The 57,025-nt window shown below is 71.0% G+C and carries 44 protein-coding genes and 1 pseudogene; 17 read left to right on the forward strand and 28 right to left on the reverse strand.

Annotated elements, in window-relative coordinates; genetic code table 11:
• Window positions 1–197 precede the first annotated feature (197 nt).
• The 6 genes from ACFWIS_RS15500 to ACFWIS_RS15525 all read right to left on the reverse strand — a co-directional run bounded on the left by ACFWIS_RS15500 (window position 198) and on the right by ACFWIS_RS15525 (window position 12,789).
• Window positions 198–2,447, reverse strand: coding sequence for a UvrD-helicase domain-containing protein (locus ACFWIS_RS15500; protein ID WP_380454642.1), 2,250 nt, complete (start codon window positions 2,445–2,447; stop codon window positions 198–200).
• On the reverse strand, window positions 2,444–9,328 hold the full coding sequence (locus ACFWIS_RS15505) for a DEAD/DEAH box helicase (RefSeq protein WP_380454645.1): 6,885 nt from the start codon (window positions 9,326–9,328) through the stop codon (window positions 2,444–2,446). Before ACFWIS_RS15505 ends, ACFWIS_RS15500 begins: the two co-directional genes overlap by 4 nt.
• Before the next feature lie 91 nt (window positions 9,329–9,419).
• Window positions 9,420–9,965: a hypothetical protein gene (locus tag ACFWIS_RS15510; RefSeq protein ID WP_380454647.1), complete on the reverse strand. Its 546-nt coding sequence runs from the start codon at window positions 9,963–9,965 to the stop codon at window positions 9,420–9,422.
• 107 nt (window positions 9,966–10,072) lie between these two features.
• On the reverse strand, window positions 10,073–11,263 hold the full coding sequence (locus ACFWIS_RS15515; protein WP_380454650.1) for an AAA family ATPase: 1,191 nt from the start codon (window positions 11,261–11,263) through the stop codon (window positions 10,073–10,075).
• 86 nt (window positions 11,264–11,349) lie between these two features.
• The gene (locus ACFWIS_RS15520; protein ID WP_380523872.1) at window positions 11,350–11,850 is read right to left on the reverse strand and encodes an ATP-binding protein; all 501 of its coding nucleotides are present in this window, start codon (window positions 11,848–11,850) and stop codon (window positions 11,350–11,352) included.
• A gap of 105 nt (window positions 11,851–11,955) precedes the next feature.
• Complete coding sequence (locus ACFWIS_RS15525) at window positions 11,956–12,789, reverse strand: hypothetical protein (RefSeq protein ID WP_380454655.1); 834 nt, start codon at window positions 12,787–12,789, stop codon at window positions 11,956–11,958.
• Between the two features lie 217 nt (window positions 12,790–13,006).
• On the opposite strand from ACFWIS_RS15525, the gene ACFWIS_RS15530 reads away from it, so the two are divergent.
• The 3 genes from ACFWIS_RS15530 to ACFWIS_RS15540 all read left to right on the forward strand — a co-directional run bounded on the left by ACFWIS_RS15530 (window position 13,007) and on the right by ACFWIS_RS15540 (window position 15,055).
• A complete protein-coding gene (locus ACFWIS_RS15530; protein WP_380454658.1) occupies window positions 13,007–13,909 on the forward strand; it encodes a hypothetical protein in 903 nt (300 codons plus the stop codon).
• A gap of 139 nt (window positions 13,910–14,048) precedes the next feature.
• Window positions 14,049–14,861, forward strand: coding sequence for a Scr1 family TA system antitoxin-like transcriptional regulator (locus tag ACFWIS_RS15535; RefSeq protein ID WP_380454661.1), 813 nt, complete (start codon window positions 14,049–14,051; stop codon window positions 14,859–14,861).
• Window positions 14,858–15,055 (forward strand): DUF397 domain-containing protein, encoded by a 198-nt coding sequence (locus tag ACFWIS_RS15540; protein ID WP_380454664.1) that lies wholly within the window; start codon window positions 14,858–14,860, stop codon window positions 15,053–15,055. Before ACFWIS_RS15535 ends, ACFWIS_RS15540 begins: the two co-directional genes overlap by 4 nt.
• A 51-nt stretch (window positions 15,056–15,106) precedes the next feature.
• Here ACFWIS_RS15540 and ACFWIS_RS15545 read toward each other — a convergent pair whose 3' ends face one another.
• From ACFWIS_RS15545 to ACFWIS_RS15580, 8 genes are all read right to left on the reverse strand, one after another.
• Entirely contained in the window at window positions 15,107–16,030 is a 924-nt protein-coding gene (locus ACFWIS_RS15545) for a hypothetical protein (protein ID WP_380454666.1), read from the reverse strand.
• A gap of 54 nt (window positions 16,031–16,084) precedes the next feature.
• Window positions 16,085–17,224, reverse strand: coding sequence for a DUF3696 domain-containing protein (locus tag ACFWIS_RS15550; RefSeq protein WP_380454668.1), 1,140 nt, complete (start codon window positions 17,222–17,224; stop codon window positions 16,085–16,087).
• Window positions 17,217–18,437 carry a DUF262 domain-containing protein gene (locus tag ACFWIS_RS15555; protein ID WP_380454671.1) on the reverse strand — a complete coding sequence of 407 codons (1,221 nt, stop codon included), beginning with the start codon at window positions 18,435–18,437 and terminating at the stop codon, window positions 17,217–17,219. The genes ACFWIS_RS15550 and ACFWIS_RS15555 overlap by 8 nt, the downstream gene beginning before the upstream one ends.
• A complete protein-coding gene (locus tag ACFWIS_RS15560; RefSeq protein WP_380454674.1) occupies window positions 18,434–23,524 on the reverse strand; it encodes a class I SAM-dependent DNA methyltransferase in 5,091 nt (1,696 codons plus the stop codon). The genes ACFWIS_RS15555 and ACFWIS_RS15560 overlap by 4 nt, the downstream gene beginning before the upstream one ends.
• An 18-nt stretch (window positions 23,525–23,542) precedes the next feature.
• Window positions 23,543–26,392: a helicase-related protein gene (locus ACFWIS_RS15565; RefSeq protein ID WP_380454677.1), complete on the reverse strand. Its 2,850-nt coding sequence runs from the start codon at window positions 26,390–26,392 to the stop codon at window positions 23,543–23,545.
• A 108-nt stretch (window positions 26,393–26,500) separates the two neighbouring features.
• Complete coding sequence (locus tag ACFWIS_RS15570) at window positions 26,501–27,733, reverse strand: serine/threonine-protein kinase (protein WP_380523874.1); 1,233 nt, start codon at window positions 27,731–27,733, stop codon at window positions 26,501–26,503.
• A gap of 30 nt (window positions 27,734–27,763) precedes the next feature.
• Entirely contained in the window at window positions 27,764–29,047 is a 1,284-nt protein-coding gene (locus ACFWIS_RS15575) for an McrC family protein (RefSeq protein ID WP_380454682.1), read from the reverse strand.
• Complete coding sequence (locus tag ACFWIS_RS15580) at window positions 29,044–30,873, reverse strand: DUF4357 domain-containing protein (protein ID WP_380454685.1); 1,830 nt, start codon at window positions 30,871–30,873, stop codon at window positions 29,044–29,046. The genes ACFWIS_RS15575 and ACFWIS_RS15580 overlap by 4 nt, the downstream gene beginning before the upstream one ends.
• Window positions 30,874–30,994: 121 nt before the next feature.
• Here ACFWIS_RS15580 and ACFWIS_RS15585 point away from each other — a divergent pair, with 121 nt between their 5' ends.
• The 3 genes from ACFWIS_RS15585 (at window position 30,995) to ACFWIS_RS15595 (ending at window position 32,884) form a co-directional block, all read left to right on the forward strand.
• Window positions 30,995–31,720 carry a hypothetical protein gene (locus tag ACFWIS_RS15585; RefSeq protein ID WP_380454687.1) on the forward strand — a complete coding sequence of 242 codons (726 nt, stop codon included), beginning with the start codon at window positions 30,995–30,997 and terminating at the stop codon, window positions 31,718–31,720.
• Window positions 31,721–32,159: 439 nt separating this feature from the next.
• The gene (locus ACFWIS_RS15590; RefSeq protein WP_380454689.1) at window positions 32,160–32,342 is read left to right on the forward strand and encodes a hypothetical protein; all 183 of its coding nucleotides are present in this window, start codon (window positions 32,160–32,162) and stop codon (window positions 32,340–32,342) included.
• A 215-nt stretch (window positions 32,343–32,557) separates the two neighbouring features.
• Window positions 32,558–32,884: a hypothetical protein gene (locus ACFWIS_RS15595; RefSeq protein ID WP_380454691.1), complete on the forward strand. Its 327-nt coding sequence runs from the start codon at window positions 32,558–32,560 to the stop codon at window positions 32,882–32,884.
• On the opposite strand, the gene ACFWIS_RS15600 is transcribed toward ACFWIS_RS15595, so the two are convergent.
• The 5 genes from ACFWIS_RS15600 to ACFWIS_RS15620 form a co-directional block, all read right to left on the reverse strand.
• Window positions 32,881–34,269 (reverse strand): MFS transporter, encoded by a 1,389-nt coding sequence (locus ACFWIS_RS15600; RefSeq protein WP_380454694.1) that lies wholly within the window; start codon window positions 34,267–34,269, stop codon window positions 32,881–32,883. The genes ACFWIS_RS15595 and ACFWIS_RS15600 overlap by 4 nt on opposite strands.
• Window positions 34,270–34,387: 118 nt before the next feature.
• Window positions 34,388–34,723, reverse strand: coding sequence for a metalloregulator ArsR/SmtB family transcription factor (locus tag ACFWIS_RS15605; protein ID WP_223243165.1), 336 nt, complete (start codon window positions 34,721–34,723; stop codon window positions 34,388–34,390).
• A gap of 88 nt (window positions 34,724–34,811) precedes the next feature.
• On the reverse strand, window positions 34,812–36,080 hold the full coding sequence (locus tag ACFWIS_RS15610) for an MFS transporter (RefSeq protein WP_380454696.1): 1,269 nt from the start codon (window positions 36,078–36,080) through the stop codon (window positions 34,812–34,814).
• A 67-nt stretch (window positions 36,081–36,147) separates the two neighbouring features.
• A complete protein-coding gene (locus ACFWIS_RS15615) occupies window positions 36,148–36,876 on the reverse strand; it encodes a TSUP family transporter (protein WP_380454698.1) in 729 nt (242 codons plus the stop codon).
• Entirely contained in the window at window positions 36,876–37,793 is a 918-nt protein-coding gene (locus ACFWIS_RS15620; protein WP_380454701.1) for a polysaccharide lyase, read from the reverse strand. The genes ACFWIS_RS15615 and ACFWIS_RS15620 overlap by 1 nt, the downstream gene beginning before the upstream one ends.
• A 240-nt stretch (window positions 37,794–38,033) precedes the next feature.
• Here ACFWIS_RS15620 and ACFWIS_RS15625 point away from each other — a divergent pair, with 240 nt between their 5' ends.
• Window positions 38,034–38,507, forward strand: a complete 474-nt coding sequence (locus ACFWIS_RS15625) for a MarR family winged helix-turn-helix transcriptional regulator (protein ID WP_380454703.1) — start codon at window positions 38,034–38,036, stop codon at window positions 38,505–38,507.
• Between the two features lie 67 nt (window positions 38,508–38,574).
• Here ACFWIS_RS15625 and ACFWIS_RS15630 read toward each other — a convergent pair whose 3' ends face one another.
• Entirely contained in the window at window positions 38,575–39,945 is a 1,371-nt protein-coding gene (locus tag ACFWIS_RS15630; RefSeq protein WP_380454706.1) for a right-handed parallel beta-helix repeat-containing protein, read from the reverse strand.
• Between the two features lie 31 nt (window positions 39,946–39,976).
• Between ACFWIS_RS15630 and ACFWIS_RS15635 the strand changes: the two genes are divergently transcribed.
• Window positions 39,977–41,176: a Dyp-type peroxidase gene (locus ACFWIS_RS15635; protein ID WP_380454708.1), complete on the forward strand. Its 1,200-nt coding sequence runs from the start codon at window positions 39,977–39,979 to the stop codon at window positions 41,174–41,176.
• Entirely contained in the window at window positions 41,176–41,970 is a 795-nt protein-coding gene (locus ACFWIS_RS15640; RefSeq protein ID WP_380454710.1) for a phosphotransferase enzyme family protein, read from the forward strand. Before ACFWIS_RS15635 ends, ACFWIS_RS15640 begins: the two co-directional genes overlap by 1 nt.
• 44 nt (window positions 41,971–42,014) lie before the next feature.
• Here ACFWIS_RS15640 and ACFWIS_RS15645 read toward each other — a convergent pair whose 3' ends face one another.
• The 3 genes from ACFWIS_RS15645 to ACFWIS_RS15655 form a co-directional block, all read right to left on the reverse strand.
• Complete coding sequence (locus ACFWIS_RS15645; RefSeq protein WP_380454712.1) at window positions 42,015–43,229, reverse strand: cytochrome P450; 1,215 nt, start codon at window positions 43,227–43,229, stop codon at window positions 42,015–42,017.
• 132 nt (window positions 43,230–43,361) lie between these two features.
• Window positions 43,362–43,700, reverse strand: coding sequence for a hypothetical protein (locus tag ACFWIS_RS15650; protein WP_380454714.1), 339 nt, complete (start codon window positions 43,698–43,700; stop codon window positions 43,362–43,364).
• Between the two features lie 57 nt (window positions 43,701–43,757).
• Complete coding sequence (locus ACFWIS_RS15655; RefSeq protein ID WP_380454716.1) at window positions 43,758–45,371, reverse strand: FAD-dependent oxidoreductase; 1,614 nt, start codon at window positions 45,369–45,371, stop codon at window positions 43,758–43,760.
• A 114-nt stretch (window positions 45,372–45,485) separates the two neighbouring features.
• On the opposite strand from ACFWIS_RS15655, the gene ACFWIS_RS15660 reads away from it, so the two are divergent.
• Entirely contained in the window at window positions 45,486–46,118 is a 633-nt protein-coding gene (locus ACFWIS_RS15660; RefSeq protein ID WP_380454719.1) for a TetR/AcrR family transcriptional regulator, read from the forward strand.
• 87 nt (window positions 46,119–46,205) lie between these two features.
• Here the strand turns inward: ACFWIS_RS15660 and ACFWIS_RS15665 are convergent, their stop codons facing one another.
• Window positions 46,206–46,487: a metal-sensitive transcriptional regulator gene (locus tag ACFWIS_RS15665; RefSeq protein WP_380454721.1), complete on the reverse strand. Its 282-nt coding sequence runs from the start codon at window positions 46,485–46,487 to the stop codon at window positions 46,206–46,208.
• Between the two features lie 155 nt (window positions 46,488–46,642).
• The gene (locus ACFWIS_RS15670; RefSeq protein WP_380454723.1) at window positions 46,643–46,960 is read right to left on the reverse strand and encodes a heavy-metal-associated domain-containing protein; all 318 of its coding nucleotides are present in this window, start codon (window positions 46,958–46,960) and stop codon (window positions 46,643–46,645) included.
• A 295-nt stretch (window positions 46,961–47,255) separates the two neighbouring features.
• On the opposite strand from ACFWIS_RS15670, the gene ACFWIS_RS15675 reads away from it, so the two are divergent.
• The gene (locus ACFWIS_RS15675; protein ID WP_380454725.1) at window positions 47,256–48,422 is read left to right on the forward strand and encodes a permease; all 1,167 of its coding nucleotides are present in this window, start codon (window positions 47,256–47,258) and stop codon (window positions 48,420–48,422) included.
• A gap of 46 nt (window positions 48,423–48,468) precedes the next feature.
• On the opposite strand, the gene ACFWIS_RS15680 is transcribed toward ACFWIS_RS15675, so the two are convergent.
• Window positions 48,469–48,687, reverse strand: coding sequence for a DUF397 domain-containing protein (locus tag ACFWIS_RS15680; protein ID WP_380454727.1), 219 nt, complete (start codon window positions 48,685–48,687; stop codon window positions 48,469–48,471).
• Between the two features lie 5 nt (window positions 48,688–48,692).
• Between ACFWIS_RS15680 and ACFWIS_RS15685 the strand changes: the two genes are divergently transcribed.
• On the forward strand, window positions 48,693–48,863 hold the full coding sequence (locus ACFWIS_RS15685) for a hypothetical protein (RefSeq protein ID WP_380454729.1): 171 nt from the start codon (window positions 48,693–48,695) through the stop codon (window positions 48,861–48,863).
• On the forward strand, window positions 48,860–49,099 hold the full coding sequence (locus ACFWIS_RS15690) for a hypothetical protein (protein ID WP_380454731.1): 240 nt from the start codon (window positions 48,860–48,862) through the stop codon (window positions 49,097–49,099). Before ACFWIS_RS15685 ends, ACFWIS_RS15690 begins: the two co-directional genes overlap by 4 nt.
• A gap of 51 nt (window positions 49,100–49,150) precedes the next feature.
• Here ACFWIS_RS15690 and ACFWIS_RS15695 read toward each other — a convergent pair whose 3' ends face one another.
• On the reverse strand, window positions 49,151–50,083 hold the full coding sequence (locus tag ACFWIS_RS15695) for a hypothetical protein (RefSeq protein WP_380454733.1): 933 nt from the start codon (window positions 50,081–50,083) through the stop codon (window positions 49,151–49,153).
• 33 nt (window positions 50,084–50,116) lie between these two features.
• Window positions 50,117–50,392: pseudogene (locus ACFWIS_RS15700) on the reverse strand (metal-sensitive transcriptional regulator); the annotation flags it as partial.
• Between the two features lie 234 nt (window positions 50,393–50,626).
• Between ACFWIS_RS15700 and ACFWIS_RS15705 the strand changes: the two are divergent.
• The 4 genes from ACFWIS_RS15705 (at window position 50,627) to ACFWIS_RS15720 (ending at window position 56,891) form a co-directional block, all read left to right on the forward strand.
• On the forward strand, window positions 50,627–52,873 hold the full coding sequence (locus ACFWIS_RS15705) for a heavy metal translocating P-type ATPase (RefSeq protein WP_380454735.1): 2,247 nt from the start codon (window positions 50,627–50,629) through the stop codon (window positions 52,871–52,873).
• 375 nt (window positions 52,874–53,248) lie between these two features.
• On the forward strand, window positions 53,249–54,307 hold the full coding sequence (locus tag ACFWIS_RS15710; protein ID WP_380462849.1) for an iron ABC transporter substrate-binding protein: 1,059 nt from the start codon (window positions 53,249–53,251) through the stop codon (window positions 54,305–54,307).
• Window positions 54,304–55,860: an ABC transporter permease gene (locus ACFWIS_RS15715; protein ID WP_380462847.1), complete on the forward strand. Its 1,557-nt coding sequence runs from the start codon at window positions 54,304–54,306 to the stop codon at window positions 55,858–55,860. The genes ACFWIS_RS15710 and ACFWIS_RS15715 overlap by 4 nt, the downstream gene beginning before the upstream one ends.
• Complete coding sequence (locus ACFWIS_RS15720; protein WP_380462845.1) at window positions 55,857–56,891, forward strand: ABC transporter ATP-binding protein; 1,035 nt, start codon at window positions 55,857–55,859, stop codon at window positions 56,889–56,891. The genes ACFWIS_RS15715 and ACFWIS_RS15720 overlap by 4 nt, the downstream gene beginning before the upstream one ends.
• Window positions 56,892–57,025 lie beyond the last annotated feature (134 nt).

A 57,025-nucleotide genomic window follows, 5' to 3' on the forward strand; every position in this document is an offset into this window, starting at 1 on the left:
GCTAATGGCGGGTCGTGGGGGGGGGGGCCCCCGGGGGCGGGCGCCCGGGGGGGGGCGCGCCCCCGGGGGCCCCCGCCCCCCGGGGGGGGGGGGTGGCTGTGTTTGTTTCCCGACCCGTGCCCCCCCCCCCCCCAGGGGTGTTTGTGGGGGGGGCGCCCCGGGTGGCCGCGCCCCCCCGACCGGTGCCGTGAGGCGGTTCAGAACACGAGCACGGGCTTCAGAAAGGGGCTCGGCTCGCCGTGCCAGAAGATGTCGACGCTGTCCCTGGCACGGGTCACGGCAACGAAGAGCAGTGAGCGGGCTCGCTGCATCTCGCGACGATACCGGGCGGGGTCGGTGCCCTTCAGGCGGTTGACGTTGTCGCGCGGCACCAGTCCGTCGCGGACCCCGGCAATGATCATCCGCTGGTACTCCAGTCCCTTGAACCTGAACATCGTGCCGATGTGCACCCCGCTGTCGTTCCTGGGGCCGTCGGGGCCGATCTCCACCGCGGGGATTCCGTGCTGCGCCAGGGTGTAGGCGACCTCTCCCGCCATCTGGTTGGTGGGGACGCAGACTGCGATCTGTTCGAGCGGGATCCGTTCGTCAGGGCGGGCGCCCCAAGCCGCGATGTGTTCGGCGATGGCGATGCGCTCGGCGCCCCAGCCCTCGCAGGGGTGCAGCCGGGGAACGGCGCCGCTGAGGACGGAACGGAATCCGGCCAGAGTCTCCTCGCCACCGTCGAGGTCGTCGTAGGACTCACCCGTGAGGACGTCCAAGGCCGAGCGCAGAATCTGGCGGGTGGTGCGGTAGCTGAGTGTGAGCTTCGACGAGCGACCTCGGATGTGGACACCCAGGCTTCCGAGAGTCACTTGATTCCGGTAGATGCGCTGGTGGGTGTCACCGACCAGGAAGATGTCGTCCTGGCCGCTCGGGACCATAGCCCGAAGCATCTTCCAGTGAGCCGGCCGCAGGTCTTGCGCCTCGTCGACCACGATGTGCCGGTACCGATACCGCAGCCAGCCCGCGGAACCGTCCTGGAGGTGGATGTTGTCCAGACCGCCTGCCTCGTCGCGATGGGCCTCGATCGCTGCGATCCGCTGTTCGCGCTCCATCTCCAGGCGCGCCGCTCGTTCGGTCACCTGGTCCCAGGTCTGCCGTCGAGAGCGGTCCAGCCGCTGGGTGAAGCGCTCGGCGAGCTGCCAGATCTCGGCGCGCTCGGCACGACCGATGTTCCCGCCGCGGCCGGCCCGCCGGGCCCTGAAGTAGTCCGCGCGCGATCCGATCGCCTGCCCGAGGATCACCTGCGTCCACTCGTCGTGGAGGAACTCGGCGTCCCAGGAGGTCTCGCCGAGTTCGTCCAGCAGCGCCTGCCACTCCTGTATGGCCTGGTTGTCATCGATCGTCTGCTTGGAATTGCCGGGCTCGGCCTCCCGGACGATCCGGAGCGCGAGCTGGTCGACGTGGCTGATGTCCACCCGGGCCAGCAGACCTTCCCCGCCGAGTTCAAGCAGGCGCGAACGCAGGTCCGCGGCGAGGTTCTTGTTGTAGGTGGTGAGGAGGACGGGCTTGGTGTGTCCCGGAGGGAGCCGGTCGACCAGGTGCTTGACGCGGTGGAGAGCGACGATCGTCTTTCCCGTTCCCGGGCCGCCGCTCACCCGGGCGGGCCCGGAGTAGGTGCGTTCCACCAGCTTGGATTGGCTGGGATGGAGGAAGACCTTCCACCGTCCGAAGTCGCCGCCCTTGAGGACCTCCTCCAGAGCCGCGTCGGAGGTGGTGACCATGGTGGCCGGCCGTTCGGCGGCGGCCTGGAAGTCCTCCGGGTCGACCGGTTCGGGGGCCGCGACCGGCGTCGTGACCTGGTCGAGGATGCTTTCGAAGTCCTTGCCGTCCACGATGGCCAGGAGCACTTCACCGGTGAGCTGCGGGGCGTACTCGACGAGACCGAGGAGCTGGTCCTCGGTGGTGAGCGTCCGGATGACGGGCAGGAGTGGTGCGGCGACACCGAGGTCGCTCAGCTGTTCGTCGGACCACTGCGCGAAGAGCGCCCGGGGCGTGGCCGGTTCGACCGCGGGGGGAGCCGCCGTGGGCCGGTCCGGGGCGAGGCCGCGAAGGATGCTCTCCTCCACCACCTGGAGGTCGACGTACTCGATGCCACCGGTGATGTGGTTGATCCCGTAGGCCAGCCGGTCGAGGTTCTCGTAGACGTCCTTGCGGTGCTTGACCGCGACGATCAGCCAGTCGTCGTCGGCCAGGCGCAGCAGCAGCGCACGGTGGTCGTCGTTGACCCGGGCGGACCAGAGCCTGCTGTCGCCTTTGAGCTGCTGGAGCTTGAGGCCGGTCGCGTGCGGGTTCGCCTTGAACTTGTGCTGGAAGTCGTACAGGGCGCCCTTGACCGAGCGGGGGAGTTTGAGGATCTCCTTGTCCGCCTTGTCCAGCAGGCGCAGGGTGATTCGCGGGGTCTTCATCGTTCTGACTCTCCGTCGGTGGTCGTTCCGTCTCGTCGGTGTTGTGGCCCGGTGGGAGTGCCGCTCTGGGGGACGAGCCGCTCGGCGAGTTCCCGGGCATCCCAGCTCGTGGCGGAGCGGACGTCCCATCCGGCAGCACGGAAGGCCTTGTCGCGGTCCTGGGCTTCGTAGTCCGGCTCTCCGTCGGTCGAGCGCGGAGCGAGCACGACGGCGATCCGCCGCTCGGGCCAGGCGAGTTCGGCCTGCCAGCCGTTGCTGTCGAGCTCGTAGCCGTCCTTCGGGGCGGGGGCGCCGGCCACGGCGAGGCGATGTGCGAGTTCGGCGATTCCGGCCTCGTCCGGGTCGAGGAACGCGATCACCCGCGACCATGCGGCGTCGGGCTCGGGGACCTGGACGGGAGCCGCGGGCGCAGGAACCGGCCCCTCAGGGACGACCTCCGGATCCGGCGGTTGCTTCGCGGCGGTCTGCCGGGCCGTCGTCAGCCATCCCTGGCCGCCGTTCGCGGCAAGGGCTTCGACGGAGAAGCCGCCGAGCAGGCTGGTCGTGAGCTGCACGCTGTCGCCGCCGCCGTGCTCCAGGAACTGGAGCAGGTTGGTCCAGAACAGCCAGGAACGCCAGCGCAGCTTGTGTGACACCTCGTCATCGTGCGCACGTGCGCTGTCGTCGAGGACCGCGAGGGCGCTCCAGACCGGCGGTTTGCGGCGACCGTCGGCCGCCAGGAGCAGGCGAAGGCCCGAGCCGTCCGCAACCGTGACGACCTGCACCGGTCCTCGGGGACCGGCAGGTGCTCCGCCGTCGAGGGCCGCGCGGATCTGCGGTCCGACCGCGTCGGCCGCCAGAGCCGCGACGCGTGCCCCCGTGACTCCGGTCAGCCCTGCTGCGGCGGCCTCCGCGCGCCACTGCCACCGGGCGGCGTCCGGCGTTCGCAGGTAGGCGAGCAGCAGGTGCGCCGGGTTGACCCAGACGGTCTCGGAGAGCTCGCCCGGCAGGCTGCCGCGGATGTTGGCGTAGTACTTCCGTGCTCTCTCCTCCCCGTCACCGCCCGACCCGTAGGGCCGCCGGACGGGAGCGTTCGGGCCGGCGCCGGTGTGGCCGTTGTCGGTGACGCGGCGACGCCAGTCCTTGACGTCGAAGTAGGTGAGCTGGAACACGCGCAGGCCGTCCGCCCGGAGCCGGGCGCGCTTCACGGCGTCGTCCGCCAGCCGGTTGTGCCGCGGGCCGGCGTGGTACTCGTAGCCGTCGAGGTAGACCGCCAGGCGCGGACCGGGGGCGTCGAGCCGTTCGAAGAGGACGTCCGGGCGGGTGCCGTCCAGAGCCCTCTGCTGGGAGACCCGCCAGCTCACGGTGGAGCCGTCGTCGCCGGTCAGGCGGAGTTCGAGGGAGTACGTCCCGGCAGAGGTCGTGTAGGCGTCCGCGCTCGCCCGTGACTCGGGCAACCGCGCCCAGTCCCTGAGGGTGTCGACGAACATGATTTCGAGATCGCTCTCGGCCTGCTGCTCCAGTGAGATGTGGCGCGTGGTCGCCACCGGCGACGTCCGCCAGCGTTCCCCGTCCGCACCGAGCAGGTCGTCGAGCATCTGACGGACCTCGCTCCGGCTGACCTTGTCGTAGTCCGTCGCCGGCACGCGGCGCAGCAGGCAGCGGTGACAGCCGTCCTGGCCCTTCTCCCGGCAGGGACAGCTCTCGATGACGTCGCGTGCCCTGAGCAGGACCTCCTTGAAGCCCTCCGCCGAGGCCAGCCGGTGCAGGTAGCCGGTACCGCCCGGAAGGCGGTCGTAGACGACCAGGAAGCGCTGGGGCCAGTCGGAGTCACTGCCGTCGGGCATGGAGGCGGGCGTGATGTCGATGTGGTCCGGATCGCCGCCGTAGCGTGCGGCTATGCCGACGAACAGCGCCGCGGTGAAGGACGCCAGGCGCTCCTTCGCGCGGGCCACGGAGGCGGGCAGCAGGATCCGCACGGCCTCGGTGGTCAACTCGTGGGCGAGCAGCAGCGGTACGTCCTGCGGTTCGGTCCTGCCGGAGGCGGCCTGTGGCTCCCGGCGGCGGGGGCACCAGAGGAGGTGGTGGGCACCGGCTCTGGACGGAGCGTTGAGCGACTGGGTGAGGGCGTCGGCCGGGGCGTCGACGACGGGGCGGCCGTCGGCCGTCGCGCCTCCGCAACTCGTGCAGACGAAGAAGGGGTTGAGACGGACGTCCTCACCGGCGACGGGCACGGTGCTGCTGCCGTCCTGGCGGTCGATGCCCAGGTTCAGCGTCCGCACGACGGCGCGGCGGGCGAAGTCCACGCCGAAGGTCGCCTTGTCGTGGCGCCACGAGCCGGGGGCGAGCTGGGCCGGGTCGATGTCGACGGCGGTGAGGACCGAGTAGCGTCGACGCTCCCGCTCGTCCTTGTCGTCGCGGACCCGGGCGTCGTCCCGCTTGTCGCGGGCCACCACCTGTCGTGGCTGCAGCACGTACTGCACGCACCCGGCGTCCGCGATCGCACGACTGCCGCAGCGCGGGCACGGGCCGGTGTCGGTGAGTGCGTTCTCGGTGCGGACGAAGCCGCAGGACGGGCAGAGCCGCCAGACGGACCAGGCCCGTCGCTCGGGGCTGCCGATGTCCAGGGCACGCACCACGTGCCGGTAGCCGTTGACGTAGAAGCTGCTGCCGGGCGCGAGTTCGGTGAGGGCGAGCCGACGGGAGCGGTCGTAGCTGCGGACTTCGCTCCGGTAGACCCGGGACGTGCCGCCCGCCGGGTCCCCGGGGCCGGGGCCGGTGGTCGGCGGGGGGGCCTCGGACGGGTCCTCCCGCCAGTAGAGCGTGGCTTCGAGCTTGGTGGTCGTGTCGGCGAGGCTGTAGTTCGGCAGCAGCCCGAGCTCGACCAGCGTCCCGTGGGCGCCGGCCCGGTTCAGGGTACCCAGCAGATTGGCGGTGCTCCGCAACTCCGCGCGCAGCTCCCGCCGTTCGCGGTCCTGCTCGGGGTCGGTCGGTACCAGGGCGTCGACGGCCTTGTTGATGGCCACGAGGCGGCGCTTCAGCTCCTCGCGGCGCAAGACCCAGGCCTCCTCGGCTTCCTGAAGGCTGCGGGCGATGCCGCCGGTGGCGTAGGAGCGCAGCTCGTCGGCGGCATGGCCGGACACACCGGCGTCGTCGTCCGGGCCGGTCCCGCTCGGGAAGAGCGCCAGGAACTCCTCCACCAGGGTCCTGCCGTGGGTGAGCGCCGCGTTCTCAAGGTCCTGGCACCAGCCGCCGGTGCCGAACAGGGCCGACACCAGCCTGGGCACGGGCGGCAGTTGCTCACCGTCGGCCGTGGTCAGCTTCCCGGCGGCGGCCAGGTCGAGCAGTCGTGCCGTGTACTGGCGGCGGAGGATCTCGACGGCCGAGAGGTAGCAGCCGGGCGGCACGATGTCACCGGCGATCATCTCGCGCGGATCGTCGAGGTAGTACAGGTCGCGGGCCCTGCGGCCGCCGAACGCGACGACGAGCGCGTTGCCGGTCTTCCGGCCGGCGCGGCCGGCGCGCTGGACGTAGTTCGCCGGTCCGGCGGGCAGGGAGCCGAGCAGGACGGCGGACAGGTCGCCGATGTCGATGCCGAGTTCGAGTGTCGGTGTGCAGGACAGCACGTTGGGGTCGGTGTAGTGGGTGCCGGAGCGGAACGTCCGCTCGATCCGCTCGCGTTCCGGTCGGGTGAGCATGCCGGTGTGTTCGGCGGTCACGACGCGGAAGGTGCCGCCGGTCAGGTAGAGCCGCCGGTAGTAGTCGTCGGCGAAGTCGCGCTCGCGGACCTTGCCGAAGCCGGCCGCGGTGCCACCGGTGCGGGAATCGCCGGACTGCGGTGGCGTCAGGAACCCCTTGCAGCGGTAGCGCGGGCACGGGTGCCCGTACCAGTGCGTGCGCCGCTCGGGCGGCACGACCTGCTGCCAGCCGCAGTCCTCGCAGCTGACGAAAGCGTTGTTGACGATCGAGTCGTCGAGCAGCCGCACGTCGATGTGGCCCGGCTGGAGCCCGTAGACACGAGTGGTGCGGTCCTGCGCGGTGCGGACGGCCAGGACGTGTTCGTCGGCGAGCGCGGGCAGCAGGCGTCGCAGGTATTCGGTGGCACCGGCGGAGTCCAGTCCGAGGCACCGCCTGGTCCAGTCCTGGTACCAGCCGCCTCGGCCCGACACCGTGTCGAAGTGGGACTTGTCCTTCTGCCCGTCGAGCAGGAACCGGGGCGGTGCCATCCCGTCGGGAAAGGCCGGCATGCCGTCGGGTCGGCCGCCCCAGATCTTGAAGCGGGCGACGCCCGCGTCCTTCATCCACGGCTCCAGCCAGCGGTGCCGCACCCCACCACGCTGCCGCAGGCGTTCCAACAGGCCGCGCACATAGGCGACGTAGCGCTCGGATGTCGGCATCGACTCCGTGGCGACCAGCTGGCCCGGCAGGGCGAGGTGCAGATCGCGCGCGAGAGCGGCGACGCGTTCCGGATCCTCCAGGACGACCTCGGCGGCGGCCGTCCTGGTGAGCTCCAGGGTGCGTCCCAGCCTTGAGCGCAGGCCGAACTCCATGACGGTGGCGAACGCCAGACGCTCGCCGATCAGCCGCCAGGTGCGTGCGTCACCAGTGCCGCGGCCTGACAGCAGCCGGTCCACGCCGGCCTCGTCGTGCAGGTCCGGCGGAACGACGGCGGCGAGCGTGCCCGGGTCGTCCACTGAGTCCAGGACGTTCCCGATCAGGTCGTTGAGCGGCAGCGGTGCACCGGAGTCCTCCAGGTTGTGCGCCAGCAGCGACCGGAGGGAGAACTTGTAGGAGGCGTTGGCGATGTACCCGGCCCGGTGGGCGGCGTCCTGGGTGGAGTCGTTGAAGACCAGCGTCTTGCGCTCTTCGGGGACGAGGGCGATGTCGCCGCCGGTGAACAGCTGGGTGACGGTCGCCGAAGCGAGCGCTGCCAGGGACGTACCGAGGAAACGAATGCCGTTGTCGGTGTTGCACGCCGGGCAGCGGTCGTCGGTGGCCGCCCTGTCGGCAGTCTTCTTGTCCAGGATCGCCAGCGCGAACCAGGCGTCCAGCAGGTCACCGTCGTCGGCGGCGACCGGCATGCGGTAGGTGCCCTGCGCCCCGTCGAGCACGACCACGGAGAGCGGATCGACACCAGAGCTCGCCGGCCGGGAGCCGGTGAGGGCGGCGAGCGCCTCCTGCTTCTCAGCCCGGGTGGCGGAGATGAAGTAGCGGATGCGTCGCTTGTCCCGCCCGAGGCCCGCCCGCCAGATCTTGTCGTGAGCCATCACGAGCCGCTGCGGATCGGCCTCCGGAGACAGCGCGGCCCAACCGGAGCGACCGCAGTTGCGGCAGTAGACGGCCGGAAGGTGCACCTGGGCCGGGCGAACGGCGGTGTCCGAGCCGGGGAGCGCCGCGGGCCGCTGCGACCCGCTCGACGGCCAGCCGCCGGACGAGGATTCGCCGTCCTCACTGTCCACCGGCAGGGCAGCGGCCGCACTTCGGCGGGCGGCCGCCCGGTCGTCCTCGTACCAGCGGAACTCCGGTGCGCCGCCGAGGCCGCGCAGCACCCGGGTCACCGGCCGGACCCACAGGTGGGCCTCCACGTGCAACAGCGGGCGCGGTCGTCGCTCGTCGGAGTCCGGGTCACGTGCGGCGGACAGCAGGGCGACGAAGCGGGAGAGCGCCTGCAGCACGAGCCGGGGGTTCTCCCGCGCGGTACGGCCCCAGGCGTACCCGAAGCGCGCCAGGCGGTCCCGCAGGCCCCACTCGTCGAGCGGTTCGCCGTTGAGCAGGGTCAGGACCCCGTGAGTGAAGTCGTGGCGACGGAGCATCCGGCCGATCTGGAAGGCGTTGAGCCCGGAGCGCCCCAGCATGCGGGCCGCGAGGCCGTTCAGGTCGAGGAGCTTGGGATTCGACTCCACCCCAGGACCCCCCGAAGCCGTGATGACCTCCTGCGGGGTCGGAGGCTCGGGAAGCTCGTAGTCCACCGCTCCGGTGAACTCCTCCGCTGACATCCGTTCCTCGCCGATCAGCGTGTCCGGCGTGAACGGCATCCCGAACACCTGGGCGGCGACGTCGAGGATGCCGCCGGCCTGAGCGCCGGGGCGGCCTTCGCCGAGGGTGGCCGAGGTGGCCACCGGGCAGATCGAGCCGAGCGGGCTGCCCTGGCGGGTGGCCCCGACCACGGCGGCCAGCCGGCGCAGCAGCATGGCGACATCGGTGCCCTGCGCCCCGTCGTAGGTGTGGAACTCGTCCAGGACCACGTGGGTGATCTCGGCGCCCTCCCACAGGGGGCGGTCCTCGCCGCGCTGGAGGAGCAGGTCGAGCATCTTGTAGTTCGTGATCAGCACGTCCGGCGGCGAGACCCGCATCTCCTCACGGCGCGTCATCACCCGCCGGAAGTCGGTGTCAGGGCGGTCGCCGATGTAGAGCCCGGCCGTGACCTCAGCCAGCTCCGGCTGCGCCAGGTAGTCACCGATGCGCCCGGCCTGGTCGGTCGCCAGGGCGTTCATCGGGTACAGCAGCACGGCCTTGACCCCGCGCCGGCCGCGCGCCTTCTCCCGGCGGCAGTGGTCGAGGACAGGGACGAGGAACGACTCGGTCTTGCCTGAGCCCGTTCCCGTCGTCACCAACGTCGGCAGGGCCGGGCCGTGCAGGGTGCTCAGCCGCTCCCAGGCCTTGGCCTGGTGCCGGTACGGCGGGAAGCCGGGCTGCCACTCCAGGTGCTGCTGCCAGCCCTCGTCCGCGACGTGGAACGGCGTCCTGATCCGCAGGTAGGGCCCGCGGAAGATCCCGGTTTCCGGGTGGCCGAGGAAGCGTTCGAGCGCGCCGCGGGTGTCCTCGTCCGCGAGGGCGTACGTCGTCGTGAGGTACTGCGTCAGACTGCCGCGCAGCTGCGCGGCGGCCAGGGTGGGCCTCACGGCGGACTCCTTCGACGTGCGCTTTCACGGAGCGTGGATCACTCGATCACACCGTATAGTGCGGCACCGACCTATCGGGGCGGGTTCTCGATCACGACCAGGCGTCGAGTTCCTTGACGAACGCGGTGTAGGAGCTGTTGCGGGCCGCCGGGTGAGGCGTGACGAGCTTGTGCTTCGCGGCCTGCTCCATGATGGACGGGGCGTGCTTCTCCTCGTACTGAGGCGTGCGGAGCTGCGTCTCCAAGTGCTTCTTGGCATCGGCGATCATGCCGAGGTCGCGCCTGGCGTCCTTCGGGTTGAGTTTCCAACTGGACTTGGTCTTGGGGAACGCGTCGGGGAACAGCATCAGCCATGCCTCCATCTCGGAGGCCGCCAGGGCGAGTGCGGAGTTGCACTTCGTGAAGGCACGCTGGAGTTCACCGCAAAGCCCGTCCCGGGTCTTCTCGTACGCGCTGTTCGTGACACCGTCCATGTCCACGTGGATCACGATGCCGAACAGCTGGGCGTCGTGCTTCGTCGCCAGCCCCTGGGCGATCCGACGGAGTTCGTCCAGGGTCGGTGCGAGTCGGGACCTGGCCCTGTCCAGGCGCATGTTGTCCTGCTTGATCTGGACGACCTTCGGCCCGGGCTTCGGCAAGAGCTCCGGTATGAGGTGCTCCAGGACCTCCCGGTCGAACCGCCCTTCGCCGGCAACGGCGATGATGGACTTCGGGGTCTTCGGCCTGCTGCCCTTGCCCCGGCCGCTCACAGGTCACCGCCGAGAGCCCCGGAGAACCAGAGCTTGCCGGGAGAAAGCCCCTCGGAGTCCTCGATGATTTCCTTGATCTTCGCGGTGCTGGTGGCCGGGATCCGGGAGGCGCCTGTCTCGTCGCGTTCGCAGATTACGAGTTCCTCCGGCTTCAGGTAGTCCGCGAAGACCGGTGAGTGGCTGATGACGAGGAACTGGGAACGTTCGCTCGCCTCCCGAAGCCGTTCGGACAGGAGACTGAGCGCGTGCGGATGGAGGCCGTGGTCGATCTCCTCGATGCAGGTGAGGATCGGCGGGTGGGGATCGTGGAACAGCGCCAGGAGACACAGCAACCGGACGGTGCCGAACGATGCGTCGGCGAGCTGTGTGCGGCCGCGCAGCCCGCGCTCCTTCAGCATGATCGTGACACGGTCCGCCTTGCCGGGGGTGGGCACGATCTCGATGTCCTCGATGTCCCGCACCACGTACCTGATGTCGTCGAGCAGCGACTCCCAGGCATCGGAGTCCTTCTGCAGCTCCAAAAGGAAATCCCCGATGTTCCTGGCATCGTTGGCGAGCTTCCTGCCGCTGAAACCGATGGGCGAGGGCTCACGTGCCCTGCGCACATCGGCATCGAAGATGCGGACCGAGGAGACGTGCTGGCCGAGCGCGCGCACGGCGTCGAAGGACGGGCCGACCGTCGGTAGGCCTGCCGACTCCTGGAGGCCGCTCACGCGACGGTCCCGCACATAGGTCGGCCCCGTCGGCACTTCCTCGTGGAGTGGACTGTCGACGAGGAGCTTGTCTCGGCGCAACTCGATCGTGGACACCTCGCCAGGGCCGAGGTGTTGGACGAACTGCTCCCGCCTGGACAGGACGTGCTGGTCGTCGGAGGCCCCGCGTGCCAGACGTTCGAGCAAGGTCAGCCTGTACGTATCCCGGCGCGCGTCGGTGGCGTGCTCGGTCCACACGCCTTCGAGCCCGATGCTCAGTTCGGACTTGGTGCGGCGGCCCCCTCGGTGAGCGACCTCCGGATACCCGTCGTAGGTCTCAAGCGTCGGACCGATGCCCTGGCGTGCGACGTCGGAGAGGAACTCGAATGCCTTGAGCACGTTCGACTTGCCGGCTGCGTTCGGCCCGACCAGGACGTTCAGCGGCCCCAACGGGAGCTCGGTTTCGGTGAGCGTCCGGAAGTTGGTTACGTTCAAGCGAGTGAATCGATGCTGCAAGGGATGCCGATCCGAGTGGTTGTATGTCAGTCACAGGGGGACGACGCCAGCCTACCCAGCGTTGATCACGACGGCTGACGAACCCCGAGATTAGGCACGCCTGGATCGGCTGCAAGTCGCCTGCGTAGACACTCCGCCCAGACGGTCTTACCTGGGGCGGCCTGACGAGGAGAGGTGCCCCAGTCGTCGGCGAGGGCGGCGACGAGGAGCAGGCCACGGCCGGACTCGACGTTGTCCGCCGGGGTGGGTATGGCGGCCGGGGGTGTCCGTTCGGTGCGGGTGTCGGATACCTCGACGCGCAGGACGTCGGGGTGTTCGGCGAGCCGGACGGCGAAGTCCCGGCCGGGGACGCGGCCGTGGCGGACGGCGTTGGCGGCGAGCTCGGCGGTGATGAGGGCCAGGGCGTCGTTGAGCGCGGAGTCGTAGCAGTACCCCCAGTCGTCGAGGCGGTGGGAGACGAGTCGGCGGGCGAGCCGGGCGCCGCGCGGGGTGGAGCTGAACCGCATCGCGAACTCCCGGAGGGGAGCGGCCGCTTCGTCGGAACCCGGGCTGTGCAGGGAGGTCATGGGCAGGAGCGTGCCCGGCGCGGAGGGGCTGTGACCAGCGGCGACGCGCGTACGGCCAAGCCCTGTACGGCGGTGGGGCGGCCGTGTACGCGCGGCAGATTGCGCTCAAGGGCTGCACAGTGTGCGGGACCGCGAGAACACGCCGGTGTATGACAACCGCACCTGCGTGGACGGCACGCGCTGGACGGCTTCCTGTCCGCAGGGCAGGAAGACAGTCATGCCGTTCCCCTCGCCGAGCAGGATGACCATTCGGTGCTGTGGCTGGTTGTCCAGGTCGGTCCACGACACGTCGGCGAATGCGGGTCGAACGCCGATGAACGTGGCGAGCCCTGAGACGCTGCCGTGGTCACGAAGGCCTTCGGCGCTGTCGCGGGCTTTGTCGCCGATCCATGGCGTCAAGGTCAGACCGAGGGTGGCAAGGGTGACCAGGCAGAGGGCGGCAGTTGAGCATCCCCTCTTGTGCAGGTAGTGGATGAACGGAGCGTAGACGGCGGCGCTGAAGAAGCCAACAAGAGCGAGTACGTCGGACGACCGGAGGGGATGCCAGCCAGGAGCCACGACCGCCGCTCCGAGCACGGAACCGAGGGCGAGACTCGTCAGCACGGGAGACTCTCGCAGCGCGCCACGCCAAGCGCACGGGGTCGCGCGTTTGATGAAGACCGCGCATGCCGTCAGGACCGGCACGCCGAACGCGGCGAGAAACGCGGCGATGACGCCGACCCGTGTGAGCAGTGTCTGCTTGTCGATTCCGACCTGCTCCGGCGTCAGGCCGAACACGCCGAAATACTCGGTGATCGCCCAATAAGCTATGGCGAAGAGAAGCAGGCTCAGCAGGGCGAGCAGACTCGCTCCGAACTGCAGGAAATCCTTGGTGGCGAACCGATTCTCCGGCGCGGCCGACGGCACCTGCGTTTCGGTGAGAGGAGGGGACATGGCCATGGGCTTCCTCAAGTCCAAGCGGGAGCGAGCAGAGCACGCGGGAGCATCGATGGCCGCTCCGCACTGAGGACAACGACCGCGTCGGTCAGGGGACATGGATCGCGGATTCGGAGGCGGGGGGTGGTCACGCCGTGCTACCGTCCGGCTACAGATCAATAGGTGACCCCGGCGGTGCGGCAAACACCCCGGGGTCAGGCACAGGGAGTTGGGACTCCTCATGCACGTGCACTTTATCGCGCCCGAGCGTTACGTACGGGCGTCACACGAGATCGTCCGCCACCCGCGTCTGCGGGCCACGGCGAAGTCGCTGCTGCTGTGGGCGCTGTCGCTGCCGCCCGGCAGCCGGGACACGATCCTCACCATCGGCAAACGGATGCCCGAGGGGCGCACGGCCGTTGCCGGTGCGCGGGCCCAGCTGATCGAGGAGGGCTTCCTGCACGTCCGGCGCTCCCAGCATCCGACGAAGGGGACGTGGACGACCCGCGTCCTCGTGAGCAGCGTGCCGCTGACGGAGGCGGACGAGATCGAGGCCGCGTGGCGCACTGCGGTCCGAAACCCGGCACTCGGTGAGGCGGAGAGCCGGGAGGCCGGCACTTCCCCCAAGGGGGAGAAGAACGCGGGGAACACCTCCTCCCGCGCGGCCGGGACCGAGACAGCCGAGGGCGGCGACGGGGGCGGGGACGCCAGGGCTGCCGCGGCGGGGCTGCTCGGGCGGCTGACCGCGCAGGACCGGCGGCTGCGGCTGGGAATGGCAGAAGTCTTGGAGCTCGCACCGCTGGCGGCGGACTGGCTCGCCCGGGATCCGGATGTGGGGCGGCTGCGCGAAGCGCTGCTGGGAGGCCTGCCCTCGCATGTGCTGGCACCGGCGGGCTTCGTGCGGGCGCGCCTGGAGCGGCGGATGCCGGATGCGGCGGTCGTGCCCGGCGCGCCTGTGGGTGGCGTGGGGGAGTGTGCGCGTTGCGCGGATCCGGTGGCAGGAGGTGGCACTGTCTGCCGACGCTGTGCGGGAGTTGCGCCGCCGGAGGTCCAGCCGGACCCCGCTGCTGTCGAACGCAACCAGCGGGGCGCTGAACGCGCACGCGGGCTGCTGCGCGGCGCGGTGGTCGCAGCTGCGGCGTAGCGGGTGTGAATTCGCCGGCTTTCGGACACCCGGACTCGTTGCGGTCCGTATCGTTCTGGTAGCTGATCGTGTGCGAATGCCTGGTGGTGTTCGTGGGTGCGGCGATGCCGTTGAGGGTGGTGGGTCGGAGGTGGCCGACGTGGCGGAACAGGACGACGGGGCGGGATTCCTGCGCTCCTTCGGGCGGCAGCTGAAGCTCCTGCGTGAGCGCGAGGGGCTGACCCGCGCCCAGTTGGGAGCGCGGCTGGGGTACGGCGAGGACCAGATCGCCTCGGTGGAGCTCGGTCGGCGGATTCCCCGGCCGGAGCTGATCGAGAAGGCGGACCGGGAGCTGAACGCGGGTGGCGTCCTGATCGCGATGAAGGACGAGGTCGCCCGGGCCCGGTACCCCGCGTTCTTCCGCGACGCCGCCAAGTTAGAGGCGGAGGCGGTGGAGTTGCACAGCTATGACGCCCTCGTGGTCAACGGCTTGCTCCAGACCGATGACTACGCGCGTGCGGTCTTTTCGATGATGCGGCCGCCCCTGGATGATGACGTCATCGAACAGCGTGTGGCAGCCCGTATGGCTCGCCAGAGCCTCTTTGCCAAGCGACCCGCTCCGATGATGAGTTTCGTGATCGACGAGTCGGTGCTCCGCAGACCCATCGGCGGAAACGGCTCCCTGCGTGGCCAACTGGAGCAGATCCTGATGGTCGGGCAGCAGCGGAACGTCGAGGTTCAGGTCATGCCGTTGCAACGCGTCCAGAACGCTGGGCTCGCTGGGCCGTTCACCTTGATCGAGACGAAGGATGGGCGCAGGATCGCCTACGTTGAGGTGCAGAACGTGAGCCATGTACACACGGAGCGGCACATGGTCCGTGGGCTGGAGGTCAAGTACGGCATCCTCCGCGCTCAGGCGCTCACGCCTCACGAGTCCCTGGGGTTCGTTGAGAGGTTGTTGGGAGAGCTATGAAGGCTGATGAACCGGCCCTGAAGTGGGCCAAGAGCAGCTACAGCAGTGAGGAAGGCGGTCAGTGCGTAGAGGTGGCGCTGACCGGAACCGCTGTTCATGTCCGCGACTCGAAGGACCCGGCCGGACCGGTCCTGCGTATCGAGCCGACCGGTTGGGCCGCGTTCGTCCGCTTCGCTGCCGCGCGTCAGGTCTGACCCCGGGCAGATGGCGCGCCGTCCCGGGCTCGCACCCGGGACGGCCGCCGCTCAGGACTGCGCGTCGCTGCCGAGCTTGTCGCCGACGTATCCGAGCCGGAACGCCCGCTCCTCCGGAACGAGGCGGAAGTGCAGCCGCCCTGCCCCCGGGGTGAACCGGCCGTGCCAGGAGAAGCAGCGCTCCTCGCCGTCGAGGTCGGTGAAGGTGCACAGGTGCTGTCGGCTCTGGGATTCCGGAGTGATGTGCGGGTGCTGCCACTGGGGCTCGGGCGAGGTCGCAGGGTCCCAGCCGGCGGCCGTCGCCTCCAGGCCGATCAGCAGCTTGCGGACCGGCCGGTGCCACTTCACGTCGAGGCGGCGGAGGCAGCGCTCGAAGCGGGGGATCTTCTGGAGGTGCGGGAAGAACTCGTCCCAGGCGTCGAGGATTTCCGCGGGGGTGGTGAGCGAGGCCGTGCCGGTGTCCTGCGCCCAGGCCTTGTGTTCGTCGGCCTCGTCCGGGCTGGAGCAGTGTCGTGTCCGGTCACGGCTGCTCTCGATGCCGTCCTCGGTGAGGTGCTGGATGTCGACGTCGAGCCAGGAGGCCGCCCACTTCGCCGACACCGCGAGGCTGACGGCCAGCCCGTCGGTGAGGTGCGCGAACGCGATTCCCTCCACCGTGCGGTTGTCGTGCCGGTACTCGACCTCGTCCGGGTCGAGCGTCAGTTGCACGGCGTCCCGGAAGGGCGAGCGACTGCGCAGCGCGAGGAGGTAGCGGTGCCGGTCGCGGTTCCGCCCGCTCGCGTTCACCCACTGCTGGTAGAGGTACCCGCGCGCCAGTTCGGACGTCGGGAGGGGACTTCTGGTGACCAGGGCGATGCTCTGCCAGCTCTTGAGGTGGCGCAGCGTGTCGACGAAGCCGGCCATCGCGGTGTCCACCTCCCGGGGACCGGACTCGGACTCGCAGGACAGCTCGTTGAGAAACAGTGTCAGCGACACTCCCACCCCTGGGTTGCTGTTGAGGATCGACTGTTCGGAACGCGGTGCGGGACGTCAGTCGAGAAGCTTCTCCAAGGAGTTCTCCCACTCGTCGAAGAATCCCGTCGGCCACTCGGAGAGCATGCCGTCCTCGCCCATGACGGGACTGATCACCTCGGCGGTCTGATCCTGCCGTCGGAAGAAGTGGACGGCCGTGGACGAGGCAGGGATGCGCCCGTCCTTCACCGCGAGGCGCAGGCCGTTCAGGACGTGGTCGGAGTGGGTCTCCACGATCACCTGCGCCCCGGCGGCGACGGCAGCCACCGCGAGGTACGCCAGCCAGGTCTGACCCTGCGGGTGGAGGTGCGCCTCCGGGTTCTCCAGGAGGATCAGGGCACCCGGCTGGGCCGACAGGCAGGCGACGACGATCGGCAGGGCGTAGGTCAGCCCGAAGCCGACGTTGGTCGGACGGTAGCGGTTGGAGGCGGAGATGCCGGAGCCGAAGCCGTAGCTGAGGCGTACGGCGTCCGTCCCGTCGATGCCCACGGCTTGGAGGTTGACGCCCGGGCAGAGCCGCTGCATCCACGCATCGGTCTGGGAGAGGAGCGATGCAGAGTGGTTGTCGTCGAGTCGCAGCGGGCCGGCCGCGACGGGGTCGTCCTGGTGGGCCCGTAGGAAGTTGACGGTGTGTTCGCCCCGCGATCCGAGGAATCCACGGCCCACAACTGCCTGGTGGGAGCGCGGGTAGCTGACGGCCGGGACGATCCGGTCAGCTTTGAGGTACTGGAAGCCGGGCTGGAAGAGCGAGCACTCGTCCGCGTCATGAGCGTCCAGACCCATCGGACAGTCGGTCATCCTCAGCAGGTCGTCCTCACGTCCGTAGGCGGCGCTCCACTCGTACGGGGTTCCGTCGAACGTCAAGGCGAGCGTGATGGTGCGGTCGTCCGCGACCGCCGACTCGTGGCGCACGTAGGTGTCGTGGCGCACGTCCTGGCCGGTGCCGAGTTCGACCAGTTCACCGTTGAGGAGGAAGCCGCCGCCGTCCTCGTAGAGGTGCAGGAGCCCGGCCTGTTGGGACTGGCGCAGGAGCGCGAGGGACTGGAGGACGGTGCTCTTGCCGGAGGAGTTCAGCCCGGTGAGGAGCGTGAACGGGGCCAGCGCGATGTCCTGGCGGGCGAAGGCCTTGAAGTTCGTCATGCCGAGGTGCTCAAGCATCAAGCGTCTCCTGGAAGATCCGGTCCATCTCGCGGAAGCGGAGCCTGACCTTGCCGACATCGCCGGTGCCGGCCGACACCGCGCCCACGAAGGCGGAGTCGTCCATGAGCTCCATGAACTTCTTCTCCACGACGGACTGGCGGTCTGCGAGCGCGTTGATTTCAGCGAATGTCCTGTTGGCCAGACAGGCCGACTGGGTTTCGAACAGTGCCTTGTTGACCGGAGAGCGGCGGTTGTAGCCGGGGAACCGCTTCCGAAAGGCGTGAATGCCGAAGATCCGTTCGGCCGCGTCCATGGCGAGGAGGAAACGTCCCTCCAGGCCGTAAAGCTCCTCCGTGGACAGCGTGTTGATGGTGTGCATGGCGGACCGGAGGAATCCGTCGAAATCCTGCGAGGCGTAGGAATCCGGCGAGTTGAGGCTGAACGCCAGGAAGCGGAGGCACATCTCGCGGTCCGACATCCGCTCGGGGGAGACGCTGTGGGACGTCGCGCTGAGGAACGGCCGGGTGTTGGCGAGCTCATAGAGGAAGGTCCGGGCCCGGCCCGGAATGAGCGCGTGGCGCAGTTCCTGACGAGTCAGGGGACGGCCGCCCGTGTTGATGCGGGCGAAGATGTTGAACTTGACCTCCTCCGGGGTGCCGCGACGGATGAGGAGGACCACGAGTTCGGTCTCCTCGATCCGGGTCTGAAGGCGGCCCGGAAGCTCGGCGAAGGAGCACCCGTTGAACTCGGTCAGGTATTCCAGGCCGGTGAGGACGAGAGGCTCGGCATCGACGGCGGCGGGGTCGACGAAGCGCGCGATGGTGGTGAGGCGTTGGACGCCGTCCACGATCGCCCAGGACTCCTCGTCCACCTCGGCGGCGTAGAGCGTGGGGAGGGTGATCCGGAGCAACAGTGACTCGATGAGCCTGCTCTGCGCCTTCGCCGTCCAGATGCCGGCACGGCGCTGGAAGTCCGGGGCGAGGTCGATGGTGTCGCGCCGGATGCGGTTGAGGAGGAGCGAGACGGTCGGGGTGCGGGTCTGAACCTCGATCTTGCTGGGATCGAAGGGGCTGGCGATCCGCTCGCCGATGTCCTCGGACTCGACGCCGGAGCTCTTGCCGCCGTCGTCGAACTCGACGGGGAGCTGATTTCCGGGCTCGTCGAGCGCGAAGAGGGCTTCCGCTGCGGGGTACTCGGACTTCCCGCCCGGGGAGCCGTAGCTGTCGGTCATGATCCATCCTCGTCGGGCGTAAGCGGAGTCCTCGGCGTCGGCGGGGTCCACCGGCCAGCAGCGATCTCCGCATCCAGACGTGCCTGGAAGTGCGCGTGGGCAGCGCGCATCTCCGTCTCGCGGTCGGCTTTGTAGAACGGCGCGGTATAGCCCTCGGGCGGCGGAACGGCCGCAGGGCTGGCCAGATGATTGAGGAGGGCCGAGTAGGTCTCCTTGGCCTGGCCGTGTCCGTACGTGTTGTGGTTGCGTGCGATCTTCCGACCCTCGGCGTCAAAATACATATCCGCTTCATAGTCGACGAGAATCGGGTAACGGGACTTGTAGATCGCGGCGACTTGGTCAGCGTTGATGCCGATCCAGACAGCAACAAGCGCATCCATCTCGACGAGCGCCGCGCGACGCTCGAACTCGGTGCGCAGTGGCGTGTCGTAGCTCCATTGAGGCGTTAGGTTGGCGGCAAGAGGATCAAGGGGCCAGTCTTCGTAGGCCCAAGCCTCAGAGCTGAGCCAGGTGGGACCGAATTGTTCCGCCCATAGAGGTGCGTACGCTTCGGTAAGACAGTTCAGGCGGAGGGCGCGAACAAGAAGTGGGTCAGCCAAAGGATGGTCGGGATTGGCATAGGGCATCTTGTTGGCTTCAGATACACGAAGATCGGCTCGCCCGGTGATGCGTAGCAGGTAGTCCAGTGGCAGCGAGGACCAGAATCCTGCATTAAGTGCAGTCGTGCGGTTATTCTCTAGAGCCATTGAATTAACCGCGTCGACGTGAGCTGGACCAGGTGGAATGAGCGCAGCAAAGAGGCTGCGCTCTGTGTCAAATGGGATCATTCGACGCCAGGCCAACCGATAGTATTCCGTATACGGATAACTATTCCAGCGGTCCTGGGCCGCAATGTACCGGTCTAGATCGCACGTGCGGATATAGTTGGTTCGAGGAATGGCATTGGCTGGCAGGGTGACGAGATCGAAGGGGGTCCAGTCTCGGTTCGTCTTGCAGGGGATGTTCGGTTCCTTGTTTAGAGCGTTTGCAACGCCGATGTGTGGCCCCTGCAGGATGAGATCAGACTGCGTCTCTGGTGTGGAGGTGTTCCATTCGTACAGTCCGAGCTTTTTGGTCGCCAAGTTCTCAAACATGCCGATGGTGATCTTTGGGTCAAATGCGCCGAGGCGTTCATGAACTCTGGCAAGAGCCTCGATCGCCCCTTCCTCATCGGAAGTTACTGGGTAGAGGAGGGGGGTTTCCGTGTCGTGGTAGGTCGACTCGCCGGAGACACTATTCCATTTCGCCAGCCGGTTGGCGTCGATGGTGACTAGGCGGGCTGCATGAGGCCGAGTATCCCATTTGCCGAGATGCTTGATGCCAGGTAGCGGGCCGCTTCCATCGTGTTCGAGGGAGGCTGTGAGCGTGTTTGGATCGAAAAGCCAGCTAATGTGAGTGAATGAGATATCCGAACTGGGGCCGTAGATATTTACGCCGAACTCTGTGTTGGAGTGAATTTCCGGGAATATGCCGGTGCGATTGTGGAAATGTGCGTGTAGGCGGAGGTGCTCATAGGAGGCATGCCGGAGGCGGGCCTCCTTATTTCCTCCGAAATGTGAATCTGGGTGGATCAATCCGGCGGATCCCAGTGGTGATAGGTTGTCCCAGCACTGGCACATAAACGCGCGGTACAGATCCGGTCGGGTTCCGTTAATTAGCATGTAGGTCGCAGCGGAGCTGAGTAGTGTGGCCGTTCCGCAAACCCCTGATAGGTCACTGAGATAAGAATTGCAATTTTCGAGATCGGAAAGTACTTCGCTCTGGCGTGAGATCCACTCCTCTCTGCCGGGCTTTTCCTCCAGGGCGAACCATGGGTCGAACTCTGCCATGACCGAGCTTTCCTGCCAGTCCGGCCGTACCCAAGGAGGATTCCCTACCTGGATGTCATACCCGCCTTGGCTAAAAGCCTGTGCGAATTCCAGTTCCCAGTGGAAGAATCCGTGAGCCTCTGAGATGTCTCGAGCGACCGAAGCCCAGGGAAAGCGGGACTCCAGCCAGTGGGCCCGGTCCATGCCCATGAGGTCGGGGAGAGCATCCTCGTAGGGGGTCAGCTCCTCAAGGGTTTCGAAGGCCGACACCAGGGACTCGGCCGGCACCTCGTGCGTACCGAGCAGCGCCTCGGCGAAGTCGAGCCAGTCGTTCACCGATGCCAGGGCGATGACAGAACGCCGTACCTCGCGGATCGCCTCCTTGCGGCGGCCGGTATTGCGCCGGCGCTCGACCGCCTGGAGGGTCAGTTCGCCGGACTCGCCGACACCGCCGAAGAGGTCTTCCGCCTGCCAGGACAGGAGGACCTGCGGTGAGTCCCCCTCGGCAGGAACAGCGACAGGACTGTCTTGTACGCGCTTGTACCGGTCGGCGCTGCCGTCCAGCAGCGCAGCTTCCTGGACTGGCCAGAACCACAGCGCGCACCATGCGTCCATCAGCGTCTTGAGACGCCAGTACGGGGTGTCGACCGCGAGGAGATCCGCCAGAACGTCCTCTCGCTGCACAGCGACCTCGGGGCTGCGCAGCCACTCCTCCTCGGCGCCCCACACGTCGATCCGACGCGAGATGTCGCGCTCCGAGATCTCCAGGCGCCGTACCACCAAACTCCACAGGTACTCGGCTCGCCGGGCGAGGCCCTGAAGACGTGTGACCTGCTTGGCGTTGGGCGACTTGGTGATCGCTCGGCGCCACGCGCCCAGCGCCTTCGCGTCCTCGGGCGCGAGTGCCTTGGCCTCCTTCTCAGCCGCGACCGCGCCCCACTCCTTCGCCGGCAGCAGGAAGTGGTGGACCGAGCCCGTCGGCAGCGGAACCCCGTTCACGGCGTCCGCCAGCGGGAAGCGCTCGGGCGTCGTCCCCAGCCAACCGCCCTTCTTCAGCTTCTCGGCCGGGTACACCTCCCGCCGCCCGCCGATCAGCGAGTTGCCGCGCCGCAGGTGCAGGCCGAACCACGGTGCCTCCATGCCCGGGTGCATGGTGTTCAGCCACAGCGACACCTCGGCCAGTTCGACCGCCGTCTCGTTGAGGTCGACCCCGTACGAGTTGTGCAGGGCGATGTACGCCTTCACCTTCTGCAGTTCGACCGGGTACTTCTCCGTGTCGATGGCGACGCCCAGCTCGTCCTGGCGCCGCCGCAGGTACTCGGCCGCGACCTGGTTGATCGCCTCGTTGAGGAACGCGCCCGACCCGAGCGCCGGTTCGCAGATCTTCCAGTCCAGCAGCTCACGGGCCTCGGTGATGGTCCCGTCCTGGTCCAGGCGGTGCTGGAGGGTCAGCTGTACCGTCACCTTGGTCAGCGATTCGGGCGTGTAGTACGACGCCGAGGTCTGCCGGTCGCGGCCGGACAGCCGGTAGACGAACTCGCCCGGGGCGTACTTGGCCGGCACCTCCTCGCCGGTGTCCTCGTCCCGGGTGCGCACGAACACGTTGTCCGGGTACTCGTCGACCTTCGACCTCGGGATCAGCCACGAGCCGTCCTTCGGGTCGCCGCCCTTGGCGACCTCCCACAGCTCCTTGTCCGACACGAAGCCGCTGTACGACATCAGGCCTTCGTACACGGCCCCGAGCTGGTTGATGCCCAGCTGCGCGTACGAGATGAAGCCGCCGCGCTCGCCCTTGCGCCCCTTGGTGAGCATCAGCAGGCGCAGCACCTTGTACAGCGTCGCGTTGCGCAGCCGCGTGTCGAGGTAGCGCTCCTCGCCGGTCTCATCCGCATCGAAGCGCGGGTCGGGCACCGAAGAAGCGCCGATCAGCTTGATGGACTCGGGCTCGAACAGCTTGGAGTGCAGCGGCTCGAAGCGCAGCCCCACGTCTTCGGAGACCTTCTCCTCCACGACCCCGTGGGTCCGGCGCGGCCGGTAGCCGTCCTGGACCTTGCCGAAGAGCAGGTCCAGCGACTCGTACAGGTAGAACCCGCGCCGCGACTTCTCGTCCACCAGGTCCCGTTCGGCGACGAGTTCACCCAGCCGCCCCAGCCCGTAGCCCTGCTGGTACTCGGGGTAGTCCGCCGGAAGGATGCCCAGCTCCGGCCGGGCCTCCGCGTACAGAAGGAACAGGATCCGGTACAGATACCGCAACGACTCCCGCGTCAGCTGCTTCCCTAGCTCGGGGAGCTCCATGACGTCCTCGGGCCGTACGCCCTCGTTCTCGCGGATGCGGTCCAGCACCTCGTTGGCGATCAGCTCGACGCTCAGCCGCAGCCCGTCGCGCAGGTCGCTGGAGACACCCACCGCGTGCTTGGTGGACTTGCCGACCAGCTCCGCGAGCGGGTTCTCGCCGCCCGCCTCCGGCGTGCGCAGCGAGTCCGCGCCGAACAGCGCGGCCACGGTGTCGAGTTCGCCGCCGGCCTTGGTGTCGTTGCGTTCCAGCGCGCCGTCCAGCGACACCGCGAGGTAGCGGCCCTCGCCCCAGGTCAGCCGGTCGGCGAGGACGACGACCCCGCCCACCAGCAGCAGCACGTACCGGGGCGCGTCCTCGCACGCGAACAGGAACGACGCGAGCTTCGACCCGGTGACGAGCGTGTGCTGCCCGTCCAGCACCAGCGGTTCGAGCAGGCGCCCCGGGCCGTCCGGGTCCAGGGCGGCGTCCGGCTCGGCGGCCCAGCCGCAGTCCAGCGCGATCAGGCCCTTCTCGCTGTGCGCGACCTGCACCTGGTACGCCTGGTCAGCCCGCTCGACCGTGACGGTGCCGGGCTTGGCGTCGTAACCGAGCGCCAGCAGCACCCGCGCGTTGAGCGCGTGCACGCGCTCGCGCCAGGCCGGGGAGCCGTAGGTGGCGGTGTCGTCGTCCGCCAGTGTCCGGCCGTCGTCCGCCGCCTCCGGCAGGGCGAAGCCGGCCCGGGAGCGGAAGTAGGGCCGTCGCAGCGCCCGCAGGCCGGCGCGGGGGGTGACCGGCAGGGCGTCCGGGTCCTGCTCCGCCTCGTCGTCGGAGGCTGCGGCCTTCGCCGCCTCCTCGCGCTCCTTCCACACCGCCAGCAGGCCGGACTTGAGGTCCTTGGGCAGCACCTCGGCCAGGTAGTGGGCGGAGAAGTAGTCGCCGCGGTTCACCAGGGAGTCGTACGTCATAACTGCTTCTCTCAGGGATCAGACGGCCTGGGGCGGCGTGGGGGCGAGGACGGCGAGGACGCGCAGGAGCGGGCGGCCGGTGGTCAGCAGCGAGTCGGCGATCCCGGCGAGCCGCTGCTTGGTGCGCTCGCCCGCCAGGGTCGGCTGCTCCCAGGCGCCGAGCCGGAGCCGGTACTGCTCGATCGGTTCGCGCAGCGGCTCGTCCCAGGCCTCCCGGTGGTGCTCCAGGAACGCCTCCGCACGCTCCAGCGCGGCGGGGATGCCGTCCTGCAACCGGTCGACGGGCCAGTGCTTCAGCGGGTTGGCCATGGTGGGCCCGACGCCGGAGCGGCGGAGTATCGCCACCATGTCGTCCTCGACGGTGCCGTCCCGGGTGACCGCCATCCACTTGACCACCGTGGGCCGGCCGAGGGCGTTGGAGTAGACGCCCTGGATCAGGTACGTCGGCTCGGCGACGTCCGCGGTGACGACCAGCGCCTCCTGGCGTCCGAGTCGCACGAGCACCTTGTCGGTGAGCCATTCCACCACCGGGTGGAGGTCGGTGAGCAGCGAGATCTCCGGCCAGCTGGAGGTGGAGGACTCGCGGGCCCGCTGGAGGGAGTGCTCGGCGAGGCGTCGGTTGAGGGTGACCAACAGCCTTTCCCGCAGCCGCTGTTCGCGGACGTAGTCGAGGGGCAGGGCCTTGAGCCGGTGCACGAGGTCGGCCGGCGGGCGGAAGGAGATCAGGCCGGAGGTCTCGTCGCGGTCCATCTCCAGCGTGCTCTGGGCGTCCGGGTAGACCTCGCGCAGCGCCTCGTCCAGGAACTCCCGGGTGGAGGCGAACAGGCGGGGCACGTCGGCGCGCGGTACGGAGGTGTCCTCGCCGGTGGGCTCCTCGCCGACGGTGCCGAAGAAGTCGGCGAGGAAGTCGTCCATGCCGTCGGCGCCGTCGACTCCGTCGGCCTGCGGGTGGTGCGCCTCCAGGGACTCGTCGACCGTGCGGCCGCGCAGCAGGTCCTGGATGAGCGACTTCTCCTCGGCCTCCGCGCGGTAGAGGCCGGTGACCGCCTCCGCCGTGCCGAGCTTCTGGTGGGCCTCGCGTTCGCGGTCGAGCAGGCGCTCGGCCACGAGCGTGTCGTCCTTGGCGCCTTCGACCTCGCTGGTCAGGATGAGCGCCCGGAACTCCGGGGCGGAGGCCTGGCCGTAGCGGTCGATGCGGCCGTTGCGCTGCTCGATGCGGATCAGCGACCAGGGCACGTCGTAGTGCACCAGTTGGCTGCACTGGCGGTGGAGGTTGACGCCTTCCGACGCGACGTCGCCGGTGAGGAGTACGCGCACCGGGGTGTCGGCGAGGCCGAAGTCCTCGACGCACTGCATCTGCTGCTCGTCGCTGAGGCCGCCGTGCATGAGACGGACGGCGGCCTGGGCGGCCCGGCCCTTGAAGCCGAGTGCGGCGGGCAGGACGGAGTGCAGCCATTCCAGGGTCTGCACGCGCTCGGAGAAGACGACGACGCGGGTGTCGGAGCCCGGCCCCACGCCGATCGCCCGCAGCTCGGCGACGAGCGCGTTGAACTTCGCCGAGTCCGTGTCGGACATCGCGCCGGCGAGGTCGCGCAGCCGGAGCAGGGCCTCCCGCTCCGCGGCCACCGCGGACTGGATCTCCTTCTTCTCCAGCGTCCTGATCCGCGTCTCGACGGTGGCCTTCAGCGCGGCCGGCGAGGACAGGAACGACTTGAGCAGGGTGTAGGGGAAGAGGGGCACATCGCTGACCGACTTCCGGCCGTCGGACGGCAGCCAGACCTCGGCCAGTTCCTCGAAGACCTTCTCCTCGGCCGGGGTCGCCGCGCAGCGGACCGACCGGGAGGGGCCACGGTCCGCCCACTGCCCCTTCATCTGCTCGCGCACCTCCTGGCTGATCTTGGTGCGGCGGATGAAGAGGTGCTCGATGTCCTCGGCCCGGTAGTTCTCCGGGTCGCGGATGGCCGCCGGGTCGAGCAGGCCGATGAGCTCGGCGAAGGACTTCGCGTCGCCGTTGTGCGGGGTGGCGGAGGCGAGGATCAGGGCGTCCGTGCGCGGGGCAAGGATCTGGGCGAGCTGGTTGCGCAGCGAGCCGCGGTTGATCAGGTTGTGCGATTCGTCGATGACGACCGCGTCCCAGCTGATCCGCTCCAGGTGGTGCTTGTACTGATCGGTGTTCTTCAGCGTGTCGATCGAGACGATCACGCGCTTGAAGTAGGTGAAGGGGTTGCGGCCCGCCGGGATCTCGCGCTGGATCCGTTCGATGCCCACCGAGTCCAGCCGGATCAGCGGGATCGCGAAGCGCGTCCACAGCTCGTGCTGGAACTGCTCCAGGACGTGCTGCGGGGTGACGACCAGGATGCGGTCCCCGCGGCCGCGTCGGATCAGCTCGGCGAGCGTGAGCCCGATCTCCAGGGTCTTGCCGAGGCCCACCACGTCGGCGATCAGCATCCGGGGCCGCAGGTTGCGTCCGGACAGCGCGAGTTGGGCCGGGCGCTGCTGGTAGGGGAGGGGGTCCAGGAGGAAGGAGTCGGCCAGCGCGAGGCCGCGCTCCGACTGGGGCAGGGCGGTCCGTCGCAGCACGGCCTCCAGGAAGAGGCGGGAGCGGCGGAAGTTGGGCGAGTCGTCGGCGATCAGTTTCGTCTGCCGGGGGTCGACCAGCTCGATCTCGTCCAGGGCGCTGAAGAAGACCGCCTCCTGGTCGCGGACGAAGTCGGAGACCCCGACCACCTCGACCCGGGCGCCGTCGTGCTCGGTGAGCGAGCTGTTCCGCACGAGCCACACTTCGTCCCGCACGAAGACCTGCGCGCCCGCCGGATACGGGTCCTCCACGGTCCCGGTCGGTTCGGCGCTGCTCAGCTCGGGGGTCACCCGCTGCCTCCTGTGTTCATCGTGCTGTGCGGTGGTAGCTGCCGTCCGCTGGGGACAGCGCACCAGGTGAAGAGCTTACGGCGGGTGCGAGGAGAGGATCGGGCCCGGTCAGAACGAGGCCTTGGCCGCGTAGACCTCGCGCAGCTGCTGGGCCGTGCGGCGGGCCTGGAGGGATCGCCGGGGCGCGCGGGGCGCCGATGCCGAGGTCGGGACGGGCATTGGTCCAGGCCTGTCGGCGGGCGCGGCAGTTACCGCGGGGGTGTCCTTGAGCGTCGACGTGTAGCTGGGGCTTTCGTTCAGCGCGGGACCTGGTGGCGGGACGACGATCGGTGCGGGAGGGGGCGGGGCCTGCACCGGGGGCGTGCCGACCGGGACCTGTGGGAGGAGCTGCACGGTCGGAGCCGTCGACTCGGGGTCGGGAGCCGGCTTCGCCGTGGTCAGGGCTGTCAGCTGTCGGCGGGCCTGGGCGACCTTGAGTCCGTGGGCCTCGATGACGGCGCGGAACTCCTTGACCACGGACGGCAGGGACGGCCGGTTCTTGGCCTCGTGGGCCAGCATCGAGGTCAGGATCGGTGACAGCTCGGTCGGGACGCCGGTCAGGTCCGGGGACGTTTCCGGATCGGTGACCTTGTGGAAGAGCACATTGACGTTGGCCGCCTGGTAGGGGTATCGGCCGGTCAGCGCGAAGAGGAGGACCGCGCCCAGCGCGTATGCGTCGACCGCTTCCGTGAGCGGCTTCACGCCGTTGGCTTGCTCCGGCGCCATGCACATGGGTGTGCCGACGACCGTGTTCGGGGCGGTGAGGGAGGGGCTCGACTCGGCGAACACTGCGAGGCCGAAATCGATGATCTTGGGGCCGTTGGGTCCCAGTAGGACGTTCGCAGGCTTGAGGTCCCGGTGCAGCAGCCCTTGTTTGTGCACCAGAGTGAGGGCCTCGGCGAGGGTCGCGCCGAGCGAGGCCACCAGGACGGCCGGGAGCGGGCCGTACGCGTCCACGTGCCTGCGGAGATCGGCGCCCTCCACATACTCCGTCGCCAGCCATGGTGGTTCTGCCTCGGGATCCGCGTCGAGGAAGGCCGCGACCCGGTTTCCCCACACGGTCTTGAGGACCTCGATTTCCTGGGCGAAGCGCAGCCGAGTCTCCGAATCGACCAGGGACGGCTTGATCACCTTGACCGCGGCCTGCTCCCCGCCAGGGGACTCGCCGAGGTACACCTGGCCCATGCCCCCCTGACCGATCCGGGCAAGGAGTTCGAAGCCGCCGATCTCAGGCGGGTCCTCGGGACTCAGGGGACTAGTCGTGTGCACGCCTATCCTCGTCATGGTGCTGATCGGAGACATACTGTGGCCACCGTAGTAGACGCCGTCCGGTCAGGCGGGTGGATCGGGAGACGCGGTCCGTAGGTTGGCGGCGAGGGTTTGCTGACCACGTCTGCTGGCTGGGATCCGTGCAGACGCGCCGACGGCAGGTCGTAGGTACCGGGCGATCGCGGCTATTTCGGCCAGGAGTTCCGCAGGTGGCTGTTCCAGATCCAGGGCGTGCTGGTGGATCGTCACTCCTGCGTGGCGAACCCGGTGCGAGGCACGTTGCGCGCTGCCCTTCGCGTACACGAGATGGCCCTCGGTGAGTCCCAGCGTGGTGCAGTAGGCGAGCATCTGATAGAGGTCGGCGTCCGGATAGCCGGCAGGTCTTTCAGCCTTGTACTTGGCGTCGGCGACGCCACGGGGCGTTCCGTCGTGGCCGTAGTGGACAAAGTCGGGTCTGATCCGGATGGCGCCGAGATCATCGAGGTGATGGTGTGGCTGGAGACGGCAGTAACCGTCGCTGTCGCGCAGTGCTTCCCGCAGGGCGACCGTCGTGAAGTCCTCGAACAGCTTGTTCATGTCGAACAGGAAGCCGCTGGTACGGACATCGCCCGTGCGGTGCTCCACCGATCCGCCTCTCAGGATGGCAGTGGCGAGGCGCAGTGCCGGTTGGTAGTGGGCATTGAGCCGTGTCGGTTTCCAATCGGGCAAGGTCCGGCCGGGCACCAGACGGGTCGCATCCGTCAACCGTGCCTGCTGATGCAGCAGTCGACGGCGCACGGCTGGGGCGACCCCTGGCAGCCGCAGCACGCGCTCGGTGGCGGTGCGGAGCAAGCGATTCTCGGCCGTGTCGACGGTGAACTCGTCGTACGTGATCTCCAGCGGGAGCATCGTGCCGTGGTGGCGGCGGATCTGGTCGCCCTCGCGGATGCGGCCCCGCACGACCAGGCTGCTCTCGTCCGTGGCGCGGTAACCCTTGAGCGGGCCTGTGCGAAGGGCGACGTGGAGGAGGCGTTCGAACGCGTGGGCAACGGCAGGCAGCAGTTCCTCCTGCTCGGCCAGCTCCACCAGGTCGTCCTGCCAGCCCTTGGGGTCGAGGGTGTAGCCGAGCAGGAAGAAGAGCCGCGTGATCCTCAGCTTGGGGGTGATGCGCAGGAGTGTCGGTGCGCTGCCCGGCACGGACAGCGTCACCGCGCCGACCTTGCTGCTGGCTTTCAGCAGCCAATGGCCGGGATGATCGGGATCGGGTGTCGCCGTGATGATCCGGGAGACAGCCAACGCCCGGCCGGTGGCGGTGTCGATGGGGAGGGATACCGGGCGGGCGTGTTCGACGAGTTCGATGGTGGTCATTCGGTGGGGGTGCCCAGGCGGTGACGTAGCGCCGCGCGGAGGGCTTCGAGGCCGTAGCGGGCCTCGACGTCCACGCCCTCGCCGTAGTGGTGTTCCTCCAGCAGGGGAAGGATCTTGGTGCGCCAGGTGCGTTCCAGGCCACCCTCTCGATAGACGCCCTTCTTCATCAGGTACGAGGGACCGATTTGGAAGTCCGGATCGTCGACCCGTGCGTTGAGGGCGTCCAGGAGCTCGGCCGGCTCATCGTCCTTGTCCGCCGTCCTGAGCCATCGCCGCAGCAGCCCGCGGGTGGGTTCGACCCGGGGCGACAGTTCGACGAAGGCGAAGCGCCGGCGCATGGCGGCGTCCACCAGGGCGATAGATCGGTCGGAAGTGTTCATGGTGCCGATCACGAACAGGTTGGGCGGCAACGCGAAGTCGTCACCGGAGTAGGTCAGACGCGCAGTTCTGAACCGGTACTCCAGGAGGAAGTACAGCTCGCCGAAGACCTTGGCGAGGTTGGCTCGGTTCATCTCGTCGATGACGAGGAAGTACGGCACGTGCTGGTTGCCCTCGCGGGAGGCGAGGTCGGCCAGCTCGCGCAACGGGCCGGGCGTCAGACGGAACGCGACCTCCCGGGAGTCAGGGTCCTCCTGAGGACGGAAGCCCTCGAAGAAGTCCTCGTAGGTGTAACTGGGGTGGAACTGGACGAGCTTGACTCGTTCCGGGCCGCCGCTCAGGAATTCGGCGAGCTCCAGGGCGAGGTGGGTCTTCCCCGTGCCGGGAGGGCCGTACAGGACCAGCTGCTGCTCGTCGCAGAGGAGGTCACGGAGCTCCTGGAGCCACGCCAGGTCGTGCACGTGCAACTTGTCCGCGAGACCTTGATCGGGCTGGGGGAGCTCAGCCTCGCGGCGCGCCGTGATGGTGGGCGATCCGGTGCCAGGGCCACCACCGGTCGCCTCGGCTTCGTCGGCGAGCTCCTGATCGGTCAGGCCCAGGCCGGCGATCAGGGCATTGACTGCCGTCAGGTCGACGATGTCGTGCGGTGAGGAGAACCTCTGCCGGAGCTCCTCGGGAAGTTCGTCGTACGGGAACCCGCCGGGCTGCCACTCGACGGGACGGCGGAGGTTGGAACGCCCGTCCTCGGAGACCACCTGCTCGGCCGAGCCGGTGACCTTCGCGCGATAGAGCTGCCCGTCGGAGACCGTGCAGATCGTGTCACCCGGCTTCATCCGGGAGAGGAAGGCATGGCAGTCCTCGACGATCTGGTCGCGGTGCACGTACGTCGCCGTGGAGCCGTAGTCCTCGTCCACGAAGGAGCGGAGCCGGTCCTTGCTCATGCCCTGTTCGGCTCTTGGCCGCAGGTGGGTAGCAGGCAGACTGACGAGCGATTCCGGAAACCATAGGCGCTGCACGAGATCCATCCCGGCAACGTCGGAGCCGCGCACCAGCCAGGCCCGGTTGGAACCCCACCACACCTGTTCCATGAAGTCGGACAAGGGGCGGCCGTCAGCGGTCTTCCACACTTCCCAGCCGTTGACGCTGCTGCCGGTCAGGATGGAGCCGGCGGCGGACGGAGAAGTGCACTCGACGTCCGCGAAGACTTCCAGCCAGCCGGGCCACTGATCGGACGGTCGGATCGTCCCGTCCTCGATCAGCTGTTGTCGGAGCCGGTAGGGCGCTGTTGTTCCCAGGGCGAATGACGGCACGACCTCGGAGCGCACCGGGGACCCCGCCCTGATCACGAACTTCTGGACCCCGCTGACCTTTTCGGCCAGTAGACGGCCGTACGCGACCGGGCCGCCGTTCGGCAGACGCAGTTGGAACGCCGGATAGTTCTCGGACATGCTGCTTCCCGCCCCCTGATGAACTCGTGTCGCCGAGGATCGTATCCGTACGGTGTGACAGCGGTGGTCGATGTGCCGGTCGGGCGGGGGTGCTGGTTGGCAGACTGAACGAGGCTGGTTCATGATCGCTCTCGGAGGAGCGCGTGCGCTGGGAAAGGGGAGGGCAATGGTGTCCGGACAGCCGACAGGTGTTGCGCACGGGGCGGAGTGGTCGTTCGCGGCGTTGATGCCGAGGAGGGAGTTCGTCCGGGCCGTGGGACGGTTCGACGGCGATGCCACTGCCATGCTGCGGCAGTCGGTGCAGGCGGCGGGAAGGGCGTTCGACGAACTCGGTGTCTGCGATGAAGTGCTCGATAGGGCCGCGACGGAGGGGATGGCGGTCACCGAGGAGCTGGGCCGCTGTCTGGTCGCCGAGAACGAACACGAGGTTCCGAGGCTGATCGACAGGTTGCAGGAACTCGCAGACCGGGTCCGGCGGTCCGAGGGGACCCGGGCGGTGGTCAGCCGGATCCTGGGCCAGGCTGAGCAACCGGAACCGTCGGTCCGGGCGGTGCCGCATCTGGCTGAGGAGCAGCTTCCACGGGTGCCCACGCTCTACGACGAGGAGGACGGGGAGCACTACGGCGATCTCGAGAGGATGCTGAAAGTCAGGGCCGAGAGGCTTCCGGAGCGGGCGCATGCCGAGCGGGTGGAGCAGGTTGCCCGGCACCTGACGGCGGTGGCCGCCCAGATGGCGGAACAGGGTTTCGTGGACCGGGCGTTCACAGCCGCCGCTCTGAAGGAAGCCCGCTCTGCCTGCGACTTGTGGTCGCGTTGCCTCGCCGAACGGCGCCGCGACCTCCAATAGCTGTTGCGCCTCGGGTCGTGGTCCGCATTCGCTGGAGGAACGCGGTCGGCCGATAGCGGCCGAAGCCTCCGGTGTATCAGTGAGGCCGTCCCAGTTGTCCAGCGCTGACTATTTGCCGACCGCGGATGGTCCACTAGGTCGCTGACCTGGGGAGACATATGAAACGCGTGGTATGTGGTGGAACCTCATCGGCCGCTCGAACGACGGGATCGCGCAAGCCGGTTCGGACTGGATGAGCACCGACTGCTTCGGTGAGGTCTACGGCTATGCCGGCGCCCAGGTGCCTGCCCCGGAACTCCCCGCCGTCCCCCTGAAGGCCCGCGGGTGTGAGCGTTGACCTAGGCAAAAGCGCTCTCCAGGGGGGCTGGCGCCTCGGGCGGGCCGCGACGCCGGGCGAGAGCCTGGGCTTCCTGCTCTGTCGTGTCACGGGACCAGCCAGGTGCTGCGCACCCTGGAGGGCAAGGGGCTGCCCGGCCGGGAGTCGTTCGACTTCCGGGCCTCACTCGGCTTCATCGGCGCCTTCCCCGCGATGGCCGGTCAGCACGGGACTGCGCGGGCGGCGCTCACCCTGCCCGGCCGGGAGGCTGGAAAGACCGCGGCGGTCGGCCTGTGGACGAGATAGAGGTCCGGCGGCTGGCCGACCGGTACGGGCCGTGGCGGGACTGCTGGGGGCACTGCCTGCGGATCGGTGGCTGACGGGGGTCGACCGGTGCGTCCGGTCGGCGGGCGGAAGGGGTATCACCCGGTGGTCCCGCCGATGCGGCGTTCGGGCGGACCTGCCCGGAACGGCTGCCGATGGAAGGGGTCGCGGCGGGGCGCGGGTTTAGCCTGGCCCGCATGTACAACGACGGTCTGGTGACGTGCACCGCGCGTGAGCTCGTGATTCGCCGGTACTACTTCCCGCTGGCGTCCGCCAAGCGCATTCCGTACTCGCGGATCCGCGGGCTGCAGCAGGTGCCGCTGACCCGGCTCGGCGGGCGCTGGCGGATCTGGGGCTCCGGGGACTTCGTGCACTACTTCAACCTCGACCTGGGGCGGGTGGACAAGAGCGTGGCCTTCGTCCTCGACCTCGGCGGGCGGGTCAAGCCGGTGATCACCCCCGACGAGCCGGAGCGGCTGGTGGCGGCGATGGCCGCGCACCGGATCGAGGTGACCCGGGGTTAGCCCAGGGCGGCGCGGGGCGGGCGGGGCCAGTCGGGGTGGTGCTGGTCGATGACGTAGTGGTGGCCGTGCTGCCAGGCGCCGTCGGCGGCGGGGCGGGCGCCGGTGAGGTGGGGGTGGCCGGCGGGCAGGTCGGTGTGGAGGTGGGGGAGGGCGTCCGGGTCCCGGGCGGGCCACAGGGTGGTGGCGGCCAGTGCGGCGGCGAGGGCGACCGTGCCCAGGACGAGGGCGGTGACCGGGAGGCCGGCGCCGGCGGCGAGCCAGCCGGCCAGCGGGTAGGTGAGCAGCCAGCAGCCGTGCGAGAGGGAGAACTGGGCGGCGAAGGCGGCGGGCAGGTCCGGGTCGGCGGCGGAGCGGCGGACGACCCGGCCGGCGGGCGTCAGCACGGCCGAGCTGCCGGCGCCGATCAGGGCCCAGGCGGCCAGCAGGGCGTACCAGCTGGCCGGGCCGGCCGGTGCGGCGGTGATCGCGGTGGCGGCGGCCAGGACGCAGGGCAGGGCGTAGGCGGCGGGCAGCATCACGGACCGGTCGCCGACCCGGGCCAGCAGCCGGGGGATCAGCAGTGCGGCGAGCATCGAGCCGACGCCGTACGCGCCGAGGGCCAGCGAGACGGCTCCGGCGGGGCGGTGGAAGTGGTCGCGGACCACGTTGACGGTGTCGACGAAGACGATCGCGCCGGCCGCCGCCACCGCGAGGTCGAGCGCGAGCAGCGCCCGGAGTCGCGGGGTGGCCCGGAACAGCCGGGTGCCGAAGGTGGCCTTGCGGTAGATCCCGCCGGTGCGCCCGGCCGGACCGGGTGCGGGCGATGGCGAGGGCGCGGGCTTGGGCAGGACGGCGGAGAGGACCAGGGCGGCGGAGCCGAGGAAGCCCGCCGTCGTCCCGATGAACAGCCAGTCGTAGGTGACCACGGACAGCAGCAGTGCGGCGAGTGCCGGGCTGAACAGTGATTCGAGGTCGTAGGCCAGCCGGGACATCGACAGCGCCCGGGTGTAGTCGCGCTCGGCGGGCAGTACGTCCGGGATGGTGGCCTGGAAGGTCGGAGTGAAGGCGGCGGAGGCGGCCTGGAGCAGGAAGATCAGGACGTAGACCTGCCACACCCGGTCGACGAACGGCAGGGTGAGGGCGACGGTGGCCCGGGTGAGGTCCATCGCGACCATCAGGGTGCGGCGGGGGATCCGCCCGGCGAGTGCTCCGGCGAGCGGTGCGACGGTCACGTAGGCGACCATCTTGATCGCCAGTGCGGTGCCGAGCACCGCCGAGGCGTCGGCGCCGGCGATCGAGTACGCCAGCAGCGAGAGCGCCACGGTGGCCAGGCCGGTGCCGACCAGGGCGACGACCTGGGCGGTGAACAGGTGGCGGTAGGTGCGGTTGCGCAGCACGGTCGGCATGGCCCGTCCCGGGGCGGTGAAGGGGGGTGATGGGGGTGACGGACCCATGATAGGCAATGTGTGCGTACCCGTGCACCTGTTTGCGGAGAACCGGCCCGAGGCCGGTCGGGCGCCGGGCTCAGTCGTGCGGCGGCAGGTGGCCGATCTGGTGGTCGGCGACGTTCAGTGCCTCGTCCACCAGGCGGCGCAGGTGCCCGTGCCGCAGTGAGTAGACCACCCGCCGGCCGTCCTTGCGGGTGGCGACCAGTCCGGCCAGTCGCAGCTTGGCCAGGTGCTGGCTGACCGAGGGCCGGGCGGCGCCGGTCGCCTCGGTCAGCGTGGTCACGTCCGCCTCGCCCCGGCCGAGGCGTTCCAGCAGTGCCAGTCGGGTGCGGTCGGCGAGCAGCGAGAGCACGGACGCGGCGACGTCCAGCCGCGCCTCGGCCCGCTGCTGCGAGCGGTGTGCATCTGCCATCGGGGTGCTGGAGCTCATGGCGCCATCGTAGGGCGGGTGCGCAGGTGCGTTCATGAGGACGGGTCGGGTGGCGGCGCCCGCGGTGGGGTCAGCGGGTCGGCTGCTCGACCGACTGCTCGGCGTCGGCGGGCGCCGGGGCGGGTTCGAGGTCGCCCAGTCGCGGGATCGCGAACAGCGCGGCCAGGATCAGCGCGCCCGCCATGACGACCGGGACGCGGATGCCGGTGGTGGAGCCGATCAGGCCGCTGAGGGACGCGCCGACCAGCATTCCGATCCGCATCAGCATCAGGTAGCAGCTGTTGACCCGGCCGAGCAGTTCCTTCGGCACGGTCTGCTGGCGCAGCGAGATCGCCTGGACGTTCCAGATGACCACCCCGAAGTTGCCGACGGCGAACAGCGGTGCCACCACGAACACCGAGGGGCTCAGGCCCATCAGCAGCAGCGCCGAGCCCATCAGCACGAAGGAGAGGGTGATCCGGGCCCGCCGGCCCAGCCGCTCGCTGATCCGGCCGGCCAGCATGCTGGCCGCCGTGCCGCCGGCCACGCCGGTGGCCAGGACGGCGCCGTACGCCCAGGTGGGCTCGTCCAGGGTCCGGGTGACCAGCAGGGCCATCATGGTGATGCCGAGCGAGGAGGCGCCGGCCGCCAGGGCGGAGAGCGAGGCGACCAGGCGCAGTTGCTTGTGCTGGTACAGCCAGCGGACGCCCTCGCGGACCTCGGTCATCACCCGGCGCTCGGACTTCGCCCGGGGGGCGCCGGAGCGGCCGGTCGCGGCGACCAGGGCGGCGGCGAGCGCGAAGGACAGGCCGTCCACCGTGAACGGGTAGCCGGCGGCGACGGCGAACAGGGTGGTGCCGACCAGCGGGCCGATCATCCGGCCGACCAGCAGGCCGCCCTGGAGCCGGCCGTTGGCGACGTCCAGTCGGTCGGAGCGGACCACGTCCGGGATGGCGGAGGTGGCGGCGTTGACGAACACCGTCTCGCCGCAGCCGAGGATGAAGGCCAGGGCGGCGAGCAGGGCCAGCGGCGGGGTGGTGGAGAAGACCCAGGCGGCGAAGCCCAGCACGATGGCGGCCCGGCCGAGGTCGATCGTCCACATCAGTCGGCGGCGGTCGAAGCGGTCGGCGATGACGCCGCCGAACAGGGCCATCAGCAGCCAGGGCATTGATCCGGCCACCGCGACGACGGACACCGAGGACGGGGTGTCCGAGATGGCCAGGGCGAGGAGCGGCAGCGACGAGTCCCGCATGCCGTCGCCGACTGCTGAGATCGACGATGCCGACCACAGCATGGCGAATTTCCGGCCCAGTTGGGGCCTGCTGCGGTGCGCGGATGTCGTGGGGCTGGCTGAGGTCACCGACGCAGTATGGCATGACCGCTACAGATTTAGTCGACCCTTCACAGAGCATTCCCAGCCGGAAGTCTCAGAGTCCGGAAACCCCCTTGACGAGGGTGGTCAGACCGCCCGCGAGGGCCAGTCCCAGCACCACCGTGCGGGCCCGCCGCTCCGGTACCCGGGCGGCCAGCAGCCGGCCGACCACCGCCCCGCCCGCCACCGCCGCGATCACCAAACCCCAGGCGGGTGCGGTCAGTTCGGGCAGTCCCTTGGCCGCCAGCGAGACGGCGTTCACCACCACACCGTACAGCTGGGCGTTCGGCACGAACTCCCGGGCCGTCCAGCCGGAGTTCACCGCGTACAGCGAGACCGCCGGACCGCCCACCCCGGCCGCCGAGTTCATCAGCCCGCTGGTCGCCCCCGCCACCACCGCCCCGCCGACCCCGCGCAGCGCCGGGGCCCGCACCCCCCGGATCACCAGCAGAGCCGCCGCGCTGGTCAGCAGCCCGATGCCGACCAGGAGTTCCGGGGTCGGGACGGACGCCGCCACCCACGACCCGGCCGGGACGGCGCAGGCGGCGGCGGCCAGCAGCGGCAGCATCGCCCCCGGCCGGACCTGCCGCCAACTCCCGGCCAGGCCGATGGCGCTGATCGCCAGCGAGGCGCAGTTCGCCAGCGTCACCCCGCCGTTCGGGCCGAGCAGCAGCACCAGGACCGGCGCCGCGACCAGGGCGAAGCCGATGCCGGCCAGCCGTTGGACGGACGCGCCGAGCAGTACCACCAGGCCCAGCAGCAGTTCACCGGCCCAGCCGCTCATCAGTGCTGGACGCCGGCGGAGAGCGAGAAGTCGGCGAAGTACGCCTGCTGGGTGCTCGCCGGGCCCCAGCCGGTGTCGTGGCCGCCGTAGAAGGTGGAGAACAGCACCCCGCCGAAGGGGATCGAGCCGATGCCGGAGGCGGTGCCGGTGGCGGCGTGCACCTGGCGGCCGTCGTACCAGACGGTGATGTCGCCGGTGCGGCGGTTCACCAGCTGCTCGACGGTGTGCCAGCGGTCGTCCGCCTGGAAGTGCCAGTCGCCCAGGCCCTCGTCCACGCCGTAACCGGTGGGGCCGGAGTTGCTCGGGGTGTACAGGTAGACCTCGCCGTTGTCGGGGCTGCCCTTGGCGGTGCGCCACATGTAGCGGGTGGACCAGCCGGCGCCGTGGTTGCCGCCGGACTCCTGGCCGATCGTCCCGCCGTACAGGCCCGGCAGCTTGCCGGCCTTGCCCCAGTCGCGGCCGGCGGGGAACCGGACGGAGTACCTGAGGTCCAGGGTGGGGCCCTGGGCGAGGGCGGACAGACCGAGGGCGTTGAGGTCGGTGTAGAACTGGCCGCCGCCGGGGTTGGGGCAGTCGGTGCAGGTGTTGGCGGAGGAGCCCGCGCCGTACGTCACCCGCAGCGCCGGGCCGCCGCCGGGGGCGGCCGGGTCGTCGGTGGCGCCGAAGTCGGCGGCGCCCCAGGCGCCCTGGACGGCCACGCCCCAGGTGTGCTGCCACTGCGGGGTGCCGTAGCCGCGGAATCCGGCGCTCCAGGCGACGGCTCCACTCGGTGCTGCGGCGGGCGATGCGGCGGTGGTGGCGGCGGATGTGGAGCTGGTGGCCGTCCGGTCGCGGGCCCGGGCGGGGGCGGCCGAGCAGCCGGCGGTGGCGAGCAGGGCCAGCGCGGCCAGGGCGGCGGTGCGCGCGGGGCGGTTCATCCGGGCTCCTCGGTCGGCGGTCGATCCGTACCGATCATGCCGCACGGCCGAGTTGTGCTTGGGCAAAGGAACGGGCAAGGACTGGGCGCGGGCGGTGGCCAGTGGCGGGGCCGACGGGAGGAGTCGCGGACTGGGCCGTGTGGCGAAAGTAGTTGCACAAGCGCTATATGTGGCAAGGGCAATATTTCCTGCCCAGGCCTATCCTGGAATCCTGCACGTACTCGGAAGGAGACCGGGCCGATGACCGCCACGGATCCCGCACTGACCGCCCTCGCCAACGGATGGGCCGCCCTCTACGTCCTGTACGGCAGGATCGAGGCGCACATCGAGCGGGCCCTCCAGTCGAAGCACGAACTCAGCGTGCGCGAGTACTCGCTGCTGGAGGTGCTGGGCCGCCAGCACGACGGCGAGGGCGGCCACCTCCAGATGAAGCAGGTCGCCGACGCGGTCGTGCTCAGCCAGAGCGCCACCACCCGGCTGGTCTCCCGGCTGGAGGACCGCGGTCTGCTCGCCCGCTACCTGTGCCCCACCGACCGCCGGGGCATCTACACCGACGTCAGCGAGGAGGGGCTGAGGCTGCTGGCCGAGGCCCGGCCGACCAATGACGCCGCGCTGCGCGAGGCGCTCGACGAGGCGGGCCGGAACCCCGAACTGGCCCCGCTGGTCGCGGCGGTGGAGGCGGTGAAGCCGCCGGCGCTGCTCCGGCGGCCGTGAGCGAAGCCTGGGAGCCGGTTCGGGGTTCCGGCCGAGGGGGCCCACCCGGGCCGGCGGATCAGGCGGATCAGTGGGTGAGGACGGCGTCGGCGGTCGCCGGCAGCGGATAGGAGTCCGGGTCGACCGGGCCCGGCAGGTCGGTGGCCGGGCGGCCCGGGGCGTTCGGGTCCGGCAGTGACGGCTGGGCGGGCGGGGCCTGGACCTGGTTGAAGGGCACGCCGGGCGGGGCCTGGACCGGGGCCGCGCGGCCGGCGGTGAGCGGGCTGCGGCTCTTGGCGTCGCAGGCGGCCAGGGTTTCCAGGCCGTCCGGGCTCTGGGTGCCGGGCTGCCCCGGGGCGAAGTTGCCGGCGAAGCAGTTGCCCGGGTCGGCGGAGGCGAGGACGAGGTCCGCGCCGTTGCCCTCGGCGCGGTTGCCCTGGATCCGGTTGCCGCCGGCCGGGTGGCCGGGCGGGTCGGTGACGATGACGCCGGCCGCGCGGTTGCCCTTGACCAGGTTGCGTTCGACCCGGTTCGCGGTGCCGCCGCCGATCCCGATGCCGATGCCGAAGCCGCCGTCGGCCTGCTCGGGGGTGTCGGAGGCGTTGTTGTCGGTGACGGCGTTGCCGGCGATCACCGCGCCGTGCTGGGGGGCGAGGGCCTCCAGGTCATTGGAGTTGACGGTGACGCCGACCCGGTTGCCGACCACCCGGTTGCCGAGGAACCAGAGGTTGTCCGAGGCGTTGGTGATCTCGATGCCGACCGCGTTGCGCTCCACGGTGTTGCGGCGGACCAGGGTGTCGCAGGGCTTGCACTGGCCGACGTAGATGCCGGAGTCGGCGCCGCCGGAGGCGTAGGAGTCCTCGATGATCCCGGCCCGGGCGTCGAAGGCGTAGATGCCGTACAGGCCGTTGTCGTAGGCGGTCACGCTGGTCGCCCGGAAGCCCTGGACGGGCGGGAAGCGGGTGGTGTCCAGCGGGTTGTAGGCGGAACCGCCGGCGCCGCGCTGCTGGAGCTTCTCGTCGGTGACGCCGGTGAACAGCACGCCGTTGGCGAGGTAGCCGTGCACGGTGAGGTTCTCCACCACCGAGCCGGGCCCGGTCACGGTGACGCCGTTGACCAGCCGGACGCCGCCGTCCAGCACCACGGTGTTGCGGTCGGTGCCGCGCAGCACGATCCGGGGCTTGGTGATCCGCACGCTCTCCTGGTACGTCCCGGGGGAGACCAGGACGGTGTCTCCCTCGCGGGCGACGTCCACCGCCTTCTGGACCGACGGGAAGTCCTGCGGGACGCGGACCACGGTGCCCTCCGGGTGCCGGGCGTCGGAGGAGGAACCGCCGGCGGAGGAGCAGCCGGCCAGGACGAGGGCGGCGGCCAGCAGGGCGGGGAGCGTACGGACCCGGCGCGCCCCGGGGCGGAGCGGTGGTTCGGAGGCGGATTGACGGGCAGTCAAAAGTTGCATACGGGGTGTTCTATCGTCTCCAATGTCGGTCATGCATGCCGAAACCGGAAAGGCGCGGAAACAGCCGGAGGCCGTCAGGGGCGGTGTGGACCGGAGGGCACTGATCGCCGGCGGGGGTGCGGTGCTGGCCGCCGGGGTCGGCGCGGGGGTCGTGGCCCTCGGGCGGGGGCCCTCCGGCTCCCAACCACCGCCCCCGGAGGCCCCCGTGGCGCCGTTCCACGGCGAGCGGCAGGCCGGGGTGACGGCCCCGCAGCAGCCGGCCACCCTGCTGCTGGCCCTCGACCTGGCGCCCGCCGCGACCTCGGACGGGCGGGCCGCCCTCCGCTCCCTGCTGGGGGAGCTGACCCGGGTGCTCGCCGAGGCGGCGGACGGCGGCTCGGCCGACCCGCGCCTCCAGGGCGGGGAGCCGGCCCGGCTCAGCACCCTGGTCGGGGTCGGACCGGGGCTGGCCACCCGGCTCGGCCTGAACGTCCCGCCCGCGCTGGCGGACCTCCCGGCCTTCCCGGGGGACCGGCTCGACCCGGCGCGCGGCGGCGGCGACCTGCTGGTGCAGCTGTGCGCCGCCGACCGCTGGCCGCTCACCGTGGTCGCCGAACTCCTCGGCGCGGTCGCGCGATCGGCCGGCGCGAGCGTGCGCTGGACCCAGCCCGGCTTCCTGCCGCGCACGCCCCCGGGCACCACCCCGCGCAACCTGTTCGGCTACAAGGACGGCACCGCCAACCCGAACCCGACGGAGGCCGACCAGTGGGTCTGGGGCCCGCCGGGCCCCCACCGGAACGGCACCGTCCTGGTCTACCGCCGCATCCGGATGGACACCGCCGGCTTCGCCGCGCTGCCCGAGGACCGCCGCAACCTGGCCATGGGCCGCCGCCTCACCGACGGCACCCCGCTCACCGGCACGGCCGAGCACGACGACCCGGACATCTACGCCAAGAATCCGGACGGCTCGTACGTCATCCCCAACAGCGCCCACGTCCGCCTCAGCAGTCCCCGGCTGGACTCCGGCGCCAGGATGCTGCGGCGCGGCTACAGTTACGACGACGCCCCCGACGACCGGGGGCTGCTGTTCTGCGCCTTCGTGCGGGACCCGGAGCAGTTCACCCGGGTGCAGAACCGGCTGGCGGCCAAGGACGCGCTCAACCCCTTCCTGGTGCACACGGCTTCGGCGGTGGCCTACGTACTGCCGGGAGCCCGGGAGGGCGGGGTGCTGGGCGAGGGATTGTGGGGGTAGTGCGGACGAGCCGGGAAGAGGAACAGCCGCTGACGGGCGGGAACGTCAGCGCCGGGGTGGTGCGCGTCGGCGACACCGTACGGCGCCCGGCCGGGCCGTGGACCCCGGCTGTGCACGCGCTGCTCGGGCACCTGCACGCGGTGGGTTTCCGGGCCGCGCCCCGGCCCCTCGGGCTGGACGAGCGAGGGCGCGAGGTACTGACCTTCGTGCCCGGCGAGGTGGTCTGGCCGCACGGCTTCGAGCTGCTGGCTCCGCGCGAGCGGCTGGCCGGTCTGGCCCGGCTGGTCCGGGAACTCCATGACGCCGTAGAGGACTTCACGCCTCCGCCGGACGCCCGGTGGCAGGTGCTGATCCCGGCGGACGAGGACGGGATCATCGTCCACCACGACCTCGCCCCGTGGAACCTGGTGGCCGATGAGGGCGGGCGGTTCGCCCTCATCGACTGGGACACCGCCGGCCCCGGCTCCCGGCTGTGGGACGTCGCCTACGCGGTGCACGGCTTCGTCCCGCTGCTGGCGCACCCGGACTGGCGGCGCTCCGACGCCGAGGCCGGGGAACGGCTGCGGGTCTTCGCCGACGCGTACCGGCTCGACGAGGCCGAGCGGCGCCGTCTGGTGCCGCTGTTGGGGCGGCGCACCCGCTCCATGCACGACTTCCTGTGCGACCGGGCGCGCCGGGGCGTCCAGCCCTGGGCGCGGCTGTGGGCGGAGGGGCACGGCGACGCCTGGCGTCGCGATGCCGAGTACATCGAGGAGCGCGAAGCGCACTGGGAGCGCGCCCTGTTGGACGGTTGAGCGGTCGTACGGCCGACCCCGCCGGCGGGCCTCACCGGCCGACGTCACCAGTCGACCGGGAGCGCGGCCGGGCTGCGGGTGGTGCCGCCCAGTTGCCAACTCAGCTGCTCCACCGGGGCGGTGAGGCGGAGGCCGGGCACGGCGGTGGCCAGCCGGCGGAGCGATTCGCGCAGTTCGAGGCGGACCCGCCAGGCGCCGATGCAGTAGTGCGGGCCGGCGCTGAAGGCCAGGGTGGGGGCGTCGAGCGGGGCGGCGAGGTCGGCCGAGATCCCGGCGGGGTAGACGGCGGGGTCGCGGTTGGCGCTGCCGAGGCTGGCGGCGACGACGGCGCCGGCCGGGATGGTGACCCCGCCGACCTCGACCGGGGCGGTGGCGCGGCGGACGGTGGCCTCGTCGTCGCCCAACGGGATGAAGTGCAGGAGCCGTTCGGCGGTGTGCTCGGTGATGCCCGGGTCGGCCAGCCGGGGCCAGTGCTCGGGGCGCTCGCCGAGGAGGTAGACCAGGGCGTTGCCGAGGGCGCCGGTGACGCTCTCGTTGCCGCTGGCGGTGAGGCCGAGGACGAGGAAGGCGAGGGCGTCCGCGGGGATGCCGCCGTCCTGGTCGGCGGCCCGGACCAGTCGGCTGACCAGGTCGGGGCCGGGCGCGCGGCGCCGGCGTTCGATCAGCTCCTCGGTGAAGGCGCGGAATTCGGCGAGCGTCCCGGCTTGTTCCGGGTCCGGACCGCTGCCCTGGGCGAGCAGGGCGACGGTCCAGTGCCGCAGTCGCCGCTCGTCCAGGCGGTCGGGGCCGTCGCCGTCCAGGCCCATCAGCCGGGCGGTGACCGCGAAGGGCACCGGCCGGGTGAAGGCGGTGACCAGGTCGGCGGGCGGTCCGGCGGCGAGCAGCGCGTCCACCGCCTGCTGCACGGCGGACGCGACCCAGGGCTGCCAGCCGGCGATGGCGCGCGGGGTGAACGCCTTCTGGACGGTGGCGCGCAGCCTGCGGTGGGCGGGGCCGTCCTGGTTGAACAGCGAGGCGGGGTTGGCGGCGACGTCGGCGGTGGCGCCCGCGGTGCCGACCTCGTGCAGGTCGCTCCGGGTGAGGCGGGGGTCGCCGAGGACCTGCCGGACGTCGTGGTAGCGGGTGACGAGCCAGGCGGGGGTGCCGTCCGGGAGGGTGGTCGGGTGCGGCGGCTGGGCGGGGGTGACGGGGAGGCGGTGGAGCGGGGGGAGTGCGGCGGGCGGGGCGTCGGTGCCGGTGTCGGCTGCGGCGGAGTCCATGGAATCCTTCGGGGTCGGCGGCGCTGCTGGGCACGGGCATCCAACTGTCATATTTTCTGAGGGAATTGGACCCTTCGGGAGGTTTTCCCGTTTCGGCCCGATGGTACGCCCCCGAACCCTCCGTACGGTGTCTCAACGCCCCACTCGGGCGCCGGGTCGACGGCAGCAGCGGGCGCAGCGCGCCCGGCACGGCGCCGATGCAGGTGTCGCGCAGCTCGGTGCGGGTGCGCCGGGCTCGGTCGGCCAGTCCACGACCAGTACCCGGACGAACACCAGCCAGCTGCGCAGGACTTGGGAGACGGCGAGTCGCGCGCCCTCGTCCGCGAGCGGCAGCACGGTGAGCAACCGGCCGCGCAGGGCGTCCAGTTCCTCGGAGATGACGGTCTGGATCACCGGGGCCCCGGCGAGTACGCGGTTGGCGGCCAGCACGGCGTGCCGGTTGGCGGCGAAGCGGTCCAGGTGGGCGTCCACGCCCTCGATCGGCTGCTCGACCAGGTGGGGGTGGGCTCCGGGCGGGTTCGGCCCGGGTCACCCGGTGAACGCCCGCAGGTGCTCGGTGACGGTGGCCCGGTCGGCGGTGGCGCCGGTGAGCGAGACGTGGCCGTCCGGGCGGACCAGCACCACGGCGCCGCCGCGCAGGCCGTAGGCCCGGGCGGCGTGGCCGTCGGGGTCGCGGACGGTGGCCACCCGGAGGGCGGGGAGGGCGGGGAGGGCGGGGAGGGCGGGGAGGGCGGGGAGGGCGGTCGGGCTCGGGAGTTCGGTCAGGGTCGGGTGGTCGCCGAAGGCCAGCAGGGTGAAGTGCGGGCCGCGGAACAGGTCGAACAGTCGGGTGGGGGTGCCGTCCGCGGTGGTGCACGGCGCGTCCGGGGCCCGGTCGCCGGCCCGGATGCCGGTGGCCGCGTCCAGGTCGCGGCCGAGCGGTCCGCCGCGGTAGGTGATGGAGAGTCCGGTGAGGTCGGCGCCCTGGACGGCCATGGTGCGGAACTGGGCGGTCAGCACGCCGGCGCCGCCGCCGTCCGCTCCGCCGAAGGCCGCCTTGTGGTGGGCGGCGGTGGCCGCGAGGCTCGCCCGGGCGACCGGCATCCGCTCCTCCTGGTAGCTGTCGAGCAGGGTGTCGGGAGCGCCGCGCAGCACGGCGGCCAGCTTCCAGGCGAGGTTGTGGGCGTCCTGGACGCCGGTGTTCATCCCCTGGCCGCCCGCCGCGGACTGGCAGTGGGCGGCGTCCCCGGCGAGCAGCACCCGGCCGTCGCGGTAGCGCTCGACCAGCCGGACGGTGGGGCGCCAGACGGTGGACCAGACCGGCTCGTGCATCCGGACCCCGGGCAGGCCGGCCCGTTCGGCGAAGAGCCGGCGGAAGGTGTCCAGGGTGGGGGCGGGCAGTTCACCGTGCTCGTCCGGTTCGACGGCGGCGTGCACGGCCCACGTGCCGTCCTGGCGCATCGGGACGAGGGTCATGGCGCCGGCGCCGAACTTCGGGTGGTTCCAGATGTGCAGGTGCTCCGGGTCCAGGCCGTCCAGCTCCATCGACGCCATGATGAAACGTTCCTCCTCCCAGGTCTCGCCGAGGAAGGGGATGCCGGCCAGCTTGCGGACGCTGCTGCGGCCGCCGTCGCAGCCGATCAGATAGCGGGCGCGCAGCGTCGTCGTCCGGCCGTCCCGGCGGAGGGCGGCGAGCACGCCGTCGGCGTCCGCGGCGTGGTCGACCAGCTCGGTGCCGGTCTCCACCGTGAGGCCGTACGCGGCGAGCCGGTCGCGCAGCACGGCCTCGGTCTGGTGCTGCGCGATCAGCAGCATCCCGGCGTACGGGCGGTCCGGGGTGGGCGGGTTGGTCGCCGCGGGGTCGACCTCCTCGACCAGTCGGGTGCCCCGGTAGGCGCGGACCCCGAGGTTGAGTGCCCCGCGGTCGAGGATCGGCTCGACCACGCCGAGGTCGTCGAACACCTCCAGGGTGCGCGGGTTGACGCCCTTGCCGCGGACGCCGGCGGTGCGGAACTCGCCGTCCCGCTCGATGATCCGGCAGTCGACCCCGGCGCGGGCCAGCCCGATGGCGAGCGTGAGGCCCACCGGGCCGGCGCCGACCACCAGGACGTCGGTGGCGGGTGCGGTGGTGGTGGTGAAGTCGTCGGTGAGTGCAGCGCGCATGGTGGACGCCCCCTGTCCAGTCGGCCATAAGATACGGCGCGTTTCCTGTTTTGGACTGTAGACTCCCCCTACTAAGAAACGCAACGTATCTACGAGAGTCGGGTGCGGAAACCGGTGACGAGCGGCAGAACGGGCGCCCCGCGGCGGCGGCGCGGGGGCGAACTGGAACAGGCGATCCTGGACGCCGTCTGGGCCGAACTCACCGAACACGGCTACGCCCGGCTGACCATGGACGGTGTCGCCGCCCGCGCCCGCACCAGCAAGCCGGTGCTCTACCGCCGCTGGCCGAACCGGATCGAACTGGTGATGGCCGCCCTCGGCCGCAACGCCCCCGACTACCAGGAGCCGCCGGACACCGGCGACCTGCGCACCGACCTGTCGCAGTTCCTCGGCAGCCTGCTGCACCGCTTCGACGATCTGCCGGTCGAGGGCGTGCACGGATTCCTGGTCGACCTGATGCGCGACCCCGAACTGCGCTGCGTCTTCCGCGCCGGGCTCACCCACGAAGGACCGGTGGAAACCCTGGGGGTGATGATGCGCCGGGCCGTCGACCGGGGTGAGGTCGACCCGGCCCGGCTCACCCCGCGGGTCGTGGCGCTGCCGCTCGACCTGCTGCGCGACGCCTTCATGATCGCGGGAGAGGTGCCCTCGGACCGGGTGGTCGCCGAGGTGCTGGACGAGGTGGTCCTGCCGCTGCTGCGGGCGCCGGTGGCGGACACGGGTGGGGTGGATACCCCTACCCCGTAACGCGCCGCACCCCCGGCGGGCGGATGCCGTCGGGGGTGCGGGGTGCGGGGTGCGGGGTGCTGCGGGGGTGCGTCGGAGGCGCTGGCCCTATGAGCGGACCAGGCGGGCGATGGCCTGATTGGCCTCGCGGACCTTGGCGTTGGCGTCCTGGCCGCCCTCGGCGATGGCGTCGCGGACGCAGCATTCGATGTGCTCGTCCAGGAGTTGCAGGGCGAAGGACTGGAGGGCGCGGCTGGCGGCGGAGACCTGGGTGAGGACGTCGATGCAGTAGGTGTCCTGCTCGACCATGCGCTGCAGGCCGCGGATCTGGCCCTCGATGCGACGGAGCCGCTTGAGGAAGTCGTCCTTGTGGGGGCTGTAGCTGGCCATGGCCGTCTCCGGTTCCTGTGCGGTGAGGAGGCCTCTCACTCTACCGGGGCGCGGTGGGGGGAGCCGGCCCGGACGGGCGCCGGCGGACGGGAGCTGACGTACCGGAGTTGACGTACCGGAGTCGCCGTCCGGCCACCGTCCGGGCCGACGGGGAGTCAGGCGCCGAGGCGGCCGATCAGGTCGTAACCGGCCTCGTCGACGGCGGCGGCCACGTCGGTGTCGGTCAGCGGCGCGGTGCTGTCGACGGTGACCTGCCCGGTGGCGAGGTCGACCGCGACCTCGGTGACGCCGGCGACCTTCTTCAGCTCGGCGGTCACCGAGCTGACGCAGTGGCCGCAGGTCATGCCCTTCACCTGGAACACGGCGCGCTCGGCGGCGGCCGTGGCGGGGGCCTCGGCGGCGCCGGTGCCGCACGAGCCGCAGCAGGAGCCCCCGGTGGCGGCCGGCTCGACGGTGACGGTGGTCTCGCTCATGGTGTGCTCCTGTCGTCGGTACGGGTGTCGGTCGTGCGGGTGTCGCCGGTGCGGGTGGCGTCAGTACGAGCGACGCCTTCCGGAGTGGCCCGGGCGCCCGCTTCGGTCATGAAGATACCATACCCCCCTAGGGTAACAAGAGCGGTGTTGATTCACTCGTCGGCCGAGGAGGGCGACGGGTCTGCGCCCCCGGTTGGGAATCTCCCCGCAGTGGCGGTTGGCGGCGCGCCACGGTTCCCTAATACCCCGTACGGGTATATGGTCGCGGACCGGGACCGAGAGAAGGTGGGTTGCCATGCACGCGATCCTGCACGCGCTGTCCATCGCCGGGTCGATGACCTGGGAGATCACCTGGGCGCTGATCCTCGGCTTCCTGCTCTCCGCCGTCGTGCAGGCGGTGGTCCACAAGTCCACCGTCGTCCGGCTGCTCGGCGACGATCGGCCGCGCACCCTCGCCGTCGCCTCGGCGCTGGGCGCGGCCTCCTCGTCCTGCTCCTACGCGGCCGTCGCGCTGGCCCGCTCGCTGTTCCGCAAGGGCGCGAACTTCACGGCGGCGATGGCCTTCGAGATCGCCTCCACCAACCTGGTGGTCGAACTCGGCGTGATCCTGGCGCTGTTGCTGGGCTGGCAGTTCACGGCAGCGGAGTTCGTGGGCGGTCCGGTGATGATCCTGCTGCTCGCGCTGCTGTTCCGGCTGTTCCTGCGGGACCGGCTGTTGGCCGAGGCCCGCGAACAGGCGTCGTACGGGCGGGCGGGCTCGATGGAGGGCCACGCGGCGATGGACATGTCGGTGGCGGGGTCCGGGCCGTTCGCCCGCCGCCTGCTCTCCCCGCGCGGCCTCACCTCGGTCTCCCACGTCTTCGTGATGGAGTGGGCGGCCATCCTCAAGGACCTGGTGATCGGGCTGCTGATCGCCGGCGCCATCGCCGCCTGGGTCCCCGACTCCTTCTGGCAGGCCTTCTTCTTCGTCGACCACCCGCTGGCCGGAAAGCTGTGGGGGCCGCTGGTCGGGCCGTTGGTCGCGATGGCGTCCTTCGTCTGCTCGATCGGCAACGTGCCACTGGCGGTGGTGCTCTGGAAGGGCGGCATCAGTTTCGGCGGGGTGGTCGCGTTCATCTTCGCGGACCTGCTGATCCTGCCGATCCTCAACATCTACCGGAAGTACTACGGCCGCCGGATGGCCCTCTTCCTCCTGGGCACCTTCTACACGGCGATGGTGGCCGCCGGCTACGTCGTCGAGTTCCTCTTCGGCGGCTTCGGCCTGATCCCGGACCAACGCGACGCCGAGATCCCGATGTCGGGCGTCGAGTGGAACTACACCACCTGGCTCAACATCGCCTTCCTCCTCCTGGCGGCGGCCCTCCTGCTGCGCTTCTTCCGTACGGGCGGCGCCGCGATGCTCCGCATGATGGGCGGCAGCCCGGAAGCGGACGGGCACGCGGCCCACGACCACCACGGATGAGGTGCGCGCGAGAAATCGGCGGGGCCGACTTCTCGCGCAGGAGGGTTCAGGTGGTCGGGAGTTCGCCGGCCTTGAGGGCGGTGACGAAGGAGGCCCGTGCGTCGGTGGGGAAGGTGAGCGCCGGGCCGTCGGGGTCCTTGGAGTCCCGGACGGGGACGATGCCGACGAAGCCGTCGGCGACCTCGGCGCCGTTGCCCTGGTCGCCACTGAACTTGCTCTTGCGCCAGGCCGCGTGCTTCAGGCTGTCCCGACCAGGGTCGATCATTCGAGGTGCACGACGCCGACTCCAGGCGGCCGGCGCTCCGTCCGGCCGCCGAGTGCGAGGAGAGCGGGCGCGGGCTCTGGCTGGTCTCGCGGCTCGCCGCCGAGTGGGGGTGCTGCCCGCGTCCCGGCGGCATCGGCACGATGGTCTGGGCGCTGATCGACGGGGGTGCGGAGTGAGCGTCGAACTCCCCTTCGCCGTGACCTCCGAGATCAAGGGCGTCACCAAGGCCGCCACCTTCGCCAAGCTCTCCGACGCCCTCGCCGCCATCCGCGCCGGCCTCGCCCAACTCCCGCTGGACGACGACCAGGCCGGCTGCCTCGCCGACCGCTTCGGCGAGGCAGCCGCCGCGCGCAACGCGGAGGCCCTCCTCCGCGCCGTGCCCCGGCAGGCCGCTCGCTACCCGTCCGGATGAACGATGGTGCCGGGCGATCCCCCATGGATCGCCCGGCGTTTCCTCATGTGGTCAGTGCTGGTGGTCGGCGGGCGGTGCCGAGGTGGCCGAGGTGGCCAGGGCGGTGCCGGTGGCCGTCGTCACGGTGAAGGCCGCAGTGTGGACGGTGCCCTGGTGCTGGAAGTCGAGGAAGAGGCGGTAGCTGCCGCCGCTCGGGGCGGTGGTGGTGAAGCCGATCTCGGGGCCCGGGGTGGTGGTGTCGGGGTGGACGTGGAGGTAGGCGAGGTCGCCGGCGCGGAGGGCGACCAGGTGGCCGTAGGCGCCGAGGTAGGGCTGGAGGTCGGTGACGGGGGCGCCGTCCTTGCCGACGGTCAGGGTGAGGTGGCTGCTGCGGCCGGGGGTGAGGTCGCCGCCGAGGGTGACGGTGTAGCCGTCGACGGTGACGGTGCGGCCGGTGTCGGGCAGCGGGGCGGGGCGCAGGTCGCCGGCGGCGTGGAGGTCGGCGCCGAGGGTGAGGCCTTCGCTCGCCCCGGCCGGGGTGAAGTCGGCGAAGACCCGGTACTCGCCGGCGGCGGGGACGGCGGTGGTCGCGCTCCAGGTGCCGTCGGCGGCCAGGGTGGGGTGGAGGTGCTGGAAGGTGGAGAGGTCGCGTGGGGCGACGATCAGGTGGAGCTCCTTCTCGTGCTGCTGCTGGTAGGCGGTGACGGGCTTGCCGTCGGCGCCGAGGATGCGGAACCGCAGGTCGGTGGGGGAGCCGGCGGTGACGAACGGGGTGTCGACGCTGAGGGTGTAGCCGCGTTCGGAGATCTGGAGCCCGCCGGGCAGGCGGTCGGGAGCCGCTCCGCCGTCGGAGCCGTGCCCGGCGTGCCCGGGGTGCGCGAAGCCGTGCTCGGCGGCGGACTCGGGTGCGGGGCCGCTGCCGGTGGCGTGGCCGACGCCGAGGGCGAGGCCGAAGGCGGCGGCGAGGCCGGCGGTGAAGGCGGTGATGCGCAGGGCGGTGTTCATGGCGGGGTTCTCCTCGATCAAGGGGGGGCGGGTTCAGGCCCGCATGAGCCGGGCGATGGCCTGGGAGGCCTCGGCGACCTTGGCGTCGGCCTCGGCGCCGCCGCCCGCGATGGCGTCCTGGACGCAGTGGGCGAGGTGGGAGTCGAGCAGGTTCAGGGCGACGGACTGGAGGGCCTTGGTGGCGGCCGAGACCTGGGTCAGCGTGTCGATGCAGTAGGTGTCGGTGTCGACCATCCGCTGGAGGCCGCGGATCTGGCCCTCGACGCGGCGCAGTCTGCGCAGGAGCTGGTCCTTCTCGGTGCGGTAGCCGGCCATGCGGCCCTCCTCTGGGTTCCGGCGGGGCGTGCCACGAGTGAATACCCCATGGGGGTATCAAGTCAAGCAGGTCGCCGTCGCGGAAAAATACCCGTCGGGGGTATCCCACGGGGCTTGTTCTCCGTACCCCCCAGGGGTATAAATGAACTCGGCGCCGCCCGATACCCCTGCAGGGTATGACGGCCCGGCCGGACAGACCAGGCGGAACAACTGTCACGAGGAGCAACGATGACCACGCAGGCACCCGCCTCCACGGAGGTGGAACTCTCGATCGGCGGAATGACGTGCGCCTCGTGCGCCGCCCGCATCGAGAAGAAGCTCAACCGGATGGACGGAGTCTCGGCCAGCGTCAACTACGCCACCGAGAAGGCGAAGGTCACCTTCGAGGGCGAGGTCGGGGTGGCCGACCTGATCGCCACGGTCGAGGCCACCGGCTACACCGCCGCCCTGCCCAAGCCCCCGGCCGCCGCCGTCGGCGAGGGCGCCGGGCAGCCCGAGCCCGCCGACGGGCTGGCGCCGCTGCGCCAGCGGTTGTTCACCGCCGTCGCCCTCGCCGTCCCGGTGATCGCGATGGCGATGGTGCCGGCCCTGCAGTTCGACAACTGGCAGTGGCTGTCGCTGACCCTCACCGCCCCCGTGGTCACGTACGCCGCCTGGCCGTTCCACCGGGCGGCCTGGACCAACGCCCGGCACGGCGCCGCGACGATGGACACCCTGGTCTCGCTCGGTACGGGCGCCGCGTTCCTGTGGTCGCTGTGGGCGCTGTTCTTCGGCGACGCCGGGATGCCGGGCATGCGGCACGGCTTCGAGTTCACCATCGCCCGCAGTGACGGTGCCTCCAACATCTACCTGGAGGCGGCGGCCGGGGTCACCGCCTTCATCCTGGCCGGGCGCTACTTCGAGGCCCGCTCCAAGCGCACCGCCGGAGCCGCCCTCAAGGCGCTGCTGGAACTGGGTGCCAAGGACGTGACGGTGGTGCGCGGCGGAGCCGAGGTGCGGATACCGATCGCCGAACTGGCGGTGGGCGACCGCTTCGTGGTCCGTCCCGGCGAGAAGATCGCCACCGACGGCACGGTGGTCGAGGGTGCCTCCGCGGTGGACGCCTCGATGCTGACCGGCGAGTCGGTGCCGGTGGAGGTCGGCGTCGGCGACGGCGTCACCGGTGCGACCGTCAACGCGGGCGGTCGGCTGGTGGTCGAGGCCACCCGGGTCGGCGCGGACACCCAGCTCGCCCGGATGGCCAAGCTGGTCGAGGACGCCCAGAACGGCAAGGCCGCCGCCCAGCGGCTCGCCGACCGGATCTCCGCGGTCTTCGTCCCGATCGTGATCACCCTCGCGGTGGCCACCCTGGGCTACTGGCTGGGCACCGGCGAGGGCTGGACGGCCGCCTTCACCGCCGCCGTGGCCGTGCTGATCATCGCCTGCCCGTGCGCCCTGGGCCTGGCCACCCCGACCGCCCTGCTGGTCGGCACCGGCCGCGGCGCCCAGCTGGGCGTGCTGATCAAGGGCCCGGAGGTGCTGGAGTCCACCCGCAAGGTCGACACCATCGTGCTGGACAAGACCGGCACCGTCACCACCGGCCAGATGACCCTGCTCGCCGTCCACACCACCGACACGACCACCGAGGCCGAGGTGCTGCGCCTGGCCGGCGCCCTGGAGCACGCCTCCGAGCACCCGATCGCCCGGGCGATCGCCAACGCCGCCGCCAAGGCGGGCGAACTGCCCGCCGTCGAGGGCTTCGAGAACGTGCCCGGCCTGGGCGTCCAGGGCGTGGTGGACGGCCATGCGGTGGTGGCCGGCCGGGAGGCGCTGCTCAACGAGTGGTCGCAGTACCTGCCGGAGGCACTGGCGGAAGCCAAGCGCAAGGCCGAGTCGGCGGGCCGCACCGCGATCGCGGTCGGCTGGGACGGCGAGGCGCGGGCGGTGCTGGAGGTGGCGGACGCGGTCAAGCCGACCAGCGCCGAGGCCGTCGCCAAGCTCCGCGCCCTGGGCCTGACCCCGGTGCTGCTGACCGGTGACAACACGCTGGTCGCCGAGGCGGTCGCGGCCGAGGTCGGCATCGCACCGGAGCACGTGATCGCCGAGGTCATGCCGCAGGACAAGGTCGACACCGTCAAGCGGCTGCAGGCCGAGGGCAAGGTCGTGGCGATGGTCGGCGACGGCGTCAACGACGCGGCCGCTCTCGCCCAGGCCGACCTCGGCCTGGCCATGGGCACCGGCACCGACGCCGCCATCGAGGCCGGCGACCTCACCCTGGTGCGCGGCGACCTGCTGGCCGCGGCGGACGCCATCCGGCTCTCCCGCAAGACCCTCGGCACCATCAAGAGCAACCTGTTCTGGGCGTTCGGCTACAACGTCGCCGCCCTGCCGCTGGCGGCGGCCGGGCTGCTCAACCCGATGATCGCGGGGGCGGCGATGGCCTTCTCCTCGGTCTTCGTGGTCGGCAACAGCCTCCGGCTGCGCCGCTTCCGCTGAGCACCACCCAGCGCGAGCGCCGGGGCCCCGGAACCGACAACGGTTCCGGGGCCCCGGCATGTGCGGGCTCGGGCATGTCCGGGGCCCTCCCCGCACCACCGGCGGCCGCTACCCACCGTGATGGCCGGCGCGGAGCGGTTCGAACGCTGATCCGTCCGTCCTGGTCGGCCATGACCAATGCTTGGTGGTGGTTTTGCGGATACTTGGGGGTTCGCTCACCGAAGCCCTAACCTGCCGCGACCGGATCGAGATGTGACGCTCCGACACTTGTTAGGCAAGCCTTTCCTGCCTTAGGTTCTCGTGCCGTCGGGCCGTCGTCCCTCGCTTTCCGAGGGTTACGGCGGCCGCTCCCTGCCCTTCCGGAGGACCCTCGCCATGCCCGGTACCGTGCGCCCCCTCGCCGGCCTGTCCCTCGTCGCGGCCTGCGCCCTCGCGCTCACCGCCTGCGGCAGCTCCGGCGGCGGCACCGCCTCGCCCGAAGCCACCGGCACCGCCCTGGCCGGACAGACCATCACCGTCTACAGCGGCCAGCACGAGCAGACCGTCAAGGCGCTGACCGAGGACTTCACCAAGCGCACCGGCATCAAGGTCGAACTGCGCTCCGGCGACGAGGCAGAGCTCGCCAACCAGATCCTCCAGGAGGGCGACGCCTCCCCGGCCGACGTCTTCTACGCCGAGAACCCGCCCGCGCTCACCGTCCTCGGTGACAAGGGACTGCTCGCCAAGGTCGCCCCCGACACCCTCAAGTCCGTCCCCGCCGCCGACAGTTCCGGCAACGGCGACTGGGTCGGCGTCTCCGCCCGCAGCTCCGCCTTCCTGGCCGGCACCGGCAAGGCGGCCGACACCGCGCCGCCCGCCTCCGTGCTCGACCTGGCCAAGCCCGAGTGGAAGGGCCGCCTGGGCATCGCCCCCAGCGAGACGGACTTCGCCCCGGTCGTCACCCAGGTCCTCAAGGCCAAGGGCGAGGATGCCGCCAAGCAGTGGCTCAAGGACCTCAAGGGCAACGCCAAGGTCTACGACAGCAACGAGACCCTCTCCGCCGCGATCAACAGCGGTGAGGTCGAGGGTGGCGTCATCGACCACTACTACTTCTACCGGATGCGCGACGAGAAGGGCGTCGCCGGAACCCACGCGATCCTGCACTACTTCGCCAAGGGCGACCCGGGCTCGCTGATCGACGTCTCCGGCGCCGGCGTCCTCAAGCACGGCAAGCACCAGGCCGCCGCCCAGGCCTTCCTCGGCTACCTCGCCTCCGCCCCCGCCCAGACAGTCATCGCCGACTCGGCCAGCTACGAGTACCCGCTCGTGGCGGGCGTGCGGGGGAAGCCCGAACTGCCCGCCCTGGACGGCCTCGGCACCGTCGCCGACCCGGCCGCGCTCGGCGACGGCAAGCAGGCGCTGGGCCTGCTCCAGGACGCCGGACTGCTCCAGTGACCTTCCCCCGGCGTTTCGAGGGCCCGTCACCGCGTCGGCGGTGGCGGGCCACCGGCCTGCTCGCCCCGCTCGCCGTCGCCGTCGTCGCGGTGGTCGCCTCCCCGCTCGGCTTCGTCACCGCCCAGGCCGCCCAGGCCGGGTGGGACCAGACCCGGCGCCTGCTCGGCCGCCCGCTGATCGCCACCCTGCTCTGGCACACCCTCTCGCTGGCCGCCGCCGTCACCCTCGCCACCGCCGTCCTCGGCTTCGGCGCCGCCTACCTGGTCGAGCGCACCACCCTCCCCGGCCGCCGGGCCTGGACCGTGGCGCTCGCCCTGCCGCTCGCCGTACCGGAGTTCGTCCGCGGCTACTCCTGGGTCTCGCTGTTCCGCTCCGTCCACGGCTACTGGGGCGCCGTGCTGGTGATGACCTGCTCGCTCTACCCGCTGGTGTTCCTCCCGGTCGCGGCCGCCCTGCGGCACGGCGACGCCGCCGCCGAGGAGGTCTCCCGCTCGCTGGGCCGCGGCCGCCTCGCCACCCTGTGGCGGGTCACCCTCCCGCTCACCCGGCCCGCCCTGGCCGGCGGCGTGCTGCTGGTCTCGCTCTACCTGCTCGGCGAGTACGGCGCCTTCGCGATGCTGCGCTACACCACCTTCGCCACCGCCGTGTTCACCCAGTACAAGCTGGGCTTCGACGCCGCCTCGGCCTCACTGCTCACCCTGGTGCTGGTCGCCCTCGCCCTGCTGCTGGTCGCGCTGGAGGCCTGGGCCGGCCGCCGGGCCAGGGTCACCCGGCACGGCGCGCTCGCCCGCCCCGCCCAGCCGGTACGGCTCCGCGGCTGGACCGTCCCGGCGCTCGGCGCCCTCGCCGCGCTGGTCGGCGTCTCCCTCGGGGTGCCGCTGTACGCGCTGGCGTACTGGCTGATCAAGGGCAGCTCCACCACCCTGCCCTCCGCCTCCGTGCTCGGCGCCACCCTGGCCACCCTCGGGTACGCGCTCGGCGCGGCCCTGGCCGCCACCGCCGCCGCCGTCCCGGTCGCCCTGTACGGCTGGCGGCGCGGCACCCGGCCGGCCCGCGCCGTCGAGCGGATCGCCTACCTCACCCGGGCGCTGCCCGGCATCGCGGTCGCCCTCGCGGTGGTCTTCTTCGCCGTCCGCTGGGCCCGACCCCTGTACCAGCAGCCGCCGATGCTGATCCTCGGCTACGTCCTGCTGTTCTTCCCGCTGGCGCTGACGGCCGTACGCGCTGCCCTCGCCCAGGTGCCGCCCGGCGTCGAGGAGGCGGCCCGCTCGCTCGGCACCCGGCCGCTCGCCGTCCTCGGCCGGGTCACCCTGCCGCTGGTGCTGCCCGGCCTCGGCGCCGCCGTCGCCATGGTCGGCCTCACCGCCTCCACCGAACTGACCGCCACCCTGCTGCTGCGCCCCACCGGCACCCAGACGCTGGCCACCCAGTTCTGGACCTACACCAGCGGCCTCGCCTACGGGGCGGCGGCGCCGTACGCCGCGCTGATGGTGGCGCTGTCCGTGCCGTCCGTCCTCCTGCTGACCCGCCGTAGCCTCGGGAGTGCCTCATGACCGGTCTGTCCGTCGTCGACCTGCACGCCGCGCACGGGCGCAGCCCGGTCCTGCACGGCATCGACCTGACCGTGCCGGACGGCGCCCTCGCCTGCGTCCTCGGCCCTTCCGGCTGCGGCAAGTCCACCCTGCTGCGGGTGCTGGCCGGCTTCCACCCGGCCGCCGCCGGGCGGGTCGTGCTGCACGACCGCGTCCTGGACGACGGCCGCAGCCGGCTCGCCGCCGAACACCGGGGCATCGGTCTCGTCCCGCAGGACGGCGCGCTGTTCCCGCACCTGAGCGTCGCCGGCAACATCGGCTTCGGGCTGCCGCGTTCGCAGCGCCGCGCCCGGGTCGAGGAACTGCTCGACCTGGTCGGCCTGCCGGGCCTGGGGGAGCGCCGCCCGCACCAGCTCTCCGGCGGCCAGCAGCAACGCGTCGCCCTGGCGAGGGCGTTGGCGCCCCGGCCCCGGCTCCTGCTCCTGGACGAGCCCTTCGCTGCCCTGGACGCCGCCCTGCGGGCCGAACTGCGCCGCGAAGTCGCCGCCACCCTGCGGCAGTCGGGCACCACCGCGGTGCTGGTCACCCACGACCAGGACGAGGCGCTGTCGTTCGCCGACACCATCGCCGTACTGCGCGACGGCCGGATCGCCCAGGCCGGCAGCCCCGACGAGCTGTACCACCGCCCGGCCGACGCCGCCGTCGCCGGTGTCCTGGGCGAGGCGAACCTGATTCCCGCCGACATCGAGGGAGTCGAGGCCCGGACGCCGTTCGGCGCCCTGCCGCTGGCGGGCCCAGGTCCGACCGTCCGGAACGGCCTCGCTCTGCTCCGCCCCGGCCAACTCCGGCTCACCGCCTCGCCGATGGCGGGCGCCGTCCCGGCGAAGGTCATCGGCAGCGACTTCCGGGGCCACGACCATCGCGTCGAACTCCGCCCCGAGGCGGCCGAGTTGCCGGAGCTGCTGGTCGTGTCGGCGGACCGCCCGTGGCCGGTCGGCGGCGAGACGTTCGTCAGCGCGGTCGGGCCGGTGCACCTGCTGCCGGAGGGTTGAGCCCGCCGGCGGGCGAGCCCGCGCCGTCTTGCACGAACGTGTGAGACGTACGTTCGTCTGGTACGGCTCGCCGAGACGTACGTGCCGACGGCCCGGGGCGCGTGTTGCCGGGAGGCCCCTGGCCTGCGGAGGGG

The organism is Kitasatospora sp. NPDC127060, from assembly GCF_042724935.1.
Taxonomy (GTDB): Bacteria; Actinomycetota; Actinomycetes; order Streptomycetales; family Streptomycetaceae; genus Kitasatospora.

What these genes read in the sequence shown, in the direction of transcription:
- ACFWIS_RS15500 (WP_380454642.1), bottom strand. Translation starts at nt 2,447, where the DNA reads ATGAAGACCCCGCGAATCACCCTGCGCCTGCTGGACAAGGCGGACAAG.
- ACFWIS_RS15520 (WP_380523872.1), bottom strand. Translation starts at nt 11,850, where the DNA reads ATGACCTCCCTGCACAGCCCGGGTTCCGACGAAGCGGCCGCTCCCCTC.
- ACFWIS_RS15525 (WP_380454655.1), bottom strand. Translation starts at nt 12,789, where the DNA reads ATGGCCATGTCCCCTCCTCTCACCGAAACGCAGGTGCCGTCGGCCGCG.
- ACFWIS_RS15530 (WP_380454658.1), top strand. Translation starts at nt 13,007, where the DNA reads ATGCACGTGCACTTTATCGCGCCCGAGCGTTACGTACGGGCGTCACAC.
- ACFWIS_RS15540 (WP_380454664.1), top strand. Translation starts at nt 14,858, where the DNA reads ATGAAGGCTGATGAACCGGCCCTGAAGTGGGCCAAGAGCAGCTACAGC.
- ACFWIS_RS15550 (WP_380454668.1), bottom strand. Translation starts at nt 17,224, where the DNA reads ATGCTTGAGCACCTCGGCATGACGAACTTCAAGGCCTTCGCCCGCCAG.
- ACFWIS_RS15555 (WP_380454671.1), bottom strand. Translation starts at nt 18,437, where the DNA reads ATGACCGACAGCTACGGCTCCCCGGGCGGGAAGTCCGAGTACCCCGCA.
- ACFWIS_RS15560 (WP_380454674.1), bottom strand. Translation starts at nt 23,524, where the DNA reads ATGACGTACGACTCCCTGGTGAACCGCGGCGACTACTTCTCCGCCCAC.
- ACFWIS_RS15570 (WP_380523874.1), bottom strand. Translation starts at nt 27,733, where the DNA reads ATGTCTCCGATCAGCACCATGACGAGGATAGGCGTGCACACGACTAGT.
- ACFWIS_RS15575 (WP_380454682.1), bottom strand. Translation starts at nt 29,047, where the DNA reads ATGACCACCATCGAACTCGTCGAACACGCCCGCCCGGTATCCCTCCCC.
- ACFWIS_RS15580 (WP_380454685.1), bottom strand. Translation starts at nt 30,873, where the DNA reads ATGTCCGAGAACTATCCGGCGTTCCAACTGCGTCTGCCGAACGGCGGC.
- ACFWIS_RS15585 (WP_380454687.1), top strand. Translation starts at nt 30,995, where the DNA reads ATGATCGCTCTCGGAGGAGCGCGTGCGCTGGGAAAGGGGAGGGCAATG.
- ACFWIS_RS15595 (WP_380454691.1), top strand. Translation starts at nt 32,558, where the DNA reads ATGTACAACGACGGTCTGGTGACGTGCACCGCGCGTGAGCTCGTGATT.
- ACFWIS_RS15600 (WP_380454694.1), bottom strand. Translation starts at nt 34,269, where the DNA reads ATGCCGACCGTGCTGCGCAACCGCACCTACCGCCACCTGTTCACCGCC.
- ACFWIS_RS15605 (WP_223243165.1), bottom strand. Translation starts at nt 34,723, where the DNA reads ATGGCAGATGCACACCGCTCGCAGCAGCGGGCCGAGGCGCGGCTGGAC.
- ACFWIS_RS15615 (WP_380454698.1), bottom strand. Translation starts at nt 36,876, where the DNA reads ATGAGCGGCTGGGCCGGTGAACTGCTGCTGGGCCTGGTGGTACTGCTC.
- ACFWIS_RS15620 (WP_380454701.1), bottom strand. Translation starts at nt 37,793, where the DNA reads ATGAACCGCCCCGCGCGCACCGCCGCCCTGGCCGCGCTGGCCCTGCTC.
- ACFWIS_RS15625 (WP_380454703.1), top strand. Translation starts at nt 38,034, where the DNA reads ATGACCGCCACGGATCCCGCACTGACCGCCCTCGCCAACGGATGGGCC.
- ACFWIS_RS15630 (WP_380454706.1), bottom strand. Translation starts at nt 39,945, where the DNA reads ATGCAACTTTTGACTGCCCGTCAATCCGCCTCCGAACCACCGCTCCGC.
- ACFWIS_RS15635 (WP_380454708.1), top strand. Translation starts at nt 39,977, where the DNA reads ATGCATGCCGAAACCGGAAAGGCGCGGAAACAGCCGGAGGCCGTCAGG.
- ACFWIS_RS15645 (WP_380454712.1), bottom strand. Translation starts at nt 43,229, where the DNA reads ATGGACTCCGCCGCAGCCGACACCGGCACCGACGCCCCGCCCGCCGCA.
- ACFWIS_RS15655 (WP_380454716.1), bottom strand. Translation starts at nt 45,371, where the DNA reads ATGCGCGCTGCACTCACCGACGACTTCACCACCACCACCGCACCCGCC.
- ACFWIS_RS15665 (WP_380454721.1), bottom strand. Translation starts at nt 46,487, where the DNA reads ATGGCCAGCTACAGCCCCCACAAGGACGACTTCCTCAAGCGGCTCCGT.
- ACFWIS_RS15670 (WP_380454723.1), bottom strand. Translation starts at nt 46,960, where the DNA reads ATGAGCGAGACCACCGTCACCGTCGAGCCGGCCGCCACCGGGGGCTCC.
- ACFWIS_RS15675 (WP_380454725.1), top strand. Translation starts at nt 47,256, where the DNA reads ATGCACGCGATCCTGCACGCGCTGTCCATCGCCGGGTCGATGACCTGG.
- ACFWIS_RS15680 (WP_380454727.1), bottom strand. Translation starts at nt 48,687, where the DNA reads ATGATCGACCCTGGTCGGGACAGCCTGAAGCACGCGGCCTGGCGCAAG.
- ACFWIS_RS15695 (WP_380454733.1), bottom strand. Translation starts at nt 50,083, where the DNA reads ATGAACACCGCCCTGCGCATCACCGCCTTCACCGCCGGCCTCGCCGCC.
- ACFWIS_RS15705 (WP_380454735.1), top strand. Translation starts at nt 50,627, where the DNA reads ATGACCACGCAGGCACCCGCCTCCACGGAGGTGGAACTCTCGATCGGC.
- ACFWIS_RS15710 (WP_380462849.1), top strand. Translation starts at nt 53,249, where the DNA reads ATGCCCGGTACCGTGCGCCCCCTCGCCGGCCTGTCCCTCGTCGCGGCC.
- ACFWIS_RS15720 (WP_380462845.1), top strand. Translation starts at nt 55,857, where the DNA reads ATGACCGGTCTGTCCGTCGTCGACCTGCACGCCGCGCACGGGCGCAGC.